General features: G+C 60.9%; 52 protein-coding genes and 3 tRNA genes. 25 read left to right on the forward strand and 30 right to left on the reverse strand.

Going from position 1 to position 53,245, the window contains the following annotated elements; translation table 11 throughout:
• The first annotated feature begins 236 nt into the window (after positions 1-236).
• From DWV58_RS03795 to hflX, 15 genes are all read left to right on the forward strand, one after another.
• Positions 237-1,907, forward strand: coding sequence for a ribonuclease J (locus DWV58_RS03795; protein WP_117654800.1), 1,671 nt, complete (start codon positions 237-239; stop codon positions 1,905-1,907).
• A 1-nt stretch (position 1,908) separates the two neighbouring features.
• Positions 1,909-4,686 (forward strand): DNA translocase FtsK, encoded by a 2,778-nt coding sequence (locus tag DWV58_RS03800; RefSeq protein WP_233540494.1) that lies wholly within the window; start codon positions 1,909-1,911, stop codon positions 4,684-4,686.
• Positions 4,686-6,233 (forward strand): RodZ family helix-turn-helix domain-containing protein, encoded by a 1,548-nt coding sequence (locus DWV58_RS03805; RefSeq protein ID WP_117776235.1) that lies wholly within the window; start codon positions 4,686-4,688, stop codon positions 6,231-6,233. The genes DWV58_RS03800 and DWV58_RS03805 overlap by 1 nt, the downstream gene beginning before the upstream one ends.
• A 26-nt stretch (positions 6,234-6,259) precedes the next feature.
• Complete coding sequence (locus DWV58_RS03810) at positions 6,260-6,757, forward strand: YajQ family cyclic di-GMP-binding protein (RefSeq protein WP_022094699.1); 498 nt, start codon at positions 6,260-6,262, stop codon at positions 6,755-6,757.
• A 27-nt stretch (positions 6,758-6,784) separates the two neighbouring features.
• Complete coding sequence (rimO, locus tag DWV58_RS03815) at positions 6,785-8,134, forward strand: 30S ribosomal protein S12 methylthiotransferase RimO (protein ID WP_117776236.1); 1,350 nt, start codon at positions 6,785-6,787, stop codon at positions 8,132-8,134.
• A gap of 99 nt (positions 8,135-8,233) precedes the next feature.
• On the forward strand, positions 8,234-8,782 hold the full coding sequence (gene pgsA, locus DWV58_RS03820) for a CDP-diacylglycerol--glycerol-3-phosphate 3-phosphatidyltransferase (protein ID WP_229071689.1): 549 nt from the start codon (positions 8,234-8,236) through the stop codon (positions 8,780-8,782).
• A gap of 12 nt (positions 8,783-8,794) precedes the next feature.
• Positions 8,795-9,325, forward strand: coding sequence for a CinA family protein (locus DWV58_RS03825; protein ID WP_117776238.1), 531 nt, complete (start codon positions 8,795-8,797; stop codon positions 9,323-9,325).
• A gap of 257 nt (positions 9,326-9,582) precedes the next feature.
• Positions 9,583-10,731 carry a recombinase RecA gene (gene recA / locus DWV58_RS03830; RefSeq protein WP_022094695.1) on the forward strand — a complete coding sequence of 383 codons (1,149 nt, stop codon included), beginning with the start codon at positions 9,583-9,585 and terminating at the stop codon, positions 10,729-10,731.
• A gap of 11 nt (positions 10,732-10,742) precedes the next feature.
• Entirely contained in the window at positions 10,743-11,435 is a 693-nt protein-coding gene (locus tag DWV58_RS03835; RefSeq protein ID WP_117776239.1) for a regulatory protein RecX, read from the forward strand.
• Between the two features lie 257 nt (positions 11,436-11,692).
• The gene (gene rny, locus DWV58_RS03840) at positions 11,693-13,243 is read left to right on the forward strand and encodes a ribonuclease Y (RefSeq protein WP_089573375.1); all 1,551 of its coding nucleotides are present in this window, start codon (positions 11,693-11,695) and stop codon (positions 13,241-13,243) included.
• A gap of 1 nt (position 13,244) precedes the next feature.
• Entirely contained in the window at positions 13,245-14,330 is a 1,086-nt protein-coding gene (locus DWV58_RS03845) for an ATP-binding protein (protein ID WP_117776240.1), read from the forward strand.
• A gap of 74 nt (positions 14,331-14,404) precedes the next feature.
• Positions 14,405-14,722, forward strand: coding sequence for a stage V sporulation protein S (locus DWV58_RS03850; RefSeq protein ID WP_117564291.1), 318 nt, complete (start codon positions 14,405-14,407; stop codon positions 14,720-14,722).
• A gap of 45 nt (positions 14,723-14,767) precedes the next feature.
• The gene (miaB, locus tag DWV58_RS03855; RefSeq protein WP_117776241.1) at positions 14,768-16,138 is read left to right on the forward strand and encodes a tRNA (N6-isopentenyl adenosine(37)-C2)-methylthiotransferase MiaB; all 1,371 of its coding nucleotides are present in this window, start codon (positions 14,768-14,770) and stop codon (positions 16,136-16,138) included.
• Complete coding sequence (gene miaA / locus DWV58_RS03860; RefSeq protein WP_117583189.1) at positions 16,138-17,076, forward strand: tRNA (adenosine(37)-N6)-dimethylallyltransferase MiaA; 939 nt, start codon at positions 16,138-16,140, stop codon at positions 17,074-17,076. Before miaB ends, miaA begins: the two co-directional genes overlap by 1 nt.
• Complete coding sequence (hflX, locus tag DWV58_RS03865; RefSeq protein WP_117776242.1) at positions 17,076-18,365, forward strand: GTPase HflX; 1,290 nt, start codon at positions 17,076-17,078, stop codon at positions 18,363-18,365. Before miaA ends, hflX begins: the two co-directional genes overlap by 1 nt.
• Here the strand turns inward: hflX and DWV58_RS03870 are convergent.
• Positions 18,350-19,054, reverse strand: coding sequence for a heparan-alpha-glucosaminide N-acetyltransferase (locus tag DWV58_RS03870; RefSeq protein ID WP_089573371.1), 705 nt, complete (start codon positions 19,052-19,054; stop codon positions 18,350-18,352). The two genes, hflX and DWV58_RS03870, sit on opposite strands and share 16 nt — an antisense overlap.
• A complete protein-coding gene (gene lexA / locus DWV58_RS03875; protein WP_040359862.1) occupies positions 19,054-19,698 on the reverse strand; it encodes a transcriptional repressor LexA in 645 nt (214 codons plus the stop codon). The genes DWV58_RS03870 and lexA overlap by 1 nt, the downstream gene beginning before the upstream one ends.
• A gap of 160 nt (positions 19,699-19,858) precedes the next feature.
• Here lexA and DWV58_RS03880 point away from each other — a divergent pair, with 160 nt between their 5' ends.
• Genes DWV58_RS03880 through dut form a run of 3 tightly spaced genes read left to right on the forward strand, consistent with a single transcriptional unit; the run spans position 19,859 to position 21,254 of the window.
• Positions 19,859-20,311 carry a LysM peptidoglycan-binding domain-containing protein gene (locus DWV58_RS03880; protein ID WP_117776243.1) on the forward strand — a complete coding sequence of 151 codons (453 nt, stop codon included), beginning with the start codon at positions 19,859-19,861 and terminating at the stop codon, positions 20,309-20,311.
• A gap of 51 nt (positions 20,312-20,362) precedes the next feature.
• Positions 20,363-20,806 (forward strand): transcriptional regulator NrdR, encoded by a 444-nt coding sequence (nrdR, locus tag DWV58_RS03885; protein ID WP_022093781.1) that lies wholly within the window; start codon positions 20,363-20,365, stop codon positions 20,804-20,806.
• A 4-nt stretch (positions 20,807-20,810) separates the two neighbouring features.
• A complete protein-coding gene (dut, locus tag DWV58_RS03890; RefSeq protein WP_117635235.1) occupies positions 20,811-21,254 on the forward strand; it encodes a dUTP diphosphatase in 444 nt (147 codons plus the stop codon).
• Positions 21,255-21,646: 392 nt separating this feature from the next.
• Here the strand turns inward: dut and DWV58_RS03895 are convergent, their stop codons facing one another.
• Positions 21,647-22,948, reverse strand: a complete 1,302-nt coding sequence (locus DWV58_RS03895; protein WP_233540495.1) for a glycosyltransferase — start codon at positions 22,946-22,948, stop codon at positions 21,647-21,649.
• Positions 22,949-23,066: 118 nt separating this feature from the next.
• Between DWV58_RS03895 and DWV58_RS03900 the strand changes: the two genes are divergently transcribed.
• Positions 23,067-24,005 (forward strand): NAD(P)/FAD-dependent oxidoreductase, encoded by a 939-nt coding sequence (locus DWV58_RS03900; RefSeq protein WP_117776244.1) that lies wholly within the window; start codon positions 23,067-23,069, stop codon positions 24,003-24,005.
• A gap of 154 nt (positions 24,006-24,159) precedes the next feature.
• Positions 24,160-24,771, forward strand: coding sequence for a DUF1836 domain-containing protein (locus tag DWV58_RS03905; RefSeq protein WP_199411531.1), 612 nt, complete (start codon positions 24,160-24,162; stop codon positions 24,769-24,771).
• A gap of 73 nt (positions 24,772-24,844) precedes the next feature.
• Here DWV58_RS03905 and DWV58_RS03910 read toward each other — a convergent pair whose 3' ends face one another.
• From DWV58_RS03910 to DWV58_RS03935, 6 genes are all read right to left on the reverse strand, one after another.
• The gene (locus DWV58_RS03910; RefSeq protein WP_117776245.1) at positions 24,845-25,711 is read right to left on the reverse strand and encodes a DegV family protein; all 867 of its coding nucleotides are present in this window, start codon (positions 25,709-25,711) and stop codon (positions 24,845-24,847) included.
• Between the two features lie 177 nt (positions 25,712-25,888).
• Positions 25,889-27,010 (reverse strand): NlpC/P60 family protein, encoded by a 1,122-nt coding sequence (locus tag DWV58_RS03915; protein WP_117776246.1) that lies wholly within the window; start codon positions 27,008-27,010, stop codon positions 25,889-25,891.
• Positions 27,011-27,042: 32 nt separating this feature from the next.
• On the reverse strand, positions 27,043-27,573 hold the full coding sequence (locus tag DWV58_RS03920) for an adenine phosphoribosyltransferase (RefSeq protein WP_117776247.1): 531 nt from the start codon (positions 27,571-27,573) through the stop codon (positions 27,043-27,045).
• Positions 27,574-27,609: 36 nt separating this feature from the next.
• Positions 27,610-28,494, reverse strand: coding sequence for a MerR family transcriptional regulator (locus DWV58_RS03925; RefSeq protein ID WP_117776248.1), 885 nt, complete (start codon positions 28,492-28,494; stop codon positions 27,610-27,612).
• 3 nt (positions 28,495-28,497) lie between these two features.
• Entirely contained in the window at positions 28,498-28,932 is a 435-nt protein-coding gene (locus DWV58_RS03930; protein WP_187361845.1) for an FHA domain-containing protein, read from the reverse strand.
• A 65-nt stretch (positions 28,933-28,997) separates the two neighbouring features.
• Positions 28,998-29,702 (reverse strand): CDP-alcohol phosphatidyltransferase family protein, encoded by a 705-nt coding sequence (locus DWV58_RS03935; protein WP_117776249.1) that lies wholly within the window; start codon positions 29,700-29,702, stop codon positions 28,998-29,000.
• Between the two features lie 388 nt (positions 29,703-30,090).
• Between DWV58_RS03935 and DWV58_RS03940 the strand changes: the two genes are divergently transcribed.
• From DWV58_RS03940 to DWV58_RS03960, 5 genes are all read left to right on the forward strand, one after another.
• Positions 30,091-30,819, forward strand: coding sequence for a lantibiotic protection ABC transporter ATP-binding protein (locus tag DWV58_RS03940; RefSeq protein WP_117776250.1), 729 nt, complete (start codon positions 30,091-30,093; stop codon positions 30,817-30,819).
• Positions 30,816-31,586 carry a hypothetical protein gene (locus DWV58_RS03945; RefSeq protein ID WP_117776251.1) on the forward strand — a complete coding sequence of 257 codons (771 nt, stop codon included), beginning with the start codon at positions 30,816-30,818 and terminating at the stop codon, positions 31,584-31,586. The genes DWV58_RS03940 and DWV58_RS03945 overlap by 4 nt, the downstream gene beginning before the upstream one ends.
• 5 nt (positions 31,587-31,591) lie before the next feature.
• On the forward strand, positions 31,592-32,401 hold the full coding sequence (locus tag DWV58_RS03950) for a lantibiotic ABC transporter permease (RefSeq protein ID WP_233540496.1): 810 nt from the start codon (positions 31,592-31,594) through the stop codon (positions 32,399-32,401).
• Positions 32,402-32,626: 225 nt separating this feature from the next.
• A complete protein-coding gene (locus tag DWV58_RS03955; RefSeq protein WP_117776253.1) occupies positions 32,627-33,289 on the forward strand; it encodes a response regulator transcription factor in 663 nt (220 codons plus the stop codon).
• Between the two features lie 26 nt (positions 33,290-33,315).
• On the forward strand, positions 33,316-34,713 hold the full coding sequence (locus tag DWV58_RS03960) for a sensor histidine kinase KdpD (RefSeq protein WP_117776254.1): 1,398 nt from the start codon (positions 33,316-33,318) through the stop codon (positions 34,711-34,713).
• A gap of 604 nt (positions 34,714-35,317) precedes the next feature.
• Here DWV58_RS03960 and DWV58_RS03965 read toward each other — a convergent pair.
• From DWV58_RS03965 to DWV58_RS04065, 21 genes are all read right to left on the reverse strand, one after another.
• Positions 35,318-35,394 (reverse strand) — tRNA-Pro (locus DWV58_RS03965).
• Between the two features lie 80 nt (positions 35,395-35,474).
• Entirely contained in the window at positions 35,475-36,689 is a 1,215-nt protein-coding gene (gene coaBC / locus DWV58_RS03970) for a bifunctional phosphopantothenoylcysteine decarboxylase/phosphopantothenate--cysteine ligase CoaBC (RefSeq protein ID WP_233540497.1), read from the reverse strand.
• Positions 36,690-36,691: 2 nt separating this feature from the next.
• The gene (locus tag DWV58_RS03975) at positions 36,692-37,411 is read right to left on the reverse strand and encodes a zinc ribbon domain-containing protein (RefSeq protein ID WP_055250135.1); all 720 of its coding nucleotides are present in this window, start codon (positions 37,409-37,411) and stop codon (positions 36,692-36,694) included.
• Positions 37,408-38,217 (reverse strand): Nif3-like dinuclear metal center hexameric protein, encoded by an 810-nt coding sequence (locus DWV58_RS03980; RefSeq protein WP_117776255.1) that lies wholly within the window; start codon positions 38,215-38,217, stop codon positions 37,408-37,410. Before DWV58_RS03980 ends, DWV58_RS03975 begins: the two co-directional genes overlap by 4 nt.
• Positions 38,214-39,392 carry a cysteine desulfurase family protein gene (locus DWV58_RS03985; RefSeq protein WP_117776256.1) on the reverse strand — a complete coding sequence of 393 codons (1,179 nt, stop codon included), beginning with the start codon at positions 39,390-39,392 and terminating at the stop codon, positions 38,214-38,216. Before DWV58_RS03985 ends, DWV58_RS03980 begins: the two co-directional genes overlap by 4 nt.
• Before the next feature lie 6 nt (positions 39,393-39,398).
• A complete protein-coding gene (rpe, locus tag DWV58_RS03990; protein WP_117776257.1) occupies positions 39,399-40,070 on the reverse strand; it encodes a ribulose-phosphate 3-epimerase in 672 nt (223 codons plus the stop codon).
• 18 nt (positions 40,071-40,088) lie between these two features.
• Entirely contained in the window at positions 40,089-41,096 is a 1,008-nt protein-coding gene (locus DWV58_RS03995) for an NAD(P)H-dependent glycerol-3-phosphate dehydrogenase (protein WP_117776258.1), read from the reverse strand.
• A gap of 9 nt (positions 41,097-41,105) precedes the next feature.
• A complete protein-coding gene (plsY, locus tag DWV58_RS04000; protein ID WP_117776259.1) occupies positions 41,106-41,789 on the reverse strand; it encodes a glycerol-3-phosphate 1-O-acyltransferase PlsY in 684 nt (227 codons plus the stop codon).
• Positions 41,782-43,116, reverse strand: a complete 1,335-nt coding sequence (gene der, locus DWV58_RS04005) for a ribosome biogenesis GTPase Der (RefSeq protein ID WP_117776260.1) — start codon at positions 43,114-43,116, stop codon at positions 41,782-41,784. The genes plsY and der overlap by 8 nt, the downstream gene beginning before the upstream one ends.
• A gap of 10 nt (positions 43,117-43,126) precedes the next feature.
• A complete protein-coding gene (locus DWV58_RS04010) occupies positions 43,127-44,569 on the reverse strand; it encodes a DUF512 domain-containing protein (RefSeq protein WP_117776261.1) in 1,443 nt (480 codons plus the stop codon).
• A gap of 2 nt (positions 44,570-44,571) precedes the next feature.
• Positions 44,572-45,471 (reverse strand): 4-hydroxy-3-methylbut-2-enyl diphosphate reductase, encoded by a 900-nt coding sequence (locus tag DWV58_RS04015; protein ID WP_233540498.1) that lies wholly within the window; start codon positions 45,469-45,471, stop codon positions 44,572-44,574.
• A 2-nt stretch (positions 45,472-45,473) separates the two neighbouring features.
• Positions 45,474-46,202 carry a lysophospholipid acyltransferase family protein gene (locus tag DWV58_RS04020; RefSeq protein ID WP_117629382.1) on the reverse strand — a complete coding sequence of 243 codons (729 nt, stop codon included), beginning with the start codon at positions 46,200-46,202 and terminating at the stop codon, positions 45,474-45,476.
• A 3-nt stretch (positions 46,203-46,205) separates the two neighbouring features.
• Complete coding sequence (gene cmk, locus DWV58_RS04025) at positions 46,206-46,892, reverse strand: (d)CMP kinase (protein WP_117629381.1); 687 nt, start codon at positions 46,890-46,892, stop codon at positions 46,206-46,208.
• 66 nt (positions 46,893-46,958) lie between these two features.
• Positions 46,959-47,888: a pseudouridine synthase gene (locus DWV58_RS04030; RefSeq protein WP_117629380.1), complete on the reverse strand. Its 930-nt coding sequence runs from the start codon at positions 47,886-47,888 to the stop codon at positions 46,959-46,961.
• 22 nt (positions 47,889-47,910) lie between these two features.
• Entirely contained in the window at positions 47,911-48,639 is a 729-nt protein-coding gene (scpB, locus tag DWV58_RS04035; RefSeq protein WP_117767302.1) for an SMC-Scp complex subunit ScpB, read from the reverse strand.
• Between the two features lie 11 nt (positions 48,640-48,650).
• Complete coding sequence (locus tag DWV58_RS04040) at positions 48,651-49,460, reverse strand: ScpA family protein (protein WP_117776262.1); 810 nt, start codon at positions 49,458-49,460, stop codon at positions 48,651-48,653.
• A gap of 84 nt (positions 49,461-49,544) precedes the next feature.
• The gene (locus DWV58_RS04045; RefSeq protein WP_117776263.1) at positions 49,545-50,228 is read right to left on the reverse strand and encodes a site-2 protease family protein; all 684 of its coding nucleotides are present in this window, start codon (positions 50,226-50,228) and stop codon (positions 49,545-49,547) included.
• A gap of 9 nt (positions 50,229-50,237) precedes the next feature.
• Positions 50,238-50,534, reverse strand: coding sequence for a hypothetical protein (locus tag DWV58_RS04050; protein WP_233540499.1), 297 nt, complete (start codon positions 50,532-50,534; stop codon positions 50,238-50,240).
• The gene (locus tag DWV58_RS04055; RefSeq protein WP_117776264.1) at positions 50,521-52,554 is read right to left on the reverse strand and encodes an ABC-F family ATP-binding cassette domain-containing protein; all 2,034 of its coding nucleotides are present in this window, start codon (positions 52,552-52,554) and stop codon (positions 50,521-50,523) included. The genes DWV58_RS04050 and DWV58_RS04055 overlap by 14 nt, the downstream gene beginning before the upstream one ends.
• A 75-nt stretch (positions 52,555-52,629) precedes the next feature.
• Positions 52,630-52,702: transfer RNA gene (locus DWV58_RS04060), tRNA-Ala, on the reverse strand.
• 322 nt (positions 52,703-53,024) lie between these two features.
• Positions 53,025-53,100: transfer RNA gene (locus tag DWV58_RS04065), tRNA-Ile, on the reverse strand.
• Between the last annotated feature and the right edge of the window lie 145 nt (positions 53,101-53,245).

The raw sequence follows: 53,245 nt of genomic DNA on the forward strand, positions 1-53,245 counted from the left end.
AGGACTGTAGAGCAGGAAACTTCATCAGTGCCCGCCCCACGGGAAACCGGCGGGATAGACCGGTTCAGATGGGGCTTTAATGCATGGGTGGTCTGTATTGGTTCAAATGGGTATCATACTGTGGTTACTGCATCGACTCTGTGATGCATGTTTGTACGTTCCCGGCGGTCGGTTTGCCAGAAGCGCCCCGTCGGTTGTTCCAGACACGTTTCGAAGAAAGGAAACAACACTCACCTATGGCAGCTAAAAAATCATCTCCCTTGAAGATCATTCCGCTTGGCGGCCTTGACGGCATCGGCAAGAACATGACGGTCTTCGAGTGCGGCGACGACATGGTGCTCGTCGACGCCGGCCTTATGTTCCCGGATGACTCCCAGCCTGGTATCGACCTGGTGCTTCCCGACTACACCTATGTTCTGGAGAACGAGGAGAAGCTCCGCGGTATCATCGTCACCCACGGCCACGAGGACCACACCGGTTCGCTTCCGTACCTGCTGCAGGACCTCAACAACAAGGTGCCCATCTTCTCGAGCAAGCTGACGCTCGGCTTTATCGAGGGCAAGCTCTCCGAGTTCCGCATCCGCGCGCCTAAGTTCCGCGAGGTCAAGGGCGGCAGCCATGTCAACCTCGGCGGCATCTCGCTCGACTTCTTCTCGATGACGCACTCCATCCCCGGCGCTCTGGGCGTGTTCATCCGCACCAATCAGGGCACCGTTATGCACACCGGCGACTTTAAGCTCGACCAGACGCCCATCGATGGCGTCACGCCCGACTATGCCGCTATCAGCCGCTTTGCCAAGCAGGGCATCGACCTGCTGCTTTCCGACTCCACCAATGCCACGGTTCCCGGCTTTACCAAGTCCGAGGCCGAGGTTGGTCCCAACCTGCTGCACGCCATCAAGAACGCCCCGGGTCGCGTGTTCGTCGCATCGTTCTCGAGCCACATCCATCGTTTGCAGCAGATCTGCGATGCCGCCCGCAAGTGCGGCCGTAAGGTCGTTGTGACCGGTCGCTCCATGCTCACGAACACCCGCGTGGCGCGCGAGCTCGGTTATCTCAACATCGATGATGCCGATATCATCGATGCCTTCGATATCGATAACCTGCCTGACGACAAGATCGTCGTCATGTGCACTGGTTCGCAGGGCGAGCCGCTGTCGGCCCTGTCCCGCATGGCCAATGGCGAGCACAAGACGCTCTCCATCCACGAGGGCGATACCGTTATCCTCTCGGCAACTCCCGTTCCTGGCAACGAGAAGGCCGTCCAGCAGGTCGTCAACAGCCTGGCCAAGCTCGGCTGCGACGTGTGGGATAAGAACCGCGCTCTCGTCCACGTCTCGGGTCACGGTAGCCAGGAGGAGCTCAAGCTCCTGATGGCCATGGCCAAGCCCACGTATTTTATGCCGGTTCACGGTGAGGCCGTGCATCTGCGCGCCCATGCCCAGCTGGCCCGCAAGATGGGCATCAAGGACGATCATATCTTTATCCTCGATAACGGCGACACGCTCGAGATGCGCGGTGGTATCGTCAAGCGCGGTACGCCCGTCGAGTCCGGTGTCGTTTACGTCGACGGCCTGCGTATCGGCGATACCGACCCCATCGTCCTGCGCGATCGCCAGAAGCTCGCCAACGACGGTATGGTCACGGCCGTTGCCATCGTCTCCCTCAAACATAAGAAGATCGAGGCCATCGAGTTCTCGGGCCGCGGCGTCTCGTTTGCCATCGACGACCAGTTCTCCGAGGATGCCTCCGCGTCCATTATGAAGACGATCGAGAAGGGTAAGTTCAGCTTTACCAGCAGCGGTTCCGATGCCATTCGCAAGGCCGTGCGCGATTCGCTCTCTAACTTTATCTGGAGCCGTACGCGCACCCGTCCGATGATCATCCCGGTCGTCATGGAGGTTTAGTTTGGCGCGCGGATCTGCACAAAACGCCAAAGGCAATAAGGCCAATAACCAACCGGCATCTGCTAAGGGTGCCGGTTCCCATCTGCGTGCCAATAAGGGCCACGAGTCCGAGTTCGATGAGTTTGAGCCCTTGGTCGAGCCTTCGGCCAATCGCGATATCGCCGGTGTGGTCATCGCCGTTTTGGCGATCGCGTCCTTCATTGCCGTGATCTCTCCGGCAACAGCGCCCGTGACGGCTGCGGTTGCCGGTTTCTACCACCTGGGCTTTGGTCTGGGCGCCTACGTGCTGCCGATCGTCATCTTGCTGTTTGCCGCCACGCTCTTTTTGGGTGAGGACTCGCCGCTCAACGTGCGCTCTGTTGCGGGCGGCGCCTTGGTCTTTATCGCCGTCGTCTCCATTCTTTCGCTGATGGTGCCGGGCACGAGCGATTCGTGCGACCTTATGTTTACGCCGCAGAACCTTTCCGTGTCGGGCGGCTACATTGGCGCCTTTATCGCAAGTGCCTTGCAAAACGCCCTGGGTAAACCTATCGCCATGGTTGTCTTGCTGGGGCTTGTCGTCGTTGGTTTGGTCATTATCGGCTTTTCGGTGGGTGGCGTTTTGCGCTCCGCACGCGATCGCGCTGCCGATTTTGCCGAGCGTCGACGTGCCGATGTCAATGCGAGCCCGTGGGGCGATGAAGAGGCCCTGTCTGTTCCCGGCGTCGCTCGTCCGCACCTGAGCATTCTGCGCCAGAAGGGGACTGACGCCGCGGTGACCACGGTCATGGGTGGCGATGTCGACCCGGTTTTGGATGACGACGAGGACGATGACCCATTTGTCGACGTATCCGAGTCGGTTGAAGCCGAGCGCGCCAAGACCACGCTGCTGCCGCGCCGCCATGCCAAGAAGGGCAAGGCTGCGCCCAAGCTCAACACAAGCGAGCCCGACCCGTCTTGGTCCGATAGCGAGATTGAGCTCACCGAGGGTGACGACGAGGACGACGAGGCTCCGCTCGAGACCGCCAAGACAACCTTGCTGCCGCGTCGCCACGCCAAGCGCGGTCAGGTCACTGGACAGCTTTCGATGGAGGACGATCCGGACAAGGTTGACGAGTCCGAGCCGCCGTTTGCCGTGAACCCTGTTTCGGCCGCACCTCAGATTCCCGACTTCTTAAAGCATCCCAAGGTTGCCGATGCGCCTGCCACGAGTGCTGTCGAATCGGCTGCGGCTCGTGATGGGGGAGCGGACGGCGGCGCCGCAGATAACGAGGGCGAAGAAGAGGACGGCCTCAAGCTTCCGCCGCTCGAAATCCTACATGCCAACCCGCAGTCGGCTTCTGCCGCGTCTTCGGATAAGGAGCTGGAGCAGACCGCTGAGTCACTGCAATCCACCTTGCTTGAGTTTGGCCGCAGTGCCCGCGTGGTCGGCTGGATCGCCGGCCCCACGGTGACGACCTTTAAGCTGCAACCTGGCGAGGGCGAGCGCGTGAGCAAGATTTCGAGCCTCGAGGACGATATTGCGCTTTCGCTCGCCGCCCAGTCGGTTCGTATCTTTGCCCCGATCCCCGGCACCTCTCTCGTTGGTATCGAGATTCCCAACCGCAAGCGCCAGAACGTCAATCTGGGCGACGTGCTGCCCTATGTGAAGGGCGGTCCGCTCGAGCTCGCCATCGGCCGCGACGCCGAGGGCACGCCGGTTGTCGCCGACCTCGCCAAGATGCCTCACCTGTTGATTGCCGGTACGACCGGTTCTGGTAAGTCGGTGATGATCAACTCCATCATCACGACCTTGCTCATGCGCGCCCTTCCCGAGGACGTTCGCCTGATCATGGTCGACCCCAAGCGCGTCGAGCTTGCGGGCTATAACGGTCTGCCGCATCTCTATGTGCCCGTGGTGACCGAGCCCAAGCAGGCCGCGAGCGCTCTGCAATGGGCTGTGTCCGAGATGGAGCGTCGCCTGAAGGTCTTCGAGCGTCTCAACGTGCGTAAGATCTCGACCTACAACGAAAAGCAGGCTGCTGGCGAGTTTGAGCATTACGACAATCCGCCGCAAAAGATGCCCTACCTGGTCATTATCATTGACGAGCTCTCTGACCTGATGATGGTCGCCGGTAAGGATGTCGAGGCCTCGATCGTGCGTATTGCACAGCTGGGCCGCGCCGCCGGTATTCACCTTATCGTTGCCACGCAGCGCCCCAGCTCCAACGTGGTGACGGGCCTTATCAAGGCCAACATCACCAACCGCATCGCCTTTAACGTCGCCACGGGCATCGACTCGCGCGTCATCATCGACCAGATGGGTGCCGAGAAGCTCACCGGTTTGGGCGACATGCTGTTCTCCAAGGTCGACTGGGGCAAGCCCCGCCGTATCCAGGGCTGCTTTGTCTCGGACGACGAAATCAACGAGATTGTCGAGTTCGTCAAGTCGCAGAGCGAGCCCGACTACCACGAGGAGATTCTGTCCGCCGTGGCGCCCGCTTCCATGTCCATGGCTGGTGGCGGCGGCATTGTCCGCACCGGAGTCGCCGAGCCGCAAGACGATGATCCGCTCATTTGGGAAGCCGCCCATATTGTGGTGGAATCGCAGCTGGGCTCCACATCTGGCCTGCAACGCCGCCTGAAGGTTGGCTATGCGCGTGCCGGGCGTATTATGGACATGCTGGAAGAAAAGGGTGTCGTCGGCCCGCCCGACGGTTCCAAGCCGCGCGAGGTCCTGTTGGACGAGGAGGGGCTTGCCGCGCTGGAATCTGTCGACGCCGAGATGGCACGTGAAGATCGTGAGTTTGGAGGATTCTGATGGCTGCACGCTTTGGTGACATGCTGCTCGAGCAGCGTCGCCGAATGGGCCTTTCCATTCAGCAGGTCGCCAACACCATCAAAATCAGGCCGCAGATCATCGAGTTTTTCGAGACCGGTAACTTTGCTTCGATGCCGCCGCGCGGCTATGCGCAGGGCATGATTTCGAGCTATGCTCGTTTTTTGGGCCTCAATCCGCGCGAGGTCGTCAATGCCTACTTTGACGAACTGATGGCATACGAACGCGAGACGTCGCAGCAGGGCGGTCGTTTCCAGGACGCCGCCGGCTACGTCAATTCGCGTTCCTCTGTCGATAACGGGCGCTTTCTGATGGTTCAGGGCGGTCGTTCGACTCGCTATGGACAGCGTCCTCAGCAGGCCGGTTATATTACCGAGACGGGTTCGGGCGAGGAGATTCGCTCGCAGCGTGACCGGTTCCGCAGTACGCCGATGCCCGAGGACCGTGCGCTTCCCGCTGCCCGCGGCGTGGCGCGTGACCCTCGTGCCGGCTACGGCGACGGCGGCTATTCCGATCGCGGTCACCGTGGTATCTCCACCGGACGCTCTCGCAGTGGCTATGCGGACGCCGATACCACGCAGGTGACGCCGCGTCTTCGCTCTCAACCACAGCCGTATGGCCAGCGCTCTTCGGCTCCGCGTGCGGGCCAGCGTGGCTATCAAGGCCGCGGTGAACTTGCGCCCCGCTCGGGTCAGCGCAGCCTTCAGGGCCAGGGTGGCTATTGCGGCCGTTCCGATAGCAATCGTGGCCGTATGCCTCAGGGAGGCGGCCGCAGCAGTTCCAGTCGTGGACGCGGCGGTTCCCGTGCTCCTCAAAACAACGGGCTCGATCCGCGTATCGTCTACGCCGGTATCGGTGCCGTGGCGTTGCTGCTGATCGTGCTCATCGTGGTACTTCTGCGCGGCTGCGCATCTTCGACGCCCGAGACCACGCCCGAGACGCCCGCTGTTACCAAGACGACGACCAAGAAGTCTTCTAAGAAGACCGAAACGTTCGACGAGGACGAAGACACCGATGAGCCGACTGACGAGTCGACTGATTCGGACGCCGCCAAGACGACGGCTAAAAAGGAAGAAAACGAGGTAACGAAGGTCAAGGTCTCCGTTGCCAAGGGAAAGACCGCCTGGATTGAGGTCAAGGTCGATGGCAAGTCGGTCTATGGCGCCCAGGCGACTGGCCCCTTTGAGCAGGAGTACACGCCTGAGTCCTCGATCGAGATCACCACGTCCAAGCCTTCCGATGTCACCGTTACCAAGAACGGCGAAAAGGTCCGTTACGATACCAAGACCTCGGGCGTGGCGCGTGTGACGATCACCGTTCCCAAGAAGGAGACGACTGGTTCCGAGAATGGTGAAAGTTCTGATGGTACCGACACCACCGATGGTACCGACACCACCGATGGTACCGGCACCACCGATGGTACCGGCACCACCGACGGCACCGATGCCCAGTCCACGGATGGCGCCGATACCGCAACTGACGGCCAGACGCCCACCGATTCTACCGACTATTCGTACGATAGCTACTAAGCCGCTCGTACGCGAAAGGAAACATCATGGCTAAAGATTCCAGCTTCGACGTCGTGTCCGAGGTCAACATGCAAGAGGTCGACAACGCCTTCCAGCAAACCACGCGCGAGATTTCCCAGCGCTATGACCTGAAGGATTCCGGCGCCACGATCGAGCTTTCGAAGGGCGACAAGCTCTTTACGATCAACGCCCCGGCCGACTTTGTCTCCAAGCAGATTATCGACGTGCTGAGCTCCAAGCTCATCAAGCGCGGCATCGACCTCAAGGCTGTCTCGTGGGATGCCCCGCAGGCGGCATCGGGCGGCACCGTGCGCGTGCTCGGCCATATCGTCGAGGGTATCGACCAGGCGACCGCCAAGAAGATCAACAAGGACATCAAGGACCAAAAGCTCAAGGTCAAGGTGACTATCGAGGCCGACAAGCTGCGTGTTTCCTCTGCTTCGAAGGACGCGTTGCAGACCGTGATCCAGTTCCTGCGCGACCAGGACTACGGCCAGCCGCTGCAGTTCACCAACTATCGCTAATATCATTCGAAAGGACTGCTCTCCAACATGGATACACCGTTGGGCTCCGTGCTCTACATCACCCTCGGGTGCGCTAAGAACGAGGTTGACACCGACCGCATGCGTTCTCTTTTGACCGCCGCGGGCTACGAGGAGGCATTCGACCCACAGGATGCCGATATCGCCATCGTCAATACATGCTCGTTCCTCGCCTCCGCAACGTCCGAGAGCATCGAGACCACGCTCGAGCTCGCCAACGAGGTTCAGGACGGCGTTCGTTCTTGCCCCATCGTCATGTGCGGCTGTGTGCCGTCGCGCTATGGCGACGATCTGCCCGATGAGCTGCCCGAGGTCGCTGCCTTTGTGAAGGCCGACGAGGAGGATGGCATCGTGGCGGTCATCGATGGCGTGCTGGGCGTCGAGCGCGAGATTGCCGCCTATATTCCGCAGGTCAAGCGCACCGTCGAGGGCGCTGTCGCCTACGTCAAGATCTCCGATGGCTGCAACCGCTTCTGTAGCTTCTGCATGATCCCGTATATCCGCGGTCGTTATCACTCGCGCAATGCCGAGAGCATTATTTCCGAGGTGCGCGACTTGGTTGCCGGTGGCGTGCGAGAGATCGTGCTGATCGGCCAGGACACGGGTATTTGGGGCACCGACTTTGCCGACGAAGACGTCACCGATGGCTCGCCGCGCAATCTGGCGCAGCTGCTGCATGCCGTCGCCGAGGCCGTGCGCCCGCACAACGTCTGGGTCCGCGTGCTCTACCTGCAGCCCGAGGGCATGACCGACGAGCTTATCGATACGATTCGCGATACGCCCGAGGTACTGCCTTATATCGATATCCCCGTGCAGCACTGCGACGCGCGCATCCTCAAGGCTATGCGCCGTTCTGGTTCGCGCCAGGAGCTCGAGGACCTGTTCCGTGATCTGCGTGAGCGTATCCCCGGTATTGTGATCCGTTCCACGGCCATGGTCGGCTTCCCGACCGAGACCGACGACGAGTTCCGCGACCTTATCGACTTTATGGACACCGTCGGCTTTGACTACACGAGCGTCTTTGCCTACTCGCAGGAGGAGGGCAGCCTGGCCGCTAAGATGGAGGGTCAGGTCGATGAGGAGGTCAAGCTCGAGCGCGCCCAGGAGGCCATGGACCTGGCCGAGTCGCTCGGTTTTGCCGCCACCGCCGCACATGTGGGCGAGCGCGCCCAGGTGATCGTCGACGGCATCGAGGAGACCGAGGACGGCGCCGAGCTGATCGGCCATGCTTGGTTCCAGGCGCCCGATTCCGATGGCGCGGTGCACTTGGACGCCAGCGAGGCGTCCGTGGGCGATATTCTGACGGTCGAGTTTACCGATAGCTTCTGCTATGAGCTTATCGGCCATGTTGTGGAGTAGGAGAGCATCGTGGCAAACGAGAGCAATAAGGAACTGACGAGTGTTTGGACGCCCGCCAACATCGTGACGTGTGTGCGCATCGTCTTTATCCCGGTGTTCATGATCGTGTCGGCGCTTTCTCACACGAGTGTTGCCGGTACAGATTGGAGCACCTTCGACGGCCCGCTCGCCGCCGCAGCCTTCATTCTGTACGTCATCCTGTCGTGCACCGATAAAGTTGACGGCTATCTGGCGCGTTCGCGCAATGAGATTACCGACTTCGGTAAATTCTTGGACCCCATTGCCGACAAGCTGCTCGTGTTCTCGGCCTTGCTGCTGTTCTTGGACTTTGGCGCCGTGTCGGTTTGGTCCGTGTTCATCATCTTGTTCCGCGAGCTGTTGGTAAGCGCCCTGCGCATGGTTGCGAGTGCCGCCGGCGTGGTCGTTGCCGCCGATAAGCTTGGCAAGTACAAGACGGCGACCACGATGGTCTCCATCTGCGGTTACCTGTGCGTCTTTGCGATGGCCGGCTTGCACCTTGGCCCGCTGGCGCTGACGCTCGGCATCTACTCGGTGTCGCGCTTCCTGTACGCCGTTGCCGTTGTCCTGACCGTTATCTCGGGCGCCCAGTACTTCTGGAACTGCCGCAAGATCGTCTTTTCGGTCTAGGTTCTGGTGGGTATGACGGACTCTTTTGAGCAGATTTCCGCACATAACGAGGAGCTGGCGCGTCATATTGTCGAGCGCGCGAGCGCTCGGGGCGTGACGGTTTCAACGGCTGAGTCGCTGACAGCAGGTATGATCGCCTCGACGATTGCCGATATCCCGGGCGCCTCGGCGGTGCTGCGTGGCGGTGCGGTGACCTACTGCGATGAGATCAAGCATCGCGTTTTGGGTGTTGATCAGGAGACGCTCGACCGCTATACCGCGGTGTCGCATCAGACCGCGCGCGAGATGGCGGCGGGTTCGCTGGAGCTGTGCCAGAGCGATATTGCAGTGAGCGCAACGGGTTATGCCGGCCCCGGCGGCGGCACTGAGGACGATCCGGCTGGCACTTTCTATATTGGCTGGGCGTATCGCGCGGCTGATGGGGAAGTGCCGGTCGTGGACTCTGTGCGCTGCCACTATGAGGGCGACCGTTCGCGTGTTCGTGCCCATGCGGTCGCGGAGGCATTGGAACGCATTGCCCTTGTGCTTAACTCTATGGAATAGACGTGTTTTAAGGGGCCTTAAGGCCCCTTAATTGTGGAGATAGGGACCTTAGGCTCATTTGGCGTTTGTGCTGGTTGTAGACGTAATTTTGCCTGCCTTGTTCATATTTGGTCCTTTTTGGTCAAGCATTTGGTCAGTGTTTGGTCGGCGTTTGGTTGGGTTTTGGAAAGGTCGGCTGCATATGATTTATCTGAACGGTTGACCACGAACAGCCGTTCGTTTATTATCGATGCAGGTTGTTAAGAGGAGGGCTTTTCATGGCCAAGAATTCAGGTCCCGTACGTACCGTTCATGCTCGCACGACGGGTAAAGAGCGCGATGAGATGATCGCCACCACCAAGGCCGAGATCGAGAAGAAATTCGGCCAGGGTTCCATCATGAGGTACGGCGACGGTGGCCCCGAGCTCGAGGTCGAGGCCATCCCTACGGGCGCTCTGGCACTCGATGCCGCTCTGGGTATCGGCGGTGTGCCGCGCGGCCGAATCGTCGAGATCTACGGTCCCGAGTCCTCCGGTAAGACGACGCTTTCGCTCGAGATCCTGGCCGAGGCCCAGGCAATGGGTGGCGTGGTGGCATTTATCGATGCCGAGCACGCGCTCGATCCCACGTATGCCGCGCGCATTGGCGTGGATATCGACGAGGTACTGATTTCCCAGCCTGATACGGGTGAGCAGGCGCTCGAGATTGTTGACATGCTCGTGCGTTCCGGCGCCATCGATGCCATCGTCGTCGACTCCGTCGCCGCGCTGACCCCGCGTGCCGAGATCGAGGGAGAGATCGGCGATACCACGGTCGGTTTGCAAGCTCGCCTGATGAGTCAGGCGCTCCGCAAGCTCGCCGGCTCGCTGTCCAAGTCCAACACGACATGCATCTTCATTAACCAGCTGCGAGAGAAGATCGGCGTCATGTTCGGCAACCCCGAGACCACGACGGGCGGCCGCGCCCTTAAGTTCTTCTCTTCGGTGCGTATCGACATTCGCCGCATCGATAGCATTAAGCTCAAGGATGAGGTTATCGGTAACCGCGTGCGCGCCAAGGTCGTTAAGAACAAGGTGGCAGCTCCGTTCCGTTCTGCTGAGTTCGACATCATGTACGGTACGGGCATCTCTAAGGAGGGCTCGATTCTGGACATGGCTGTCGAGTGCGGCATTTGCAAGAAGATGGGCTCCTGGTTTGCCTATGGCGAGGACAAGCTCGGCAACGGTCGCGAGGCCGCCAAGGCGTTCCTGCGCGAACACCCCGATTGCGCCGACGAGATTGAGCATAAGGTCCGCCTTGCCTGCGGGCTTGAGTTTGATGACGATGCTCCGTCCGAGGTCGAGCTGACCGATCAGCCTGCGCCTGAGGAGTTTGACGAGCTTTACGCCATCGATGGTTCCGCCATGCTCGATGATGACGACGAGTAGCGGTTACGCTCATGTCGTATACGGTGACCGAGGCAACGGTCGTCTTTCCCGATAAGAAGGCGGCCTCCTCGTTCTCGAGCGGGTATGCGTCCAAAAAGCCTTGCGCACATATCGATTGTGAGCTTGAGGGCGGTTTTGAGCGGTCCATTTGGATTCCCGTGCGGGTCGCGCGCCTGTATGTCAAAAATCGCCCCGATCTTCCCTGTGATTGGGATAACTTTCGTGAAGCGGTGCAGCTCATCGAGCGTAAATGTGCACTTACCATGGTGACTGAGATGCTATCGCGACGCGACCATGCGACGGGTGAGGTCTGTGACAAGTTGGCACGCTACGGCTTTCGCCAGCCCGCAATTGATTTCGCCGTCCAGCGCGCCACAGAGTATCGCTTTTTAGATGAGAACCGCTTTTGCTCGTACTTTATCGAGGAACGCAAACGACGCGGCTGGGGACAGCGCAAGATTGAGACCGAGCTTAAGCGCCGTCATGTCGTACTCGATGACATTCCCGGTTATCCCGAGGATTATTTTGCCGTCGAAGACGATTTGGCGCGTGCGTCAGCCCTGCTCGCCAAGCGGCGTGTTCCAGAGACGTGCGGATTCGAAAAACTGGTTCGGTTTTTGATGGGCAAGGGCTTCTCGTATCACATCGCTGCCGATGCCGTTAAGGCACGTCTTAATGCCGAACGCGAGGAATGTGCGGTTTAGGCGTATGCGTTTTGTGGCCCTGCCGCTCACCGTGTTTTAGCCGCCGTGCTGGGGCCATTTATTTGACAGTTGTTGTGGTTCAACGTACGATAAACACTGTCATTTGCTTTGTGATATGTGCTCATCTGTGATGAGTTTGTTTATATGTTTATCTGTATCCGACCCGCATAAGCTGCGCCCATATTACTCAAATGTCGCGAGCCGTTCGTAAGGACGGTTCGCTTTGTTGTGTAACGAATCCATAAAAAGGAGTGAGCATGCCTATCATCGCAGCGCTCGTTGGCATCGTTTTGGGTGCCATCGCCGCTATTGCCTACATGCGCACCGCCAAGCAGGGTAGTCTTCACGAGGCCGACGAAAAAATCCAGTCGGCACACGCACAGGCTGAGTCCCTGATCGGTGATGCCAAGCGTCAGGCCGAGACCCTCAAAAAAGAGGCTCTGCTCGAGGCTAAAGAGGAGATCATCAAGAACAAGCAGGCCGCCGAGGCCGAGGACAAGCAGCGTAAGAACGAGATTCGTACGCTCGAGAACCGCGTGATGCAGCGCGAGGAATCCCTCGATCGCCGCAACGACGCTCTCGACAAGCGCGAGCATCAGCTGTCCAGCCAGGCCGGTCAGGTCGAGAAGCGCTCCCGTGAGCTCGAGGAGCTCTGCGCAAAGCAGACCTCCGAGCTCGAGCGTATCGCCGACCTTACCCGCGAGGACGCCCACAAGGAGCTCCTCGATAAGGTTCGCGGCGAGGTCACCCACGAGGCCGCCACGATCATTCGCGAGTCCGAGCAGCAGGTTCGCGCCGAGTGCCACAAGACCGCCCAGGAGATTCTGTCTCTGGCGATTCAGCGCTGCGCTGCCGACCACACTGCCGAGGTCACCGTTACCTCCGTGCACATTCCCTCTGATGACCTCAAGGGCCGTATCATCGGTCGCGAGGGTCGCAACATCCGGACCTTCGAGCAGGTTTCCGGCGTCAACCTCGTGATCGACGACACGCCCGAGACCGTCGTTCTTTCGAGCTTCGACCCGGTCCGTCGTGAGACCGCCCGTGTCGCCCTCGAGAACCTCATCGCCGACGGCCGCATTCACCCTGCCCGTATCGAGGAGATGTATCACAAGGCCGCCGACCTGGTTCAGCAGCGCGTGCGTGAGGCTGGCGAGCAGGCTGCCTTCGATACCGGCATCCACGACCTGCACCCCGAGATCGTCAAGACCCTTGGTGCCCTGCGCTACCGTACCTCGTTTGGTCAGAACGTGCTTCAGCACTCCCTCGAGGTCTCTGATCTGTGCGGCGTGATGGCTTCCGAGCTTGGCCTGGACGTTGTGACTGCCAAGCGTGCCGGCCTGCTGCACGACCTGGGCAAGGCAATCGACCATGACGTCGAGGGCCCGCATGCCGTCATCGGCGCTGAGCTGGCCCGCCGTTATGGCGAGAAACCCGTTATCGTCCACGCTATCGAGGCTCACCATGCCGATGTCGACCCCAACACGGTGCTCGATGTCCTGGTGCAGGCCGCCGATGCAGTCTCTGCCTCTCGCCCCGGTGCCCGTCGCGAGTCTGCCGAGAACTACATCAAGCGTCTTGAGAAGCTCGAGGAGATCGCCAACTCCCATGACGGCGTCGAGCGTACTTATGCCATGCAGGCTGGTCGCGAGGTCCACGTCATGGTCCAGCCGGACAAGATCTCCGATGCCCAGTCCACGGTTCTGGCTCACGATATCGCCCATCAGATCGAGGAAGAGATGGAGTATCCCGGTCAGGTGCGCGTCGTCGTGATTCGCGAGAGCCGCGCTGTCGATATCGCTAAATAACATGAGCGACGCGAACGAGCTCATCTCATTTATCGCGTCGATGTCGGGGGAGGGCAACCTTCGCGTCGAGGAGAACCTTGGCGAGGGGTATGTCCGCCTCCGCGTTTCGGAGGCCGAGCGGCGCCAGGCTAAGCACGATATTCAGCATGTCGAGGACATCGTCATCGAAATGCTCCGTAATGCTCGCGATGCCGGCGCCGACAAGGTCTATCTCGCCACGACCAAGGAAGATGGCGTCCGCACGCTTGTCTTTCTGGATAACGGTTCGGGCGTTCCGCAGGATATGCAAGAGCGAATCTTCGATGCCCGCGTTACCTCTAAGCTCGAGAGCATGAAGATGGACCGTTGGGGCGTTCACGGTCGCGGCATGGCATTGTTTTCGATCAAGCAGAACACCGACGAGGCCCGTGTGGTCACGTCCGGCGTCGATCTTGGTTCAGCCTTTAAGGTGAGCGTTGCGGCCGACCGCCTCAGTGAGCGTGCCGATCAGTCCAGCTGGCCCCAGGCCGTCAAGGGTGAGGACGGACGTTATGTCTGTGCTCGCGGTCCGCATAATATTATTCGTGCTGCTTGTGAGTTTGCGCTCGAGGAGTTGCGTGGTTGCGATGTCTATCTTGGTTCTCCGTCTGAGATTGCCGCGACCCTTTATGCTCAGGCGTCAAGTCGGCTCGATACGTCTCGTCTCCTGTTCATTGATGACGAGAGCGAGCTTCCGGTTGTCGATCGTTTAGGCCTTGCTTCTGATGCCGAGGACTTTATCCGTATCTGTTCGGGTTTGGGTCTTGAGATGTCCGAGCGCACGGCCCATCGCATTTTGGCAGGGCAGATTAAGCCTGTTCGCGGTGTGACCGCGCGTCTGCTGCGCGAGCGCGACTCGTCCTCGCATGCGCCGGCTCCTGTCGATCTCGCGAAGGATCGTCGCGGGCTACGTATTGCTAAGGATGACATGGCACAGTTTTCGCGTGCTGTGGAGCGCGATTTTAATGACCTTGCTGCCCGGTACTATCTCAACCTTTGCGGCGACCCAAAGATTCGCGTTTCGCGTGATCGAATCACCGTGACCTTTGATCTTGCCAAAGAGGAATAGTGCCTTTACCGAGTCCACTCGGTACGATACAGTTATTGCAGTTAAAACGTACTTTTAAATGCAGGAGTTTCTTCATGGATTGCCTGAAGGTATCAAGTAAATCATCGCCCGCGTCCGTTGCCGGCGCCATCGCCGGCATGGTCAAGGATGGTGTACCCGTCAACATCCAGTGTGTCGGCGCCGGTGCCGTCAACCAGGCCATTAAGGCCGTTGCTATCGCGCGCGGTTTTTTGATTCCAACCGGTTTTGATATTTCCTGCGCGCCCGTGTTCTCCGACATCCTCATTAACGGGGAGTCGCGCACGGCCATCCGCCTTTCTATCTACGTTCACCAGATCAATCGAGCTGCTATGGATAACGTCGTCATTGATGATGTTAAGCCTGTGGCATAGCTTCTGCTTGCTTTGTTTCGCTCCCCATCGTTAGGACTTATGCACATGGACCAGCGTTCCGTACGCGATATTCTTGCCGGTAAAACCTACTTTATCCGCACCTTTGGCTGCCAGATGAATCAGCACGATTCCGAGCGCGTGAGCGGTCTGCTTGATTCGTATGGCTGCCTCATGGCGCTCGATCCCGCGCATGCCGATATCGTTGTCTTCATGACGTGCTGCGTGCGCGAGGCCGCCGATACTCGCCTGTACGGTCAGTGCAATTCCTGCAAAAGCCTGCCGCCTTCGCCTTCTGGCAAGCGCGTGGTTGCCGTTGGTGGCTGCATCGCGCAGCGCGATGGCGAGGGCCTGCTCACCAACGTCGATAACGTCAATGTCATCTTTGGCACGCATTCCATCGCGCATGTGGCCGAGCTCATTGCCGAGGCGTTCCTTGATGGCAAGCGTCATATCCGCACCAATGAGCATGAGGATACGGACGCCATGAGCATGCCGTGGCATCGCGAGACTCAGTATCACGCTTGGGTGCCCATCATGACGGGCTGCAATAATTTTTGCACCTATTGCATCGTGCCGTACGTGCGCGGTCGCGAAAAGAGCCGCCCCTTCGAGGAGATTGTCGACGAGGTGACCGGTTTGGTGCGCCAGGGCGTGCGTGAGATTACGCTGTTGGGCCAAAACGTTAATTCATATGGTCGCGATCTGTTTGGCAAGCCGCGTTTTGCCGATCTGCTGCGTGCCGTGGGCGATACGGGCGTGGAGCGTATCTTCTTTACGTCTTCGCATCCCAAGGATCTGCTGCCCGAGACCATCGACGCCATGGCCGAGACATCTGCCGTTATGCCGCAACTGCACCTGGCTGTCCAGTCAGGTTCGACGCGGATCCTCAAAGAGATGAATCGTCGTTATACACGCGAGGACTATCTGGGCCTGGTCGATCGCATTCGCAACCGCATGCCCGATATCGCGCTCTCGACCGACATTATCGTTGGCTTCCCGGGCGAGACTGAAGAAGACTTTGAGCAGACGCTCTCACTTGCCGAGACGGTCCGCTATGCTCAGGCCTATACCTTCATCTATTCCAAGCGCGCCGGTACTCCGGCCGCCGAAATTGACGATCCTACGCCGCATGAGGTTATTCTTGAGCGTTTCAACCGCCTGGTTAAGGTTATCGAGACCACGGCACACGAGTATAACCAGGGTGAGCTTCATACTGTGGTTCCCGCGCTCATTGAGGGAACGAGTAAAAAGAACGATGCGGTCCTGCTGGGCAAGAGTCCCAAGAATCAGACCGTGCATGCGCCTATCCCCGAGGGTTACAGCATCGATCAGCTTGTTGGCAAGATCGTTGATGTTAACGTTGACGTTGCCAAGACCTGGTATTTGTCCGGTTCCGTTGTGGGCGAGCCGCGCTAATGGTTTCTCCCGGGGCAGGCCTTTCCGCCGTTGCGATCGTCGGTCCGACAGCGGTTGGTAAGAGTGATGTTGCCGACCGTTTGGCAGCTCGTCTTTCGTCCGAAGTGCTGTCGTGCGATGCGATGCAAATCTATCGCGGCATGGACATCGGTACCGCAAAGATGGCGCCCGATGAGTGTACGGCGCCGCTGCGTCTCGTCGACATTGTAGAGCCGGGTGTAGCATATTCTGCTGCGCTTTATCAGGCTGACGCTCGCGCGCATGTTGAACGTCTCCTTGGTTCGGGTTGCCTGCCGGTTTTTTGCGGAGGTACGGGGCTGTATCTCAAGGCTGCCCTTGATGAGATGGACTTTCCCTCGGGTGAACTTGAGGACGATCGCCGTGCGGGCTATCAGGAGCTTGCCGAGCGTATTGGCGAGGAAGAACTGCATGCCCTGCTTGCCGAGCGCGATCCAGAATCGGCTGCTGTTATTCATCCCCATAACGTGCGCCGTGTGATTCGTGCGCTCGAGATGCATGATGATGGTATCTCCTATGCACAGCAAAAAAGTCAGTTTAGTGTTCCGCGCGAGCATTATCATGCCCTATGGTTTGGTCTGACGCGTAATCGCGAGGTGCTCTACGAGCGCATTAATCTGCGCGTCGATCTGATGTTTGAGCAGGGTCTTGTCGATGAGGTCCGCGGTCTTATGGCCCAGGGTCTGGGAGATGCCCTGACGTCGATGCAGGCAATTGGCTATAAAGAGATCATTGATGCTTTCAATGGCGTGATGAGCATGGATGAGGCCCGCGAACTCATTAAGATGCGTTCGCGTCGTTATGCCAAGCGTCAGCTTTCGTGGTTTAAGCGCGATGACCGTATCGTGTGGTTTGATATGGATGAATGTACGATCGATGAGGTCGTTGAGGATATCCTGCATCGTATTGAGGCTGCCTAATGGCCCGTTTCCCCCTTGTTCCCACGGCACCCGAGCCCGAGCGTGCCATTTTAGTTGGTGTTGAGTGGCGCGACAATGCATGGCCGCTCGATCGCTCGCTTGATGAGCTGGAGCGTCTTGCCCACACAGCTGGTGCCCGGTGCGTGGCACGCTTGTCGCAGCGTTTGGTAAAGCCGTATCCTAAATCGTTTATCGGTTCCGGTAAGGTTGAAGAGCTGTGCGGCCTGGTGCATCGCATGGATGCCGATGTCGTTATTTTTGACGACGACCTGACCCCCTCGCAGCAATCCTATTTGGAGAAAGCCGTGGGCGAGCCGGTAAAGATTATCGATCGCACAGCACTGATCCTGGATATCTTTGGCCTGCATGCTCAGACGCGTGAGGGACGCCTGCAGGTACAGCTGGCACAGCTTCAATATTTGTTGCCTCGCCTGCGTGGCATGTGGAGCCATCTCGCCAAGGAGCAGACGCGCGGCGGCATCGGCTCACGTTTTGGTCAGGGCGAAAGTCAGCTCGAGATCGACCGTCGCCTCATTCGTAATAAGATCGCTGCGCTTCGTCGTGAGCTCAAGCAGGTTGAACAGCGTCGCGATGTTCAATCCAAGAGTCGCATTGAGTCACCGGCGTTTCGCGTCGCGTTAGCCGGTTATACCAATGCCGGTAAATCGACGTTACTCAATCGTCTGACCGGCTCTACGGTACTTTCGCAGGACAAGCTGTTTGCTACGCTCGACCCGACGACGCGTTCGTATCGTCTGCCCGGCGGTCGCGGCATGACGATTACCGATACCGTCGGCTTTATTCAAAAGCTGCCCCATGGTCTGGTCGATGCCTTTAAATCGACGCTGTCCGAGGTTTTGGGTGCCGATCTAATTCTCAAAGTCGTAGATGCGTCTGACGAGGACTATGAGCGGCAGCTGGAGGCTGTCGACCGCGTGCTTGATGAGATCGGCGCCGGAGAGCGTTTAACGCTGACCGTATTCAATAAAATCGATCTTCTCGATAGCGTCGATCGATTGAGTTTCCGTCGTCGCTATCCGGAGGCCGTTCTGTTCTCGGCCCAAACGGGCGAGGGGCTCGACGATCTCGTCGACCGGATTGCTCGCGAGGCAGCTGCCACCGATGTGTTGCTCTCCGCTGATATCCCGTATCGTGAGGGCGCTCTCATCACGCTGGTGCATGAGCAGGGAACCCTTCTGCATGAGGAATATCTCGAGGACGGCGTTCGCATTGTGGCGAAGTTGCCGGCTCGTATTGCACCGCGGCTCGAGCGCTATCGTACGGAATAAACGATTTCTAGCACGCCTAGAATGACTGGCTGATGGAGCAGGTAGAACGGTAAGGCATGCCGACCCAGGACTGCGAGCGCCGGGATAGGATTGGCGTATGCCCATGCTGGCGCTTCGAGACTTGATGCTTGTGCTGCCTGGGCAGCAAAAAAGCCGGTAAGGTACATAAAGACAAACGGTATGAGCGGATAGTAATCTCCCGAAACAAAACCCGGGCCTGGGAATCCAAGCCATGCCAGGTAGGGGAGTGGGTAGACCGCCTTTGGAATGCCCCAGGTTAGGGCAAAAAGAACAAGGCACGCTGCGATGCCCCATGAGCCCGGTAATTTTTGGAGTAACGGACGGGTGAACGCAACCACCGCGGTGCACACCGCCATGCAATAAATGATGCCAAAGTTCACTGAATCGTCGACCGATACGAGCGTTGTTGCGATCCAGACGACCAAAGCTGCGGCAGCGTACTTAGCCGCTCGTTTGGCATTGTTGCGTGAGAGCGTGCACATCCAACCCGCGATAAACAAAAATACCCAGCTGATGCTGGCGCGCCAGACGTCCTGAAAGACAGTCTGGGTAAACCAAGGCATATCCCAGCCGTACAGGTAGGCGAGATCATAGCAAGCGTGAAAACCTGCCATAGAAATCATCGTAAACCCGCGGACGGTATCAAAGATGGTTATGCGTTTTTGCATTACGAGAACCGGCGCATCAAGCCGACGACTTTGCCCAGGATAACGGGATTCGTTGCATAGATAGGTTCCATGGTGTCGTTCTCGGGCTGCAAGCGCACACGCCCCTGCTCCTTGTAGAACGTCTTGACGGTCGCCGAACCATCAATCATGGCCACGACAATTTCGCCGTTCATGGCACTCTTTTGTTCACGGACGATGATGTAATCGCCATTGAAGATGCCGACATTGATCATTGAGCTCCCATGCACCTCAAGGATAAAGGAACCCTGATCAGTGGCGATTTCGGTCGGGATAGTAAACGTGTCTTCGATATTCTGCTCTGCCAGAATGGGAATCCCAGCCGCGACACGACCAACGAGCGGTAGCGAGACCGTTCCGCGAGGTGCGGTGGGCTCGTCAGATTTGGAAATTGAGACAGAGGAACCATCCTCGTTAAAGAGTTCCAGGGCGCGCGGTTTGGTGGCATCGCGCTTGAGTAGCCCGCGCGCTTCAAGGGCAGAGAGATGGGCGTGCACGGTGCTGGGGGAGGAAAGGCCCACGGCAGAAGCCATCTCGCGCACGCTGGGCGGATAACCCTTCTCCTGCTGATATTCCTTGATGAAGTCGTAAATTTGCTGCTGACGCTTGGTAATTTTGCGAGCCATCAGGGCATCCTCTCTACCCATGTCAAACAAATGTTCGAATTTTGCTTGACAGGAACAACTGTTCGAAGATAATAATAACCGAACATTCGTTCTCGCGCTAGACATTTTTGTCCGCGCGGCTTGATAAAACTGTTCTCAGCAAAACACGCGAGAGGAGAACATGATGAACGCAACGAATATGGTCCAGGGAAACCTCGCCCTTAAGCTCGAGACGCCTGCAGAACCCACTTTTACGGTTGTTCAGGGTGGCCGCTCCGGCTTTCAGCCTTTGACCGTAAAGCCTGCGCGCAATCAGCAGGCTGTAGTCGCGCCGGCCCGCGTTGCCCTGAAGGTTCCGACGATTGTCGCCGTCGCCGTTGCGCTTACGCTCTTCTTTGTCCTCGCTACGTCGGTCTTTAGCGCTCGTCATGCCGCGTATGCCGAGTCCGTTTCCAACGTTACCTACGAGACCATTCGCGTTCAGCCTGGCGATTCTCTTTGGTCGCTTGCCGAGGAATATCCAATCGAAGGCCTTTCCACGCAAGAGACTTCCGACATGATCCGTAACGTCAATCATCTGGAGCATGGTTCGCTCGCCGCCGGTGCGCATCTTAAGGTTCCTGCTCGTTCGTAATCATTATCGCGCTGCGCATGGTACCCTTGTTATCGTTTAAGAGGAGGTACCATGCGCTGTCCCAAATGCGGCAAGGCACATACCCGCGTCGTTGATTCCCGTATGCAGGAGTCAAATAACACCATTAAGCGCCGCCGCGAATGTTGCTCGTGTAACTATCGCTTTACAACGTTCGAGCGATGCGAAGACCCAATCGAGGTCATTAAGTCAGACGGAACCAAGCAGCGGTTCGATCGCAATAAGCTGCTCGTCGGCTTGATGCGCGCCACCATCAAGCGCGATATCGACACTAAGAAGCTCAATGAGATTATCGATGACATCGAGGTCGAGCTTCGCTCTCGCACGCTGACGGCCGTCACGTCCCATGAGTTGGGTGACATGGTGCTCAAGCGCTTGGCTAAGATCGACAAGGTTGCGTACATCCGTTTTGCCTCGGTCTACCGTGATTTCAAAGACGTCGATGAGTTTCTGCAAGAGCTCGACAAGCTAAGGTGATTCCATGTCCAACATTTCCGTCAACATAAAGCGTCTCGACCCCACCGTCGAGCTTCCCAAATACGCCCATCCCACCGATGCCGGCTTGGATTTACGCTCCAACGAGGACTGCGTCCTGAAGCCCTTCGAACGCCGTCTGGTCTCTACGGGGCTGGCCATCGCCCTGCCCGATGGCTACGCCGGCTTCGTCCAGCCCCGCAGCGGCTTGGCCATCAAGCAGGGCCTGTCTATAGTCAACACGCCGGGCCTCATTGATGCTCACTATCGAGGTGAGCTTAAGGTTATCCTTATCAACTTGGATCCCTCCAACGACATCCAAATCAACAAAGGCGACCGCATAGCCCAACTCGTCATCCAAGAAGTCCCCACGGTCAACCTTATAGAAGTAGAAGAACTAGACGAAACCGACCGAGGCAAAGGAGGCTTCGGCTCCAGCGGCATCGCCTAGGGCGCTCGTATCCCTCCCGCCCGGGGCTTACCTATATCATTCCATGCTCAAACATTCTCGCGTCGCTTCGCTCGCTGCGAAACTGCGCGTGGAACGATATAGGTAAGCCCCGGGCGGGCGGCTACTCGCTTGAAACAATATTTACTTTTCTAGTAAGTCGATGCGATGAAGGGTCACCTCCTTTGTCGCATCGACTTACTGTATTTATATTTTCTGGTTCCCCTTTGCAGATTCTACTGGAGGGGAATCTGGTATAGCTGCTAGTACGTAAACGCAGCTTACCTGCGGGAGGCCCCTATATATCGTCCCGCGCGCAGTTTCGCAGCGAAGCGAGAATGTTTGAGCACGGGATGATATATAGGGCCTCCCGCAGGCTAGCGGACATTAAGACCCTAGCGGATATGCGCAGGTTTTCCGCCCCAGTAGAAGCGGCAGAAGGCTCGTTTGCGCTTTTGGGGTTTACCTACGAGTTCCATGGTGGCGATGGCGATGTCTTTGGCTGCGCGGGGACGGCGCAGTACTTCGCCATTGATGAGCAATGCCTTGAGCGACTCGGGATGGTCATGGAGATGGCGCAACGTCACGATGAGCTCTCGTGCCGTGGTGACGTGCATGCTGGCGCCCATGCCGGTGAGCATGGTGGTGTTGGCCTTTTCCTGACCATAGGACTTGCCCAGCAGGATCATCGGCAGATGTGCGCATAGGCACTCGGTGACGGTGAGTCCGCCCGATTTGAGAATTGCCAGGTCGCAGCCGTGCATGAGGGCCGCCATGTCGTCCACGTAGTCCAGCACCGTAACGTTTTCGAGCTTCATGGCGTCGAAGAGCGTCTTGAGGCGGGCGGCGTATTCCTTATCCTTGCCCGGCAAAAAGACAAAGTGCATGTCTTCGAAGCTGCGTAGGAAGGGGAGGGTGCGGTCCATCTCCGCGCGAAAGCGAACGTACGGTTGAGGCAAGCTGGCACCGGCCATTACCAGCACGACGGTCTTGTCGGTGGGGAGGTTGAACTTAGCTAGCTCTTCCTCGCGATCGTAATCCGTGTCGAATCCGGCGCGAATGGGAATGCCGGTAATGCGAATCTTTGTTTCGAGCACCTTGCGCGGACGCAGCGTTTCGGCCATAAATTCGTTGGCAACACAGAATAAATCGGTGTCCTTGTGGGGCCACCATCCCTCGACTTCGTAGTCGGTCGGTACGCAGATGACCGGATAATCGATACCCGTAATTACGCGGGCGCCCACGGCAACATTGGCTGCCGTGATGTGCGTTGCAACCACGGCTATGGGCCTGCGGCTACGAATATATTCGTTGAAGGCGGGGAACATAATTCGCGACCATGCCGTTCCGCCACCCCAGAGAAGATGTCCCGTAAGCGTATATCGCCAGGTCAGGTCGTAAATGGGGCGCGTGGCTCCCGTAAAAGAAGCCGCGGTCTTATTGCCGTCGAATTTAATACGTCCAAAATCAAGGATATCGAGCACTTCAATCTCAATATCCTCGGGGATGCCATTGGTGCCGCGGATGAGGTCGAATGCCTGCGCAATCGCATTTGCGGCGGCCTTGTGGCCCGAGCCAACGGAGGCATGCACGATGGTCACGAGAGGTTTTTGCTGAGCCAGGAGCGTGGTTTGCTCCGATTGGGGAGTGCTGTGCGTGAGCAGGGGAGCGTCGTCGCTCATCTGCGTCTGATCCATCGATAACTCCCCTTCGACGTTGTAACACGGATTTATCATTGTAGTGCATGAGTGTCACGTTCACGTAAATTTGGGTATGAGCGCAAAGAACGACAACGTTTCGACGAAAGGACGCTTCATGACTACCGATAAGCCGATCGACGTTGCGATTATCGGTGGCGGCCCCGCGGGCTATGCTGCCGCCATTTATGCTGCGCGTGCCAACCTGACGACGACTGTGATTGAGCAGGGCATGTCGGGAGGGCAGATCGCCACAACCAATGAGGTCGAGAACTATCCGGGTTTCCCGCTCCTGAGTGGCGCCGAACTCGGCGAGCGTTTTCAGCAGCATGCAGAGGGCCTGGGAGCACAGGTTACATGGAGCATGGTTACGGGTATCGATTACGATGCCGATGCAGCGTTGTTTACGGTGCATCACTATATGGGCGATACGCTGGCCTCGAGCGTTATCGCTTGCATGGGTGCCACGCCGCGTCCGGCAGGTTTCGCAGGCGAGGATACGTATCGCGGTCGTGGCGTTTCATATTGCGCAACATGTGACGGCATGTTTTTCCGCGGCAAGCAGGTTTTTGTAATCGGTGGTGGCAATTCGGCATGCGAAGAGGCTCTGTTCCTGTCCGACATTGCCAACAGTGTGACCATCGTGCTGCGCCGCGACCAGTTCCGTGCGCCCGATGGTGTTGTTCAGAAAGTACTCGCAAAGGACAATATTACAGTTAGGTACCAAACTAGTATTGTGGAGCTATCGGGCGAAGCCATGCCAACGACGATTACCTTTAAGGACAATGCATCCGGCGAGACTCATACCGAGTCATTTGTGCCCGGCTCGTTTGGCATCTTTGTCTTTACCGGAACGCAGCCCCATACCGAGCTTGTTGAGCATCTAGTCGATCTGGCGCCTGATGGCGGCATTCTGACTGATGAATCCATGGCGACCCGCACGCCAGGTCTATTTGCCGCTGGCGATATCCGTTCCAAACGTTTACGCCAGGTTGTGACCGCTGTTTCGGACGGAGCCATAGCGGCAACGAGCGCATACGCGTTTCTCCGTGGATAAGTACGATAATATATCTTATGTAAGGTTGCTATCTTAAAACATAGTGGTTGGACGGTGCATCAGTGTGCTGTCCAACCACTTTTACTTAGCGGTTATGTGGTATACAAAACTAGATAACCTAGAATACAATATAGAAAATGAACGGAGGCCTCTTATGAACCACGTCAAACATGTTATCCCGATGTCCGATACATCGGTCAGCATTAAGCCGGAGGATATTCAGCCGACGGTGCTGCCGGATGCATTTATTCAGTCCGATATGGTGGGTAAACTCAACGCGTTGAGCCTGCCACGCTATGATCAGCTGCCCAACGTAACGCTCTATCGCGATCAGGTTATTGAATATGTCGCGCTGTGGATGGAGCCGCTTTCGATTTGCGTTGAGCAGCCCGTAATTACGCCTTCGATGATCAATAACTACGTGAAGGTCGGCCTCGTTCCTGCTCCGGTTAAAAAACAGTATGGCCGTGAGCAGATTGCGCGTCTCATCGCTATTTGTATCTTTAAGCAGGTGCTGCCCATCGCTGCGGTTCAGGCGCTCTTTAATATTCAGCGCTTAAGCTACGACGCTCCGACCGCCTTTGATTATGTTGTCGATCAGCTTGAGGCATCGATTCGGGCGGCGTTTTCCGTCGAGCAGACTCCCGTGCCCGATACCGCACATCAGGTTACGCGTGAGTCATTGCTCGTACGCAGTGCGGTGTCGTCCTTCGTTTCGAAGGCGTACCTGATGAGCTACCTCAAGTTCAATGGGTTTAACAGCTAGTTGACGTATAGCACGGGCGGGACAAAGAGCCATCTGTCACTTTGTCCCGCCCGTGCTTTTGATTGGTTGGACCTTATTGGCCCGAAGCCACGCCCATGCCATAGCCGATGATGAGGCCGTGCATCTCGGCATAATATGAATCTAGCCCGTTACAGGGCATGATGATAGTCTTGGAGCCTGGCCAGCGCTCCACAATGCGGCTGGCAAGCGCCTGGGCGCCCGCCTCATTCTCGACATGGTCGATAACGACCTCGCCGCCAGTAAAGCCCTCGGCCTCCATGGTATCGACAATCTTGCCAAGCATCTTCTTTTCGCCACGGGTGTGACCAACGAGTTCAATCTTGCCCGCTTCGCTCGCCGTGCCCAAAATGCGGATATTGAGCTTGTTGGCAATAACACCGGCCGCCTTAGGGATGCGTCCGGCCTTCGCAAGGTTTTCGTAATTGCATAAACTAAAGAGGATCTTGCTCTGCTGCTCTAGGTTATCGAAATAGGCGCAGGCCTCTTCAAACGTAACATCTGGATTGCTTGCCAGATAGCGGTCGAACAGCAGGAAGATCAGGTCCATTTTGCCGCCGGCTCCGCGTGAATTGACCAGATGAATTTGTCGGTCCGGCTCCTCGGCAAGCACCATGTCACGTGCGGTGGCAGCGGCATTGTAGCTCCCCGAGACGCCCTCGGAGATGGGCATGCAGATCGTGTTGTCGGCAAGCTTAAAGAGTTCGGCCCACTCCCCTACGCTTGGACAGGCGCTCGAAGAAGCGCTCGACTCCGCCTGCACGGCGCAATTGAGCTCGTGAACATCGAGCGAGAGATCGTCGACAAATTCACGCTCCCCCACTCGAATCTTAAGGGGTGCAAATGCAAAGGTGGTATGAAGTGCGGTTGGCTGCCAATCGCGAAGATTGCAGCTCGAATCGGAGATAAGCGCCCAGCTCATTGAGGGTCCTTTCTATTTGTTCCTCAACAATTATAGCTGTCTTTCTCATCAATTGGACGGCTATCTAGTTTTGAATACTAGATAGCCGTCCTGATCATAGGGCAAACGGTAGGGCAAAAAGAATGGACCTCGTGACTCAAGATCGCGAGGCCCACGTTCGTTCGCTGTAGTAATAAATTAGTAGCGTACGAAGATGTAGTTGTTGTTCATACCGGCTGCGACGGAGCTGATGATAACGCCCGTCTTGTAGTCGGAAGCATGGATCATCTGGCCGTTACCGATATAGATGCCGGTATGGTAGGAGTTAACCACGACATCGCCGGGTTGCGGATCGGACACGCGGGTCCAACCCATGAAGGTGCCGGTGGTGCCCAGACGGCAGTAGCGCCCCGTGAGGCAGTAGCTTACAAAGCCGGAGCAGTCAAAGCTGTTCGGTCCAATGCCGCCCCAGGAATAAGCGCAACCAAGCTTGCTGTAGGCGCGCGAAACAACGGAGCCGCCGTCAACGGACTGGCTCGGTGCGGAAGGCGTCGGAGTTGGAGCAGGTGTCACGGGCTGCGGCGTGGGGGCAGGAGCGGGCGCGGGCGCAGGCGTGTTGCCGCCGCCGTTGTTGGTCGTACCACCACCATTGTTGGTGTTCTCGGTCGTTCCGGCGGTGTCATTGCTCACCGTGGCCTTTTCGGCGGTGCTGGCGTTGATACCAGCCTGCAGCGCGGCGTTGGCCTCGGCCTCGGCAGCAAGCTCGGCCTGCAGCTGTGAATCCAGGGAGTTCACGACATTCTGGGCCTCAGCCTGCTGGGCATTGAGCTCGTCGACCTTCTTCTGTGTCGCTGCGACGTTCTTCTCCTGCTCGGCCTGCTTATCGGTGAGCTGCTGCTTAAGGTCCTTGACCTCCTGAATGGTTTGGGCCTGCTTGTCGGACACCTTGCCGTAGTAGAAGAGACGGTTGAGCATGTCGCCCAGGTCATCGACACCCGTCAGGACCTGGAGCAAACTCAGGCCGCCTGTCTTGTACTCACCGGCAACGTAGTTAGAGAGCTTGGCCTGGCCTTCGGCGATCTCCTGCTGCTTTTGCGTAATCTCGCCTGCAGTCTGATCAAGCTCCTGCGTCTGCGCGGAGAGTTCATCATGAATTTGCTGGGTTTGCGTGCCGATCTGCTCGAGTTTAGTACGAGCAGCGGCAAGGTCGGATGCGGTATCGGCGTAGGCCGGAGCCACGAGGCCCAGGCCCAAAACACAAGCGAGGGTTGCCGTAGCAGCGCAGCGTGCCATGTTTCTGTGCGTGTTTGCTGTGCGCATGTAGCTTCCTTTCCGGTATCTAAGGGTGGCGGCTAGTCCACCGTTACCAGGCTAAAGAGCTCAACGTCCTCGTTAGAAGGCGTGAGCTTCTTGCGCGGGTTGAGAAACGCAAGCTCAAGGATACAACCGTAACCTACAAGCTTTGCGCCCATATCTCGCACCAGTTTACCTGTTGCCTCGACGGTTCCGCCCGTCGCGACCAAGTCGTCCAGAATCAACACGGTATCTTTAGAGCTGATAGCATCGGCATGGATCTCGATAGAATCCGTTCCATACTCGAGCTCGTAACTCTCGCTTACTGTCTTGCGCGGCAATTTACCCGGCTTACGTGCGGGAACAAAGCCGGCACCCAGGGCGACTGCCACGGGCACACCGACCATAAAGCCGCGGGCCTCGGGTCCTACGACCTTGGTAATGCCCATGTCGGCAAAATGCTCGGCCAGGGCATCCACCATGGCCTTCAGGGCCTCGGGATTGCCAAAGAGCGGCGTGATGTCCTTAAAGACGACTCCGGGCTCGGGATAGTCGGGGATATCGACGATATGAGATTCGAAGTCGTACATGGTGTGACCTTTCATGGATTGCCGAGTGGACGGCGGTTATTTACCCGTGTTAGCAGACGGGTTATGCGAGGGGACGACGACCTTGGACGGTTGCACGAGCGACTCGTCGTGCGCGGCAACCGCGGGGACGCTTACCCCATCGCTTTTTGCCTTGGTGGATTCGGAACGCGCGATCTCCTCATCGAGAGCATCGATGTCAGCGTCCTCGACCACGGCGTTGAGCGACTCAAAGACACGGTTCTTAAGGAGCGCGGTGTGCACACCCTCGGTGAGGTCGTGCAGCTTCTTAAAAGCGCGCTCGAGCTTGGCGTCGCGCTCGTCATCTGAGGTATCCATGCCGAGCATGCTCACGAGAACCTGCTCAAACATCGAAGACTCGCGGTTTGCCGACGATACGTACTGACGCAGGTTGCGCGGCTCAATGTGGAAGCGCGACAGCTCCGAGCAGTAACGGATAATCGGGAAATCTCGGCCATCGACGAGCTCACGGTTCTGCGGGCTCTTGATGATGCGGATAAGATCGTTCTCGGCAAGGGAGCGGATAAACGAAATCTCAACACCGAGCATGTCGGGGATCGTCTCGATGGGGTGCAGTTTTTGCTTGGTCTCCTTAGGCTCCGTCTTAAGCGGAACATCGGACAGCAAGCCCACCTCGTAGGCGAGCGTTGACAGGTCCGTTGCGTTTTCCAAGCGCTGCTTAATGACGTTGAGCGGCATGTAGCGGGTCTTCTGCAGGTGCAGGATGACCTCGAGACGGTCAACGTCTTCCTTGGAGTACTGGCGATACCCCTTAGGCGTACGATGAGGGGTGATGAGCCCCTCATCTTCTAGAAATCTAATTTTTGAGTTCGATAGATCGGGGTATGCGCCTCGAAGTAGGTTGACGACTTGGCCGATACTCAGATAGTTGCGTTCGGCCATTACCTACTCACCGGTTTCGATGCGCTCCGGCGTGCTCTCGTGGTAGATGAGCGTGAACGTACCGATCTGAACGGAAGAGCCGTCGTGCAGCGGAGCCGCGTTGACGATGGCACCGTCGACCCAGGTGCCGTTGAGCGAGCCCAGATCCTCAATACGGGCGCCCAGGCCCTCACGAATAATGCGTGCGTGGCTGCGCGAGACAGTCATGTCGTTGAGGAAGATGCCGTTCGCGGGATCGCGGCCGATGGTGGTCACGTCGTCCTCGAGCTCAAAGGCAGCTCCGGTCTGCGGACCTTTGACGATGGACAGAACCGGAGCGGTGATGCGCACGTTGGCCATAAGGTCGGGAACGGTGACATCGCTCGAAGGAACACGGAAAACGCAGGTAGCGTCCGCAGTCTTATCGTTCTGAGGCATATTGTTAACCTTGTTGTCCATGACAACCCCTATCTAACGCGGACATGCCGCAAAGAATGAACCGTACGTAATCATACCCCAATGAATCAGTCTTCGATTTCGGGGTTGAGAAAGTCGATGTCCTCGTCCTCGGGATGCGCGATGGCCTGTTTAATGGCCACACCGCCCTTAACCGAGTAAATGACAGCGGTGAGCATGGAGAAAATCACGCCGCCGTAGACAAAGAAGATGCCGAGGGGCACCGAGCTACCGTTGAGGCCTGGGAATGCCGTGAACGTGGCGGGCAGCAGATGCCAGCCTTCGATGACGGGGAACCCAAGCAGCATGAGCGAGAAGCCGGTCATGAGCAGTGCCGTGGCAATCTTGCCGGGAAAGACGACGTCGATGGGGCGCCGGTGGTAGTGACGCACGATGAGCGTGCCGATGCCCAGGTAGATATCGCGGCCGATAATGAGCACGCAGACCCAGATGGGAAGCTCGCCGCGGACCACGAGACCCAGCACGCCGGTAAACAGCAGCGCACGGTCGCAGATGGGATCCATTACCTTGCCGAGCCACGAGACCGTTTTGGTCATACGGGCAATCTGACCGTCCATCCAGTCGGTGGAAGCCGCGATGGCATAGATGACAATGGCAACGACACGGTTGTTGTCCGTCACGAACAGGTACAGGAAGACGAGCGTGAGGACCAGGCGCGTAAAGGTGATGAAATTGGAGATCGTAAAGATCTTATTCGACGGGTAATCGGAAGTGCCGATAAGCTCCTTTTTGATCTTCTTCTTGATGCCCACAGGACTCCCCCGCTGGTAAACGACAAAACTTTCGATACTATACCCGTTCTGGCGATGTCTATCCAGCGTAAGCATAGAGAGTCCAGACATGTGGAGGGTGCCTCTGGTCTGCGCGGGATTCTGCATTTGTGTACATCAGCCACCAAAAGCGACATTTTTCGGCATCTTTGGTGGCTGGTATACACGTTTTGATTCGGTGATTACATCGATCGGGAAAGTCGTTGCTTTAAGCAAATGCGTGCGGGTCGAGAAGGGTTGGCACCAAAAGAGCCCAACGGCCGTTACGGCTTCGTTAGAAACGCGCCCCACCATGGATGGTGAACCCGAAAGGTAAGGCGCGCGGGCACGGTGACTCGGCCCGCGCTCCCGGAAGAGAAAGGATAAACCCATGGGTTACATGCTCGAGACGCGCGGGCTCACCAAGCGCTTCGGCCGCGGCGACCAGGCGCAGGACGCCGTGGCCGACGTGAGCCTTCATATCCGCGAGGGCGAGGTGTACGGGCTGCTCGGTCCCAACGGCGCCGGCAAGTCGACAACGCTCAAGATGATCTGCGGGATGCTGCGGCCGACGGCCGGGGAGATCCTCTTTGCCGGGCACGCCTGGCGCCGCGAGGACCTCTACGCAATCGGCAGCCTCATCGAGGAGGCGCCGCTCTACCCCAACCTCACCGCGCGCGAGAACCTGCGCGTGCGCACCACGCTGCTGGGCCTTCCCGAGAGCCGCATAGATGAGGTGCTCGCCGCCGTGGACCTCGTGGACACCGGGAAGAAGCGCGCCGGGCGCTTCTCGATGGGCATGCGGCAGCGCCTGGGGCTCGCGCTGGCGCTGATCGCTCGGCCACGCCTGCTCGTGCTCGACGAGCCCACCAACGGCCTCGACCCCATCGGCATCGAGGAGCTGCGCGACCAGATCCGCGGCTTCGCGGCGGCGGGTACGACGGTGATCGTTTCGAGCCACATCCTCTCCGAGGTGCAGCAGATGGCGGACACCATCGGCATCATCTGCGAGGGGCGCCTCGCCTACGAGGATGCGCTTCGGCCCGGGCAGGACCTCGAGGAACTCTTCATGAGCTTCTGCCGGGAAGGGCGACGAGCACGCGGGGAGGTGGCGGCATGACGGGCGAGAAAGGCGGCCTGCTCGCGGGCCTGCGCGCCGAGGCCCTGAAGTCGCGCCACGCGGCACCGGTTCGCTTGGCCGTGCTCATGGCGCTGCCGATGCCGCTGCTCGGCGCGATGCCCTACCGGGGCGTGCAGATCTTCAGCGCGTGGAACTACTGGTACGCGCTCTTCCTGCCCGTGTCTCTCTCGCTCGTGGTGGCGTGCGTCGCGCGGGCGGACGCGCGCACGCGGATGCGGGGGCTTCTGGGCCTGGGCTTCCCGCTCGGGCGCGCCTGGTGGGCCAAGGCGCTCTGGTGCCTCGCGCTCTGCACGCTCTCGAACCTCGTGGTCTTCGGCATCTACCTCGCGGGATCGGCGTTCTCCTCGCAGGGCCTCACGGCCGCGGGCACGCTCACGATGCTCCTCTGCGCGCTCGTCAACACGGTGACCGCGGCGTGGATGATCCCCGCAGGGCTCTTCCTCACGGCGCGGTTCGGCATGCTCGCGGGCATCTTCTGCCCGCTCGCCGCGCAGCTCGTGGGTGGGTTCGCCTGGTCGCTTATGCCGCTGCCGCAGCTCTTTCCGCCGTCGGCGAGCATGGTCATCCCCACGAGCTTCATCCCCGTGCTGCCGAGCGGCGAGCCACTCGCGGCGGACATGGCGCTCGGCGGGGCGCTCGCGGCGGACGGCATGCTCACGCTGGCGGGCCTTGCGGTCTGCGCGCTCGCGTTCGCCGCGCTCACGGCGGCGGGCGCGGCCTGGTTCGCGCGCTCCGAGGAGAGGTGATGGCCATGACACGACTCTCCGACCCGACGCCGCGCATGACTCTCCCGCGGGCCCTGCTCTCCGAGGCCCTGCGCCTGGCGCGCTCCCCGCTCTCGGCGGTGCACCTCGCCTGCGGCCTGGCAGCCGGTCTTGCCTGCGGTGAGTACTTCTCCGTAGCCCGATTGGACCCGGCGCTGGGCGCGGACGCCTACGTCCAGTTCCTCGGCGCCCTCATGCCGCTCATGTCCGCCATCGTCTGCGGGCTCGCCGTGGACGACGAGCGCGCTGCCGGGCGCCTCGCCAACCTCACGGCGGTCCCCTCGCGCGGGCGCGCCGTCGCGGCGAAGCTGCTCGCCCTTGCGGCGCTCGGCGCGGGCGCGCTTGCCGTGGCGCTCGGCGTGTTCGGGGCCGTGCTCGCCGTTGCCGGGCGCCTGCCGCTCGGGCCCGTTCCGCTTGCGGCCGCCTGGGCGGGCATCGTGCTGGGCAGCCTACCCCTCTACGCGCTGGGGCTCGGCGTGGCCCTGCGCCTCGGCCGCAACGCCGCCATCGGCGCCGGCGCGGCGGGGGTGCTCCTCGCGTTCTTCTCGGTGGGCGGACTTGCGCACGGCCTCATGACCGGCGAGCTCACCGGTGCCCTGGCGACGCCCCTGAGCTGGGTGCCGCTCGCCTGGCCCGCGCGCCTGGGGTCGCTCGGGGTGGAGGCCTTCATCGACGCCGCACGCGCGGCGGGCCCTCTCCTCACGACTGCGCTCGCTAGCCTCGTGCTCACCCTGGCAGCCGACGCCGTCCTTCTCGCCTGGTTCTGCCGCTTCGAGGACGGGAGGGCAGATGCATAGGAAGCCGCTCGCCGCCGTGCTCGTCCCCCCCCCCTCTCCGCAGCGTTTGTCCTGGGCGGGAATGCCCTGCTCGACGCCGGCTGGGGTTCGGCGCTGCGCTCGATCGCCGACCGCGTGCTGCCCAACCCTGAGATCGCAATGTGGGCGCCCGCGGTTGCGCGCAGGGCTCTGGACCGCTGAGCGCGGCGCTAGTACAATTCCGACGAGAGTTTCAGGAGGTCGAACATGGCGAGGATACTGGCAGTGGATGATGAACGGGCGATCCTCGACGCGCTCGCGCGCGTCCTCGGCCGCGACGGCCATGAGGTCGTCAGGGCGGCGGACCCGACGGCGGTCCCGGGGATGGACCTCTCGCGCTTCGACCTCGTGCTCTGCGACGTCATGATGCCGGGGCTCGACGGCTTCGAGCTCGTGCGGCAGATCCGTCCGGACTTCGACGGGCCCATCGTCTTCCTGACCGCGCGCGTGGCCGAGGAGGATGCCGTGGCCGGCTACGGCCTGGGCGCCGACGACTACGTCCGCAAGCCCTTCGGGGCCGCGGAACTGCGCGCCAAGGTCGCGGCCCATCTACGCCGTGAGCGCCGGCCGCGCTCGCACGCCCTCTCCTTCGGGGAGGTGCGGATCGACCTCGGGGCGCGCGACCTCGCCGTGGGCGGCGAGGCCGTGCCGCTCACGCCTACCGAGTACGCCATCTGCGAGTACCTCGCCCGCCACCCCGGGCAGGTCATGAGCCGCGCGCAGATCCGCGAGGCGGTGCTCGGCTGGGAGAGCGACGCCGACGACGCGGCCATATCCATGCAGGTCAGCCGCGCCCGGAGGAAACTCTCCGAGGCCGGTGCCGATCCGATCGCGACCGTCTGGGGGATGGGGTACAAGTGGCAGCTCTAAGGACCGGGGCGCGAGGTCGCGGGGGCATGCCGCTCTCCTTCGTCATCGCGCGCTACTTCGCCTACGCGTTCGCGGCGGTCGCCACGGCGTGGCTCGCCTCGTTCATGGCGCTCTCCGCGGCGATCAACGCGGGCTTCGTCTACGAGGCAAGCTGGGGGCCGGCCAATGTGCGCGAGGTCGCGGAGGGCCTGGCACGCGACGGCGTCTGCGGACAGCAGGACGTGCCGACGGCGTACCGCTACCTCATCCTGAATAAGGACGGATACGTGCTGATGACAGACCTCGATGGCACGCGGCTCGAGGACGCGACGGAAATGGCCCGTGCGGCACTCGCCGCGGATCCGGGCACAGTGGAGATCGAGGGCGGGGGCTCGGGCCTCACCTACGCCGCGTTCCCGCTCAAGGGCGGCGGGGCCTGCGCACTCGTCAGCGAGTACCTGCCGCAGTGGGTCTCGCGCGATCTCGCCAGCCTGCTTCCCAACCCGCAGAACCTCATGCTCGTCGGCGCCGCTGTGGGAAGCGCGCTCGCGCTCGCGCTCGTGGCGCGCCGTGCGAGCCGCGTGATCTCGCGCAAGATGGCGCCGCTCGCGGAGGCGGCGGGGCGCGTCGGCGCGGGGGAGCTCGACTTCGCGGTCGGCAGCACCAACGTGCGTGAGGTGAACGACGTCCTCGCCGCGATGGACGCCATGCGGGCCTCCCTCGCCGAGTCGCTCGAGGCCCGCTGGGCCGCGGAGCGGGGGCAGCGCGAGCAGATGGCGTCGCTCGCCCACGATCTCAAGACGCCGCTTACCGTGCTGCGCGCCAACGCCGACTTCGTGGCGGAGGAGCTGGAAGATGAGAATGACGGCGACCTCTCGGCCGCCGCGCGCGACATAGCCGGCGGTGTCGAAAGGCTCGACGGCTACGTGCGCCTGCTCATCGAGGCCTCGCGCGGGTCCGGCGGGGCGGAGAGGGCCCCCATGCGGCCGGCCGAGCTCTGCGAACAGGTCCTCGCCGAGGCCGCCCAGATCGCCCGGGCGCGAGGCGTGACGCTCGACGCGGCCACGGGCCCCGCTGTCGCGAACGCGCCCGAGGCCCCGCTCGACCGAACCGCCCTGGCGCGAGCCGCCGCGAACCTCGTGGCCAACGCCGCCGAGCACGCGCGCTCGCGTGTGGCGGTCTCCTGCGACGTCGCGGGCGGACACCTCGTCATCGAGGTGGCCGACGACGGACCGGGCTTCTCTCCCGCCGCCCTCGAACGCGGCTGCGAGCGCCTCTTCACAGACGACTCGTCCCGCTCCTCGCGCGACGGAGGCCGCCACTACGGGCTCGGCCTCCACGTCGCCTCCGAGGCCGCGAGCGCCCACGGGGGCTCCGTCTCGCTCGCCAACAGCCCCTCGGGCGGCGCGGTGGTCACCATCGCGGTCCCCCTGTGCGGGATCTGACGACTTCCTCGTTGTCTACCTCGACTGCGATATGTCGCTCGCCGAGGCCGCGACGAGATGGTGTTGCGTCTGCTCCGCTTGGTGCTTCTAGCTCAAATTTGATCTGATGTAAGGCCCGTGCAATCCTGCATGGGCCGTTCTTTTGGCAATTGCTCGACCGATTCGTGGCTTGAATCACAAATTATCGAGTTAAGGAGACATGGGATCACACAGCGGCTCTCAGAGCGTCTGCCGCACTCCCCCGTCATTTCCTCTGCGTCATCGTATAGAGCCCATCCTGGTTAGCGTTTCGTTGCAACAGCCCACTTGTCCACCGATCAAGTGAACTACTGGAATAAATACAGCGACACGCTTGTTCGTTACAGTCGCTATATCTGTGTAAATCGCCGCGATAAATACAGCCCGTACTCGGCTGTATACCAGCTACGCGTATGTAGATTCATATCGCGGTAATAAATCGGCTCAAGTGCGTGCAAAACGCGCAAGTAACCGCAAAAGGCGACTATCGCGTAGGTAGATTTTTGGCACCCTGTTGCTTAATGAAAATTAAGCAATTGCTTAAAACAAAAAAGGTCAGGCACTAGGTGCCTGACCTGCAAACTTCTGGTCGGGACGACTGGATTCGAACCAGCGACCCCTTGACCCCCAGTCAAGTGCGCTACCAAGCTGCGCCACGTCCCGAAGCTTTTGTTTGTTGCTCTGCTCTCGCTCGCAACAGGGAGTATATTAACCCGAAACTTTGTCCTTGTGCAAGAACTTTTTTACAAATTTTGAAGCAAGTCCAAAATTGTATCTGCGAGCTGGGGTTTTGTAAGCACGGGAAGTTCTTGCGTACCCGTTGTACTCACAATCCAGGCCTTGTTGGTATCGGTTCCAAAGCCCGAATCGGCGCGCGATACATCGTTGGCGATAATGGCATCGCAACCCTTGCGGTCGAGCTTTCGCTGTGCGTACTCCAGGACGTTATCGGTCTCGGCCGCAAAGCCGATCACACGGCGCTCGCCCTTCGGGCGCGAAAGCTCGGCCAAAATATCGACCGTCTCGGCCAGTTCGATGCGATCCAGACGCTCGTTGGCCTTTTTGAGCTTATGGTCGGCAGGGGCTGCGGGCGTGTAGTCAGCGACGGCAGCCGCACAAATGGCCGCATCGGCCGACTGGAAGGCGCTCAGCGCCGCCTCCAGCATCTCTGAGGCGGTTTGCACGCGCACGCACTCCACGCCGTGGGGAACGTCGAGCGATGTCGGTCCCAGCACGAGCGTGACGGCGGCACCGCGACGTGCGGCCTCCCCCGCCAGGGCGATACCCATCTTGCCCGAAGAACGGTTGCCAATGAAGCGCACGGGGTCGATCGGCTCATGCGTGGGGCCGGCGGTAATGACGATGCGCTTGCCCGCCAGGTCTTGTTGCACGGGATTGAGCACCTCGTAGACGGCCTCGACGACTTCCTCGGGTTCGCTCATGCGTCCCGTGTCCACGTCGCCGCAGGCAAGGTAGCCACTGCCGGGTCCCACCACGTGGACGCCGCGCTCGCACAGCGTGGCCATATTGGCCTGCGTGGCCGACGCCTTCCACATGCCGTTGTTCATAGCGGGTGCGATCACGATGGGGCGCGGTGTTGCCAGCAGCGTGGTGGAGATGAGGTCATCGGCGATGCCGTTGGCCATCTTGGCGATAATATTGGCCGTCGCGGGCGCCACGACCACCAGATCGGGCTCCTGCGCCAGCGAAATGTGGTGGATGGGGTCGGAAGGATCGTCGAATAGCCCAACCGCGACCGGCTCGTTGGTGAGCGCGCGGAAGGTAAGCGGCCCCACAAACTCCGTGGCATGCTCGCTCATAACGACTTTGACACGTGCGCCGCGCTTTTGCAGCAGGCGCACGATATTGCACGACTTATAGGCGGCGATCCCGCCGGTAATGCCCAGCAGGATCGTTTTTCCCTCAAGTTGCATTGAATTGTTGGATGCCGCCGTCATCGCTAGGCTTCCTTACTCGGGAGCACCAGGAGGCGGTGGCAGTACGGACAGTGCGTAATCTCGCTACCGTCGTGGTTGAGGTCGCTCATGGACGATGCCTGCAGCGCGGTGTGGCAGACCGTGGGGATGTTGCCCTGGATGGTCTCGACGGCCAAGCCGCGGAACTGCTTGAGCAGACGCTCGTAGTCGCTGAGCACGTCGGTGGGCAGCGTAGCGGCCAGCGCGGTGCGCTCCTTGGTGGCGGCATCGATCTGGGCCTGGAGGTCGGCTGCCTTGGCGCGGGCGGCCTTGGTGTCGGCCTTCACGCCCTCCTCGAACTTGGCGATGATTGCCTGTGCGCGAGCCTCGCGGTCGAGCGCCTCCTTGTGGGCGACTACGACGTCCTTGCGGGTGTGCTCGATCTTGTCCAGGCGCTTGGCCAGGGTGGCGAGCTCGTTTTCCAGGTCCTGTACCTCGCGGTAGTCAGAGCCGTCAACGTGGCGCTTCTTAGCGGCCTCAATGGCGTTATTGGTCTGGATCTCGGTGGTGTTGAGATCGTCGAGCTCAATATCCAGGTCCTTGCGCTGAGCGTAGAGCTTGGTCATTTCGGCCTTGAGCTTTACATAGGTCTTGCGCTTGGAAGCGAGCTCCTTGAGCTCCGGCATATTGGCAAGTTCGCTCTTGTTGCGGGCGAGCTCCAAATCGATCTGTTGCAGCTTGAGTAGCGTAGCGCCGGCGCTCATAAGTTCTCTCCTTTTGTCACAGTCCACCATTGGCAAGGGTTCAGTATTTTAATCGCATGACGGGGGTCAACTCCGGCGTCAACTGCAGAGTTCATCAATATATCAACGAACGGCTCCTCGGAGCGGTCGTGGCCGAGCAAGATCACCGGCAGACCGCGCAGAGTGAGGTCCTGTGCCGCGTGGTAGCCCGCCTCGCCCGTCACGACAACATCTGCGCCCGCGGCGATGGCGAGCTCTCCGAAGTCGCCCAGGGAGCCGCCCAAAATGGCGACGGTGCGGCACGGGCGATCAGCTTTGCCCCACACACGCGGGTCGCTGCCAAAGGCCGTGGCGGCACGGGTGGCAAGATCGCGCAGCGTGCACGGGTCGTTGAGCGTTGCAAGTGCGCCCAGGCCGGTGGCCTCGGGGTCGTCCACGTGCTCCAGTGAGCTCACGGGTGCGGCACCCAGCAGCTTGCTCAGGCAGATACGTGCCTCGTGCGAGCGGTCCAGGTTGGTGTGGAGCGAGATAATGCTCACGCCGCAACGGGCTGCCTCGTAGAGCGCCGCGCTGCATTGGGGGCGCGTCGCACCGGGCGGGCAAAACGCCTCGGGCGCCTTGATATAGATGGGATGATGCGTTAGCAGCACGTTGGCGCCGGCCTCCTGGGCGCGGTGCACATTGGCTTCGGTCGCATCGAGTGCGCAGGCAACACCGGTAATCTCCGCGGCAGGGTCGCCGACGGAAAGTCCTACATGGTCCCAGCTCTCGGCATTGGTCTTGGGATAGCGTGCCAGCAGCGCGCGCTCAAGCTCGGCGACGATCATGCGGCGCCTACGATCGAGAGCAGCGTCTGGGCAAACTCGTCCAGATCGTCCGGATTCACGCGGTCGTCAAAGGAAATGCGCAGTGCGCTCAATGCCTGCTCGCGACCGATGCCCATCGCGCTTAAAACATGGCTCGGGTCCATGCTGCCGCTCGAGCACGCCGAGCCGGCCGAAACCTCAAAGCCGGCGGCGTCGAGCTTAATGATGAGTTCCTCGGAGTCCATGCCATCAATGTAGATCGATACCATGCCGGGCAGACGGTCGGCTTGCGCGTAGTCACCCATGGTGGCGTGAATGCGCGGGTGGGCCGTAAGCGTGGCGTAGAGCTTGTCGGAAAGGGCTTGCAGCTTCGCGCGCTCCTGAGCCACATGGGGCGTCAGAGACGAGGCGGCAGCGGCAAAGGCGAGCTGCGTTCGCAGGTCCTGCGTGCCCGCGCGACGACCGGCCTCCTGTCCGCCGCCAAAGATGCGCGGGCGCAGCGGCGTGCGGCTCTTAAGGTAGAGTGCGCCAGATGCCACGGGACCGCCAATCTTGTGGGCTGCGACGGACATGGCGTCGACGCCCAGCTCGGTGACATCGAGCGGAATATGCAAGTAGCCCTGGATGGCATCGGTGTGGAACAGGGCACCTGCGGTGTGCGCAGCTGCGGCAAGCTCGCGGATGGGCTGCACCACGCCGGTCTCGTTGTTGGCGGCCATGATGCTTACGAGCGCCACGTCGTCGCCGAGCAGCTCGATGAGCGCGGCAGGTTCAATGTAGCCCGCACGGCAGGGCTGCACCAGGTCGACGGTAAAGCCGGCGGCACGCAGCAGCGGCAGGTTGTCCAGAATCGAATCGTGCTCGATGGCCGAAACGATTACACGACCGCGCTTGCGATCGCGCTGACGAGCGCCCTCGGCAAGACCGAGCAGCGCCAGCTGGTTGGCTTCGGTGCCGCCGTTGGTCAGTACAATCTCGGACGGGCGGACGTGCGCGCCAAAGCTGCGGGCGATTTCGCGACGTGCAACCTCCAGACGCGCGGCAGCCTTGCGGCCGAGCGAATGCAGCGAGTTGGGGTTGACGCCGGCAAGCTCGCTGTCGTCGTACTCGCGCTGCGCAAGGAGCGCCTCGGCGCGCATTGGCGTCGAGGCGGCATAGTCAAGATTCACGGGTATGCGGTTTTGACCTGCGGTCATAAGGGTTTATGCCTCCTGTGCGGCCTCGTTGCCCAGCTTCTGCAGCAGCGCAACCTCGGCAGCGGGATCTTCGGACTTAAATACGGCAGAACCGGCCACGAGCACGTTGGCGCCGGCCTTGACGACCTCGGCAATGTTCTTGGAAGAAATGCCACCGTCGACCTCGATGAGGGGCGAAACGCCGTGACGCTCGCACATGGCCTTGAGCTCGTGAAGCTTTGCGATGGTGCCCGGGATAAAGCTCTGGCCGCCAAAGCCCGGGTTCACACTCATGAGCAGCACCATATCGACGACGTCGATGATGCTCTCGAGCACGCACACGGGGGTGGCGGGGTTGAGCACCACGCCGGCCTTAACGCCGCGCTGCTGCAGATGGGTGAGCGTGCGGTGCAGGTGCGTGGAGGCCTCGTAGTGTACGGTGATCATATCGGCGCCAGCGTCTGCGTACCAATCGACCGTCTCGTCGGTGTTCGACACCATGAGGTGCGCGTCGACCGGTACATTGGTGGAGCGCTTGACGGCCTTGAGGATGTCAACGCCAAAGGTGAGGTTGCCGGTAAAGTGGCCGTCCATGACGTCGAAGTGCACGTAGTCGGCGCCGGCGATCTTGTCGAGTTCGCCCTTGAGGTTGGCCATGTCGGCCGAGAGGACGGACGGAGCGATTTTAATGGAACCCATGGTAGTAGCCTTTCTGCGCTAGTCGGTGAGTCCGTAGAACTCTTGAGAGGGGACGCGATCGGTAAGAATCTCGAGCGCCCTATCCAAAGTAACACCGTTGTAGAGCGTTTGCTCTACGGCAAAGGTGAGCGGAATGTCTACGCCCAGTGAACGGGCGAGCTCGCTGACGCTGCGGGCCGCGACGGCGCCCTCCACCACCATATGCGTGCGCGCTTGGTACTCGTCGAGCGAAACACCGTGGGCAAACTCGTAACCAAAGGTGCGGTTGCGCGAATGCTCGGAGGTACAGGTGGCAATGAGGTCGCCCATGCCTGCAAGCCCCATGCAAGTCATAGCTTGACCGCCGCGGGCGTGCACCAGACGGCTGATCTCGGCCAGGCCGCGCGTCATGATGAGGGCGAGCGTGTTGTCGCCTGCGCCCGAACCGGCGGAGATGCCGCACACGATGGCGATGACATTTTTCATGGCGCCGCAGACCTCGACACCGGTCATGTCCTGCGACAGGTAGATGCGGAATGCCGTGGACAGGAGCAGGTCCTTAAAGGTCTCCCCTATCTGCGGATCTTCGCTGGCGATGACGGCGGCCGAAAGCCCGCCGCGGCAGATCTCCTCGGCATGGTTGGGGCCCGAGAGGGCCGCCACACGCCGCTCGTTGCCGATCTCGCTGGCGATGACCTCGCTCATGAGCAGTCCGGACTCGGGCTCAATGCCCTTGGTAAGGCAGAGCACCGGGGTGTCGGCGGCGATGAAGGGCGCTGCCTGATGGCATACGCTGCGCAGGTGTGTGGAGGGCACGGCAAAGATGATGGCGTCGGCGGCGTCGAGCGCTTGCGCCAGGTCCGTCGTGGCGACGACGTTGCCGGGCAGCTCGTAGTCCACCAGATACCGGGGGTTGCAGTGCTCGCCATTGATGCCGGCGGCCGTCTGCTCGCTATGGGCCCACATGGTCACGCGCTCGGTTCGCGCGGCGGCAAGGCCGGCGACGGCGGTTCCCCAGGAGCCGGAGCCAATCAGCGCAACATTCATGACTCTCTCCTACTTATCGTCGGGCTCGGTGACGCGCTTGGTAAACGAGAGCTTGGACTCCTTACCACACGTGAGCTTTTTGATATTCGCGCGATGGGCCCACACCACGGTGATGCCGATCAGCGCCATGCAAAACTTAAGGCCCAGGCTGCTGTATGGAAAGACCGCACAAGCGGCGATGGGAAGGCCGATGGCGGCGGCAAGCGAGCCCACCGACACGTATTTGGTAATGGCGACGGCTACGATAAACATGCCCAGCAGCGACAGGCCAATAGGCCAGTACCAGGCGAGGATGACGCCCAGACCGACCGCGATGCCCTTGCCGCCGTGGAAGTTGAGGTATGGCGAGAAGATGTGGCCCCATACCGCTGCCAGGCAGATGACGCCAAGCATCCAATCGCCGGGAGCTCCGGGTGCCATGATATTCGGCGGAAAGCCATAGCCTAGATCGGCGATAAGCGGGCGGGCGATAAGAACGCAGACGGCGCCCTTCAGGCAATCGAGCAGCAGCGTGAGCGCCGCGACCTTGGGACCAGCCACGCGCAGCGCGTTGGTGGTGCCGATGTTGCCGGAGCCCGCATTGCGAATGTCGGTGTGGTTGAACACGCGGCCCAGGATCAGGCCAAACGGAATCGCTCCGATAAAGAACGAGACCACGGCGCAGATGGCGGTCAGAAGAATCGGATTATGCATCCTTTTGCTCCTTCTTCCTAAAGAAGAGTCGTATGGGCGTGCCGGCAAAATCGAAGGTCGAACGCATGCGGTTCTCCACGTAGCGCTGGTAGGTGTCGTTGACCAGGTCACTGTGGTTGACGAAGAACGTAAACGTCGGCGGGTTGACGCCCGTCTGGGTCACGTAGTGCATGCGCAGGCGGCGCTTGCCGTCCACTACGGTGTGGCCAAACTCGCGCAGGTCGGTGAGGAACGCGTTGAGGCGCGAGGTGCTAATCTTCTGCGAGCGCGTCTTTTCGGCGGCGTCTACCATCGCCCAGATCTTCTCGACGCTGCGGCCGGTGAGAGCAGAGATGCGCAGGTACTGGGCCCAGGGAGCCATGACGCCCAGACGGCGGTCGATGGTCTCCATGCAGGCCTCGCGCTTACGGTCGTCGTCGAGCAGATCCCACTTGTTGAGCAGCACAACGATGGCGCAGCCGCGCTCGATGGCAAGACCCATGACCTTCTGGTCCTGCTCGGTAACGCCCACGGAGGCGTCGACGACGAGCAGCGCCACGTCGGCGCGGTCGATGGCGCGCAGGCCGCGGACCATGGAGTAGTACTCGATGTTCTCGTACACGGTGCTCTTCTTGCGGATGCCCGCGGTGTCGACCATGCGGTAGTGCTTGCCGTTACGCTCGACGACCGTGTCGATGGCGTCGCGCGTCGTGCCGGCAATGTTGGACACGATAGAACGGTCGGCGCCCAGGATGCGGTTGAACAGCGACGACTTGCCGGCGTTGGGGCGGCCGATGATGGCCACGTTCAGCGCGTCGGGGAACTCATCGGCGACCTCGTCTTCTTCCTCGGGAAGCAGGGCCACGATATCGTCGAGCAGGTCGCCCGTGCCATGGCCATGCAGGGCCGAGAGCGGCGTGGGCTCGCCGATACCGAGCGAATAGAACTCCCAGATGCTGTCGTTTTCGCGATCGGGGTTGTCGAGCTTGTTCACCAGCAGAAAGACCGGCTTGTCGCAGCGCTTGAGCATGCGGGCGACCGACTCGTCCTCCTCGGTGACGCCGGTGCGGCCATCGACTACAAACAGGATGACTGCGGCTTCCTCGGCGGCGGCGAGCGCCTGGTCGCGGATGGACGTGGCAAAGACGTCGTCGCTCTTGAGCGGCTCGATACCGCCCGTGTCGACGATGGTGAACTCGCGGCCGTTCCAATCGGCCGTGTGATACGAGCGGTCGCGCGTGACGCCGCGAGACTCGTGGACGATGGCGTCCGAGGTCTGGGCCAGGCGGTTAACGAGCGTGGATTTGCCCACGTTGGGGCGTCCGACGACGGCGACGATAGGTTTCATCTGCTCTCCTTTAATGGGTAGGTTCAGTGGAAGTGTTAGAGTCGGCAGGCACAATGCCAAGGATATGCTCCAGGGTATCGAGCAGCTCATGCGGCATGGTCGACACCACATGAACCTCGGCGCCGCGACTGGTAAGGCTTGCGAGTAAATCGTCCCGATGATACTCGTCAAGCGTCATGCCGTCAGCGTTGAACATGAGCTTAGGCACAAAGAGCATAACCCCCGACAGATCTTGGGGCAGCTGCTCCAAGATGTCACACGCGACGATGAGGCCGGTCACGTCCACGTTGCCGCCAAAGTAGCGGTTCTTGATGGCCGTGACAGTGCCGGCGAGTCCCTGGGGCGACTCCACAAAGCGGGCCACCGTGTCGCGTGCGCTGGCGCCCGAGAGGCACAGCAAATGCTGGCTGCGGGCGGCGATGGCCTCGCGGACGCGGGCCAGACGCTCGGTATAGGCGGCAAGCACGTCGTCGGTCTCGTCTAGATACGAGCGGATCATGCCGATGCCGTCGTAGTACTGCGGGTAACCGTCGTAAAAGTCTGCCTCTGGAGGATCGATGCCGGCGTCCAGATAGAACTCGTCGCTCATCTGGAAGGTGTGGCGGCCAAAGCGCTCATAGGCGCGGTCCTGGAACGGTCGGATCATGGCAATGGTCTCGCGCGCCAGTTCGGGCTTGTCGCTGTATGACCAGCTAAAGCGGTTTTGGTGTTTGGTAAAACCGAGCGGCACAATGCCCAGGCTTGTGATTTGCTCGTGCTCCTCGCAAAAGCGCAGGGTCTTTTCCAGCTCCTCGCCGTCGTTCATGCCGGGGCACAACACGATCTGCGCGTGAATCTCGATGCCGGCGGCCATGATGGTCTCGAGTACGTCCATGCCTCGCTGGGCGTTACGGCCCATCATACGACGGCGGACGTCGGGGCTCACAGCGTGGACCGACACGTTCATGGGACTCATGTTGCGCTGGATGACGTTTTGCACGTCCTCGTCGGTGAGGTTCGTAAGCGTGACAAAGTTGCCTTGCAAAAAGCTTAGGCGATAGTCGTCGTCGCGAATATAGAGCGTGGAGCGGCCGCCCTTGGGGAGCATGGTCATAAAGCAGAACACGCAGGCGTTGACGCAGGTACGCATGCCGTCGAAGATGGGGCCATCGAACTCCAAACCCCAATCCTCGCCGGGAAAGCGGTCGAGCTCGACGGGGGTGACGGTGCCGTCGCGCGGGTCGAAAACCTCGAGGTCGACGGTATCATCGTCGGCCTCCCAGAGCCATACGATCATGTCGGTGAGCGCCTCACCGTTGACCGTGAGCACGCGCATGCCCGGCTCGATACCCACATCCCACGCGGGCGATTCGGGACGCACGTTCTTTACGAGCGCGCCCTCACCCGGCTCGGGGTCGCGGCTGCGCCCGTAATCGGCCACCTCGGCGGCGTATGCGGGTACGGTCTGGTCCATGGTTAGCGGCAAAGCTCCTTGATGCGCTCGACGGCGCGCTCGATGTGTTCTTGCGGGGTGGAGGCTCCGGCAGTGATGCCGATGTGGTGAGCGTCGGTAAACCACGCGGCTTGGAGCTCAGAAGCTTCCTCGATGTGATACGTGCGCTCGCAGGCGTCTGCGCAAATCTGCGCCAGGCGGCGGGTGTTGCCCGAGTTCTTGCCGCCCACGATGACCATGCAGTCGCAGCGGTTGGCAAGTGTGGCTGCTGCCTGTTGACGCTCACTCGTGGCGGCGCAGATGGTGTTGATCACGCGCAGCTCCTGCACGCGCGGGGTGATAGCAGCCACGACCTCGGCCAAGTTCTGCGCAGTCTGGGTGGTCTGCACAACCAAGCCCACTTTACCCTTGAGCGACAGCGCGTCCGCATCGGCAGCGCAGCTCACGACCTGCGCGTCATCGCCGGCGTGGCCCAGGATGCCCTCGACTTCGGGGTGGCCCGGCTCGCCCACGACGATCACGCGGTAGCCCTCGCGCACCAGGCGCTCGGCCGCCACGTGGACCTTCTTCACGTAGGGGCAGGTGGCGTCGTCGACGTTAAGGCCACGCTCGCGAGCGGCATCAATGACCTGCGGCACCACGCCGTGGGCGCGGATGATCACAGTGCCCGACGTGGCGTCGTCCAAGGTGTCGGCCAGACCGACGCCTGCCTCGGCGAGCTCGCGTACCACGATCGGGTTATGGATGAGCGGACCCAAGGTATGGACCTGAGTGCACTCCCCTGCCTGCGGCGCAGCGGCCAGCGCCATATCGAGCGCACGCTGTACGCCGTAGCAGGTGCCGGCGTGGGCAGCGATTTCGATAGTGGGGGCGTCTGCCTTGCCGGGCACAGCCTCGGCGGTGTTCATGACTTCCTCGTCCATGGCTAGAACCTGCCCGGGTGCTCGGCGCACAGGTCATCACGCATGGCGTAGACGCGACTCATGGCTTCGGACTCAAACCAGGCTAGGCGCTCCTTGCGCTTGAGCTCGGCAGGCGCGTCGGAAAGCGAAATTGACTTGCCGGCGCGGATCCAGCACTTTTTGGGGCGCATGATCTTTTTGCCCGCAGGCGTAATATCGGACCAGCCGCAGATGGCGAGCGGGTTGACGGGTGCCTTACCCATCTGGGCGATGAGCGCAAAGCCGCCGTGGACCTCGGGCTTGATCTCGCGCGAGCGGATGCGCGTACCCTCGGGGAAGATCAGGACGTCCTCGCCGCGTTGCAGCGCATGCTGGGCGGCGCGCAGGCACTTCATATCGGCAGTACCACGCTCCACGGGGATGCCGCCAACGCGGCTAAAGGCCCAGCGCACAATCTTGCTCTTGGCGAACTCGGACTTAAAGATGGGACGAATGCGGCGCCCCCCAAAGAACAGCGCCGTCTCCACGGCCAAGAGCTCGGCCATCGAGGTGTGGTTGCAGATGACCACGCTGCCGCGGCCGTCCTGGCGCTCAAACAGCAGATCGGCATCTTCGACCTTCCAACGCCACATGAGCTTGGAGAAGGCCCAAAGGATGGCCATGACTACGACGACGGTACCGCGGATGAGCGCCGGGAACTCGGCGTAGGGGGCGTTGTAATAGTCCTCGGGCGTCTGCTTAAACAGGCGCATGGGCTACCTCCTTTGGTTGATGAGGCCCTCGATAATGCGGACGACCTCGTCGATGGTATGGGCGGTGGAGTCGACGTGCACGGCGTCCTCGGCGGGAACGAGCGGCGCGACCTCGCGGCTGCTGTCGAGTTTATCGCGCTGTTTGAGGGCGTCGAGGGTCTCGTCGACCTCGGCCTCGAGCTGCTCGGTGGTGAGCGGCTGGGCGTCGTTCTGGTGGCGCTGCAGCACGCGGCGGCGGGCGCGCTCGCGCGGGTCAGCGGTCAGGAAGACCTTGACTTGCGCGTTGGGGAACACGACGGTTCCGATGTCGCGACCCTCGGCCACGATATCGCGGTCCTCTGCGGCGCGGCGCTGATGGATGAGCATGGCCGCGCGCACGCCCGGGTAGGCCGAGACCTTGGACACGTTGGCGTCGACCTGCGGGGTGCGAATGGCAGCCGAGGCGTCCTTGCCGTCAATGGTCAGGCGCGTGTCTTCGCCAGTTCCGTTGGTAAAGCGGATTTCGATCTGCTCGGCGAGGGCGTCGATGGCCGCCTCGTCGTCCAGGTCGATGCCGCGGTCGAGCGCGGCGAACGTGACGGCGCGATACATGGCTCCCGTATCGAGCTTGTTAAAGCCCAGCTGGCGGGCGATCTCCTTGGCGATGGTGGACTTGCCGGAACCGGCGGGGCCGTCGATGGCGACGATCATGCAATGCTTCCTTTCGGTGGTTGACGTGCTGGTATGGTTCGCGGGCGTTGGGGCGCGGCGGGTTGCCTAGCCTGTGTAGCGCTCGCGGTAGGTGTTGCGCTTGGGTGCGGAGCCGTGGCTGCCGTGGTGACGCGTGCGGCTGGCGGGCGTGTCTTGGGGCTTGCCGCCGTTGCGCTTGGCGCTCGCCTGCTTGGGCGGGATGCCGCCGCTTTTAAGGATCTGCACCTCGCGGTCGGTGAGCTCGCGCCACGAGCCCTTGGCCACGCCCTCGAGCTCAAGGCCGGCAAAGTTGCAGCGGTGCAGGCGGATCACAGGATGGTGAATCTTGCCCAGCATGCGCTTGACCTGGTTTTTACGACCCTCGCGGATTATGACCTCCACGGCGGTGGTGCCGGGTTTGACGCCCTGGGGAGCTACGGCCTCGGCCTCGCGCGCGTTGATGACGCGGCAGATCGCCGGCTGGCACAGGCCGTCGTCGAGCTCGATGCCGCTGCGGAGTGGTTCCAAGTCGCGGTCGGACAGCCGTCCGTCCACGAGCGCCTGGTAGGTCTTGTAGACGTGCTTGCTGGGGTGCAGCAGATCCTGCGACATGTCGCCGTCGGTGGTAAAGAGCAAAAGGCCCGTGGTGTCGCGGTCCAGGCGGCCCACTGGAAACAGGCCCGGAAAGCGGTCGCGCGGGACCAGGTCGGCCACGCAAGGGCGCTCCTGCGGGTCGCTCATGGTGGTGAGGTAGCCGGTCGGCTTGTAGAGCATCAAGTACACGGCGCCCTGGTTGAGCTTGACGGGCATGCCGTCGACCTCGATGTGATCGTGGTCGACATCGACCTTGGTGCCCAGCTCGGTCGCGACCTCGCCGTTGACGGTCACGCGGCCGGCGGTCATTAGGTCCTCCGAGCCACGGCGGCTCGCCACGCCCGCGCGCGCCAAAAAGCGCTGCAGGCGCATGGTGTGCGGATAGACGGGCTGGGCGTCGGTGGCGGGTACTGCGTTACCCATGGCGCGCGTCTCCCCTACTTCGTTAGTCCTCGTCATGCAAATCCTCCGAGGTCTCGTCGACGACCAGGGTTTCCAAGTCCTTGACTGCCTCAACATCTTCAACATCGGTATCGAGCAGTTCGCGCTCTTCGTCCAGGTCATCGGCCTGCTCCTCGAGCGTGGACTGAATGCTGCGGCCGCTCAGGCGCTCGCGGATAAACTGACGCGATTGCTCGTCGGGGGCAAACTGCTCCAGGTCGGGCAGGTCGCGGGTGGAGCGCAGACCGAACTTTTCCAAGAAGGCGTTGGTCGTGCCGTAGATGATGGCTTGACCTCGCTGGGGGTCGCGGCCGAGCTCGCGCACTAGACCTTTGTCGACGAGCGACGCGATGACGCCGTCGGAATTGACGCCGCGGATGCCCTTGACCACCTCGCGCGTCACAGGCTGGTGGTATGCGATGACGGCCAGGGTTTCGAGCGCCGCCTGGGACAGCTTTTGCGTGTCCCAGCTCAACACATAGGCCTCGACCACGTCGTGGTAAGCGGGGTGCGTGAACAGGCGCCAGCCGCCGGCGACCTCGCGCAGCTGAAAGCCACGGTTGGCCTCCTCGTACTCAACCTTGAGCTCGGCGAGCAGCGACGCGCACTCGCCGGGGGCGATATCCAGTGCGCCGGCCAGCGCGGGCGCACTCACCGGGTCGCTCGACACCAGCAGCAGCGCCTCGAGGGCGCCTTTGAGGCTGTTTGCCTCCAGCGTGGAAAGGGTTGACATGGTTGCGGCTCCTATTCGGTGAGCTCGGGGCCCTCGCCGGGCACGTAGGCCTCGGCGCCCTCGACGCGGTTGATGCAGATGGTTCCAAAGATCTCGTCCTGGCTCAGCGTGAGCGAGCCGCGCTTGGCGAGCTCCAGCATGGCCAGAAAGGTGACGACGAGCTGCTCGGTGGTGGCATCGCCGTCCAGTAGCTCGCGGAAGGTGCAGGTTTGGTGCGCCATGGTAAAGCGGTCGACTGAGGCCACGGTCAGGTCGAGCGGCACGCGATGCGGCGCCACATGCTCGGCCTCCAGCAGGAAGGTCTGGCGCTTGCCGTCCAGGTCGGCACAGATGACGGCGAGACCGCGCAGCGTGATGCCGGCAAGGTGGTCGGGCATGAGGCCTAGGAACTCGGGGTCGGGGCCGGCTACGCGCGGATGCATGCGGCTTTCGGCCTGCATGCGCGCACCGAGGGCCGCAGCCGCGCCTTTAAACTGCTTGTAGGCGATCAGGCGCTGAATCAGGACCTCGCGTAGGGCGTCCCCGTCGAGCGTGCTAAGTTCTTCGAGGTCATCGTCGATCTCGTCATCGTCATCGGCTTTGCGCGGGGCCTCCTGCGGCACCAACGAGGCGGCCTTGATGTCCAAAAGGGTTGCTGCGACCAGCAAAAAATCGCTCGCCACGTCCAGGTCCAGCGCCTCGATGCGCTCGGCTTCGGCAAGGTACTGCTCGGCCACCTCGCTGATGGAGATAGCGCTGATATCTACTTTTTGGCGGGTTACCAGCTGCAGCAGCAGGTCGAACGGTCCGCTGTAGACCTGCGTCGACACGCGATACGACATCTTCGACCTCCTTTGACGGCGCCTTCGCGGCGCGGTTTGGGTGCATGTTACGACCGTTTTGCACGGTCGACCTGTAAGTTTACCTTAGATGCCGGCGATTGCGAAGTTGAGCAGCTGCTCAGCAAGCGGATACACGGTAACGTCGAAATAGCGGCCGATCACGTCGATGCCGGTCCACATGGGCAGCAGGTACAGCACCAGGATGAGGATGGGCATAGCGTATTGCTGCAGACGATAATAGTTGTTGAGCGCCTTGCCTTTGAGGAACGGCACGATGATCGACGAGCCGTCGAGCGGCGGGATCGGGATAAGGTTAAAGAACGCGAGCGACAGGTTGACCACGATAAAGGTGGCGCCGAAGTTCATGATTTGGGACGCCACGGCAAAGGACATGCTGGTGTAGAGGTTGCCGTACGTTGCGTGCATGAGGGCGGCCGCGAGGCACGCGAGTGCGATGTTCGACGCGGGGCCGGCCACGCTCACCAGGACCTCGTCGCGCTTGGGGTGCTTGAGGTTGTTGAGGTAGACGGGTACGGGTTTGGCGAAGGCGAACACTGGGCCGCCGGCCGCAAGCATGAGCAGCGGCAGGATGATGGTGCCAAACGGGTCGATATGGTTAAGCGGGTTGAGCGACACGCGGCCGCGCGAACGGGCCGTCTTGTCGCCGAGCGCCCAGGCCGCGGCGGCGTGCGCACTCTCGTGGATCACGATGCCTAGGATGACGGCGACCGCGCTAGCAAGCAGGTTCATCAGGTAGCTGTTGGACATGGCGCTCCCCTAGCGGACGCGGCGCGAGGCACGCGTAAGCAGGTAGTCGGCCACAAACAGGATTACGGCGACGATGGCGTAATCCAGGCGGAAGACGCCGCCAAAGGGTGATGTGACGACGCCGTAGCCGGCGATGGCGTTCGGCAGCGCGCGTGAAAGCTCAACAACAAAGCCCACGATCTGCAGCTTGGCGGTGAGGCCGCTAAAGCACAGCAGCACGGTCATCGCGCTCATAAAGATGCCGCAGATGCGACAAGCGATGGCGATGATGCTCATCGCCACGGCAGCGGCCTTACGAGAGTTCACGCGCGGTCTCCTCTTCGATCTGGGTGGAAAGCTCGAGCCATTCGTCCTCGAGCTTGGGCAGCTCTTGCTTAAGGCCGTTATATTCCCCCAGCGCGGCGTTGAACTTGTCCTGATCGGCATAAAGTTCTTCGCTTGCCATCAATTCCATAAGCTCATCATAGCGGGCACGTTTTTTGTCGAGCTCTGCCTCGATCTTCTTGAGCTGGTTGCGCACGCCCTTGAGCTTTTTGTTGAGCGCGGCACGGGCTTGGGCCTCGGCGCGCTTTTGCTCCTTGGTCTTTTTGCCCTCGGCAGGCTTAGACGCGGCGGCAGGGGTGTCGGCCTGGGCGGCGCTGGCTTTGGTGGACTTGGCCGCGGCGGGAGCACTCTCCCCTGCCGCCTCGGCGGCGGCGCGGGCCGCAAGGTCCTCGCGCTTGTAGAGGTAGTAGTCGTAGTCGCCGTCGTAGACCGTTACCTTGCCATCGCGGATGTCGATGACGCGGTTGGCCACGGCGCGTACCAGGTGCTCGTCGTGGCTGATCAGCACGATGGTGCCGGGGAAGTTTTGCAGGGCGTTCTCGAGCATGTCCACCGAGTCGATGTCCAAGTGGTTGGTGGGCTCGTCCAGGCACAGGAGCGCTTCGGGGGCCACGAGCATCTTTGCCAGGGCCAGACGCGCTTTTTCGCCGCCGGAGAGGACGCGGACCTGCTTCTCGATGGAATCGTTGTCGCTAAACAGGAAGGCACCCAGCAGGCTGCGCTGCTGCGGCACGGTCCACTTGGGCGTGACGGTGTCGATCTCTTGCAGGACGGTGTTGGACTCGGTCATGCCCTCGAGCGCGTGCTGGGCGTAATAGGCCACGCCCACGTTGGTGCCCAGGTCGCGGGTGCCGGTGGTGGGCGGCTCCAGTCCGGCGATGATCTTCATGAGCGTGGACTTGCCGGCGCCGTTGGGGCCGACGAGCGCCACGTGCTCGCCGCGGTAGAGCTTGAGGTCGATATCGCTGTAGATGTGTTTGTTGCCGTAGGACTTGGACACGCCCTCGAGCCCCACGACCATGTCGCCGGAGCGCGGCGGGTCGGGGAACTTAAAGTCGATGTGCTTGTGGCCTTCGGGTAGGATGACAAGCTCCTTTTTGATCTGCTCGATCTTGCGGATGCGCTCCTGGGCCTGGGCTGCCTTGGTGGGCTTGTAGCGGAACTTGTCAACGAAGACCTGCATATGGGCGATGTCGCGCTCCTGGGCGGCGCGCTTGGCGCGCATCTGCTCAAGGTTGTCCTCGCGCTGCTTGAGGTAGCTACTGTAGTTGCCGGTGTAGGTGGTCACGCGGCGGTTTTCGAGAGCGGCGACATGGTCGACGCAGGCGTCCATGAAAGCGCGGTCGTGGCTGACGATGAGCACGGCGCCATCGTAGTTGGCGATAAAGCCGCGCAGCCACTGGACGCTTTCGAGGTCCAGGTGGTTGGTGGGCTCGTCCAGAAGCAGCAGGTCGGGGTGGCGCAGGAAGAGCTTGGCGAGCGCGATGCGCATCTGCCAGCCGCCCGAGAACTCGGAGCATGGGCGCTCAAAGTCAGTGACCTTAAAGCCCAGGCCGGACAGGATCTTGCGGGCGTTGCTCTCGAGCTCGTAGCCGCCCAGGTGCTCAAAGCGGTCCTGGACCTGGCCGTACTCGTTAAGGAGTGCGTCGACGTCCTTGCCCTGCTCGGAGAGCTCGGTGATCTGGGCCTGCAGCTCGTTAGCGCGCTCGCCCATGCGGCGGATTTCCTTGGCGGCGGCCATGACCTCGGCAAGGATGGTGGTGTCCTTGTGCTCCAGATTAGTTTCCTGCTCTAGGTAGCCCACCTGGCAGTCCTTGGCGTACTGGACCTGGCCGGCGTCGGGACTGTCGATGCCCATGATGATTTTGAGCATGGTGGTTTTGCCGGCGCCGTTGGGTCCCACAAGCGCGAAGCGCTCGCCGGGGTTGATCTGGAAGGACGCGCCGCTAAAGAGGACGCGAGCGCCGAAGCTTTTTTCGATCTTGTCGACCAGGAGGATCATGCTGCCGCCTTTGACCTTGTGTGCCTATATGAAAAAAGGCCCCAACTTGCGTTGGAGCCTCATTCAATGCTCGGGTGGAGACGAGGGGGATCGAACCCCTGACCTCTTGACTGCCAGTCAAGCGCTCTCCCAGCTGAGCTACGCCCCCGTGCGAAGAAGTACTATACGGGAACTCGGACGGCGATGCAAGGAAATTTTTGGAAAAACTTTCCGGGGGCGCGGGCGCCGGAGTCCCGCGGGGCCGCGACGGCGGAGACCGTTGCCCGCGGGGCCGATGCGCGCGCGTCCAGGGCGTCTGGGCCCCTCGATGCCCGAGTAAGCCCGCGGGGCGCGCCCCGCGGGCGGGCGGCGGCATCGCAGGCAGCCGACCGAGGGCGCCCGGAAATGAGCAAGCAGGCTATTTGCAAGTGAAAACTAATGCCATGAAAAAGAAAACAGGCCAGACATATTGCCTGACCTGTTGAAAAACCTGGTGGGCCCTCCGGGATTCGAACCCAGAACCCAGGGATTATGAGTCCCCTGCGCTAACCGTTGCGCCAAGAGCCCTTATAAAGTGGCGCTTGCAGTTGGGGTGGCAGAACAGCCTCCAACGCTTTGAACCACGATGTGAAATACTACCATGCGCGCGGCACCCGTTCAACGCACGATCTTGTCGACCAGGAGGATCATGCTGCCGCCTTTGACCTTGTGT

It is taken from the genome of Collinsella sp. AF11-11, from assembly GCF_003465485.1.
GTDB lineage: Bacteria > Actinomycetota > Coriobacteriia > Coriobacteriales > Coriobacteriaceae > Collinsella.

What these genes read in the sequence shown, in the direction of transcription:
- DWV58_RS03795 (WP_117654800.1), top strand. Translation starts at nt 237, where the DNA reads ATGGCAGCTAAAAAATCATCTCCCTTGAAGATCATTCCGCTTGGCGGC.
- DWV58_RS03805 (WP_117776235.1), top strand. Translation starts at nt 4,686, where the DNA reads ATGGCTGCACGCTTTGGTGACATGCTGCTCGAGCAGCGTCGCCGAATG.
- DWV58_RS03810 (WP_022094699.1), top strand. Translation starts at nt 6,260, where the DNA reads ATGGCTAAAGATTCCAGCTTCGACGTCGTGTCCGAGGTCAACATGCAA.
- rimO (WP_117776236.1), top strand. Translation starts at nt 6,785, where the DNA reads ATGGATACACCGTTGGGCTCCGTGCTCTACATCACCCTCGGGTGCGCT.
- pgsA (WP_229071689.1), top strand. Translation starts at nt 8,234, where the DNA reads ATGATCGTGTCGGCGCTTTCTCACACGAGTGTTGCCGGTACAGATTGG.
- DWV58_RS03825 (WP_117776238.1), top strand. Translation starts at nt 8,795, where the DNA reads ATGACGGACTCTTTTGAGCAGATTTCCGCACATAACGAGGAGCTGGCG.
- recA (WP_022094695.1), top strand. Translation starts at nt 9,583, where the DNA reads ATGGCCAAGAATTCAGGTCCCGTACGTACCGTTCATGCTCGCACGACG.
- DWV58_RS03835 (WP_117776239.1), top strand. Translation starts at nt 10,743, where the DNA reads ATGTCGTATACGGTGACCGAGGCAACGGTCGTCTTTCCCGATAAGAAG.
- rny (WP_089573375.1), top strand. Translation starts at nt 11,693, where the DNA reads ATGCCTATCATCGCAGCGCTCGTTGGCATCGTTTTGGGTGCCATCGCC.
- DWV58_RS03845 (WP_117776240.1), top strand. Translation starts at nt 13,245, where the DNA reads ATGAGCGACGCGAACGAGCTCATCTCATTTATCGCGTCGATGTCGGGG.
- DWV58_RS03850 (WP_117564291.1), top strand. Translation starts at nt 14,405, where the DNA reads ATGGATTGCCTGAAGGTATCAAGTAAATCATCGCCCGCGTCCGTTGCC.
- miaB (WP_117776241.1), top strand. Translation starts at nt 14,768, where the DNA reads ATGGACCAGCGTTCCGTACGCGATATTCTTGCCGGTAAAACCTACTTT.
- miaA (WP_117583189.1), top strand. Translation starts at nt 16,138, where the DNA reads ATGGTTTCTCCCGGGGCAGGCCTTTCCGCCGTTGCGATCGTCGGTCCG.
- hflX (WP_117776242.1), top strand. Translation starts at nt 17,076, where the DNA reads ATGGCCCGTTTCCCCCTTGTTCCCACGGCACCCGAGCCCGAGCGTGCC.
- DWV58_RS03870 (WP_089573371.1), bottom strand. Translation starts at nt 19,054, where the DNA reads ATGCAAAAACGCATAACCATCTTTGATACCGTCCGCGGGTTTACGATG.
- lexA (WP_040359862.1), bottom strand. Translation starts at nt 19,698, where the DNA reads ATGGCTCGCAAAATTACCAAGCGTCAGCAGCAAATTTACGACTTCATC.
- DWV58_RS03880 (WP_117776243.1), top strand. Translation starts at nt 19,859, where the DNA reads ATGATGAACGCAACGAATATGGTCCAGGGAAACCTCGCCCTTAAGCTC.
- nrdR (WP_022093781.1), top strand. Translation starts at nt 20,363, where the DNA reads ATGCGCTGTCCCAAATGCGGCAAGGCACATACCCGCGTCGTTGATTCC.
- dut (WP_117635235.1), top strand. Translation starts at nt 20,811, where the DNA reads ATGTCCAACATTTCCGTCAACATAAAGCGTCTCGACCCCACCGTCGAG.
- DWV58_RS03895 (WP_233540495.1), bottom strand. Translation starts at nt 22,948, where the DNA reads ATGGATCAGACGCAGATGAGCGACGACGCTCCCCTGCTCACGCACAGC.
- DWV58_RS03900 (WP_117776244.1), top strand. Translation starts at nt 23,067, where the DNA reads ATGACTACCGATAAGCCGATCGACGTTGCGATTATCGGTGGCGGCCCC.
- DWV58_RS03905 (WP_199411531.1), top strand. Translation starts at nt 24,160, where the DNA reads ATGAACCACGTCAAACATGTTATCCCGATGTCCGATACATCGGTCAGC.
- DWV58_RS03910 (WP_117776245.1), bottom strand. Translation starts at nt 25,711, where the DNA reads ATGAGCTGGGCGCTTATCTCCGATTCGAGCTGCAATCTTCGCGATTGG.
- DWV58_RS03915 (WP_117776246.1), bottom strand. Translation starts at nt 27,010, where the DNA reads ATGCGCACAGCAAACACGCACAGAAACATGGCACGCTGCGCTGCTACG.
- DWV58_RS03920 (WP_117776247.1), bottom strand. Translation starts at nt 27,573, where the DNA reads ATGTACGACTTCGAATCTCATATCGTCGATATCCCCGACTATCCCGAG.
- DWV58_RS03925 (WP_117776248.1), bottom strand. Translation starts at nt 28,494, where the DNA reads ATGGCCGAACGCAACTATCTGAGTATCGGCCAAGTCGTCAACCTACTT.
- DWV58_RS03930 (WP_187361845.1), bottom strand. Translation starts at nt 28,932, where the DNA reads ATGGACAACAAGGTTAACAATATGCCTCAGAACGATAAGACTGCGGAC.
- DWV58_RS03940 (WP_117776250.1), top strand. Translation starts at nt 30,091, where the DNA reads ATGGGTTACATGCTCGAGACGCGCGGGCTCACCAAGCGCTTCGGCCGC.
- DWV58_RS03945 (WP_117776251.1), top strand. Translation starts at nt 30,816, where the DNA reads ATGACGGGCGAGAAAGGCGGCCTGCTCGCGGGCCTGCGCGCCGAGGCC.
- DWV58_RS03950 (WP_233540496.1), top strand. Translation starts at nt 31,592, where the DNA reads ATGACACGACTCTCCGACCCGACGCCGCGCATGACTCTCCCGCGGGCC.
- DWV58_RS03955 (WP_117776253.1), top strand. Translation starts at nt 32,627, where the DNA reads ATGGCGAGGATACTGGCAGTGGATGATGAACGGGCGATCCTCGACGCG.
- DWV58_RS03960 (WP_117776254.1), top strand. Translation starts at nt 33,316, where the DNA reads ATGCCGCTCTCCTTCGTCATCGCGCGCTACTTCGCCTACGCGTTCGCG.
- coaBC (WP_233540497.1), bottom strand. Translation starts at nt 36,689, where the DNA reads ATGACGGCGGCATCCAACAATTCAATGCAACTTGAGGGAAAAACGATC.
- DWV58_RS03975 (WP_055250135.1), bottom strand. Translation starts at nt 37,411, where the DNA reads ATGAGCGCCGGCGCTACGCTACTCAAGCTGCAACAGATCGATTTGGAG.
- DWV58_RS03980 (WP_117776255.1), bottom strand. Translation starts at nt 38,217, where the DNA reads ATGATCGTCGCCGAGCTTGAGCGCGCGCTGCTGGCACGCTATCCCAAG.
- DWV58_RS03985 (WP_117776256.1), bottom strand. Translation starts at nt 39,392, where the DNA reads ATGACCGCAGGTCAAAACCGCATACCCGTGAATCTTGACTATGCCGCC.
- rpe (WP_117776257.1), bottom strand. Translation starts at nt 40,070, where the DNA reads ATGGGTTCCATTAAAATCGCTCCGTCCGTCCTCTCGGCCGACATGGCC.
- DWV58_RS03995 (WP_117776258.1), bottom strand. Translation starts at nt 41,096, where the DNA reads ATGAATGTTGCGCTGATTGGCTCCGGCTCCTGGGGAACCGCCGTCGCC.
- plsY (WP_117776259.1), bottom strand. Translation starts at nt 41,789, where the DNA reads ATGCATAATCCGATTCTTCTGACCGCCATCTGCGCCGTGGTCTCGTTC.
- der (WP_117776260.1), bottom strand. Translation starts at nt 43,116, where the DNA reads ATGAAACCTATCGTCGCCGTCGTCGGACGCCCCAACGTGGGCAAATCC.
- DWV58_RS04010 (WP_117776261.1), bottom strand. Translation starts at nt 44,569, where the DNA reads ATGGACCAGACCGTACCCGCATACGCCGCCGAGGTGGCCGATTACGGG.
- DWV58_RS04015 (WP_233540498.1), bottom strand. Translation starts at nt 45,471, where the DNA reads ATGGACGAGGAAGTCATGAACACCGCCGAGGCTGTGCCCGGCAAGGCA.
- DWV58_RS04020 (WP_117629382.1), bottom strand. Translation starts at nt 46,202, where the DNA reads ATGCGCCTGTTTAAGCAGACGCCCGAGGACTATTACAACGCCCCCTAC.
- cmk (WP_117629381.1), bottom strand. Translation starts at nt 46,892, where the DNA reads ATGATCGTCGCCATCGACGGCCCCGCCGGTTCCGGCAAGTCCACCATC.
- DWV58_RS04030 (WP_117629380.1), bottom strand. Translation starts at nt 47,888, where the DNA reads ATGGGTAACGCAGTACCCGCCACCGACGCCCAGCCCGTCTATCCGCAC.
- scpB (WP_117767302.1), bottom strand. Translation starts at nt 48,639, where the DNA reads ATGTCAACCCTTTCCACGCTGGAGGCAAACAGCCTCAAAGGCGCCCTC.
- DWV58_RS04040 (WP_117776262.1), bottom strand. Translation starts at nt 49,460, where the DNA reads ATGTCGTATCGCGTGTCGACGCAGGTCTACAGCGGACCGTTCGACCTG.
- DWV58_RS04045 (WP_117776263.1), bottom strand. Translation starts at nt 50,228, where the DNA reads ATGTCCAACAGCTACCTGATGAACCTGCTTGCTAGCGCGGTCGCCGTC.
- DWV58_RS04055 (WP_117776264.1), bottom strand. Translation starts at nt 52,554, where the DNA reads ATGATCCTCCTGGTCGACAAGATCGAAAAAAGCTTCGGCGCTCGCGTC.